Consider the following 57,132-nt stretch of genomic DNA (forward strand, 5'->3'; position numbering starts at 1 on the left):
TACATAGTTTATTTAAGCCTTGTGAACCTAGTGATAACTGGCCCCCCAAGGGGGGGCGCACACCCGGGGGGGGGCTGCCGCACCATAATTCGCCGCCGCCCCCCCGCCCGTTGAGCGGAACCCGACCGGGCGATGACCCGGCCGGCTACCCGATGGCTACGAAACCACCGCCGGATCCACCGACTTGGCCACCCGCTCGGAGTTGCCTTCGTCACCCACGGCGATGCCTCGCCGCTTGGACACGTACACCGCGCCCACGATGACGGCGAGCGAGAGCACCGCGATGAGAACCCGCATGCCCACGCTCTTGTCCTCGCCGTAGCTGAATTTGACCACCGCGGGCGCGATGAGCAGCGCCACCAGGTTCATCACCTTCAGGAGAGGGTTGATCGCCGGCCCCGCGGTGTCCTTGAAGGGGTCGCCGATCGTGTCGCCGATCACCGTCGCGGCATGGGCCTCGCTGCCCTTGCCGCCGTGGTGGCCGTCCTCGACGAGTTTCTTCGCGTTGTCCCACGCGCCACCGGAGTTGGCGAGGAACACCGCCATCAGCGTGCCGGTGCCGATGGCTCCCGCGAGGAACGAGCCGAGCGCGCCGACCCCGAGCGTGAAGCCGATCGCGATCGGCGTCAGTACGGCGAGCAGACCCGGTGTGGCCAGCTCGCGCAGCGCGTCCTTGGTGCAGATGTCGACGACGCGCCCGTACTCGGGCTTCTCGGTGTAGTCCATGATCCCGGGATGCTCGCGGAACTGCCGCCGCACCTCGTAGACCACGGCCCCGGCGGATCGCGAGACCGCGTTGATCGCCAGCCCCGAGAAGAGGAAGACGACCGCGGCGCCCGCGATGAGCCCGACCAGGTTGTTGGGCTGTGAGATGTCCATCATCAGGTTCATGGGCGCGCCGGGCCCCGAGACCTTCTCGCCCACTTCGTTCGCGGCCGTGAGGATCGCGTCGCGGTACGAGCCGAAGAGCGCCGCCGCCGCCAGTACCGCGGTGGCGATGGCGATGCCCTTGGTGATGGCCTTGGTGGTGTTGCCGACGGCGTCCAGGTCGGTGAGGACCTGCGCGCCCGCGCCCTCGACGTCGCCGGACATCTCGGCGATGCCCTGCGCGTTGTCGGAGACCGGACCGAAGGTGTCCATGGCGACGATGACGCCGACCGTGGTGAGCAGGCCGGTACCGGCCAGGGCCACCGCGAAGAGCGCCAGCATGATGGACGTACCGCCGAGCAGGAAGGCCCCGTACACGCCGAGGCCGATCAACAGGGCGGTGTAGACGGCCGATTCGAGACCGAGCGAGATACCGGCGAGGACCACGGTGGCCGGGCCGGTCAGCGAGGTCTTGCCGATGTCCCGCACGGGACGCCGGGTGGTCTCCGTGAAGTAGCCGGTCAGCTGCTGGATCAGCGCGGCCAGGACGATGCCGATGGCGACCGCGACGAGCGCGAGGAACCGCGGGTCGCCGGAGTGGCCGAGGATGGCCTCGTCCGTGACGCCGTCCAGATCGGCGTACGAGGACGGCAGATAGGCGAAGACCGCCGCCGCGACGAGCGCCAGCGAGACAACCGCGGAGATGAAGAACCCGCGGTTGATGGCGCTCATCCCGCTGCGGTCCGCACGGCGCGGAGCCACGGCGAAGATGCCGATCATGGCGGTGAGTACGCCGATCGCGGGCACGATCAGCGGGAAGGCGAGCCCGAAGTCGCCGAACGCGGCCTTGCCGAGGATCAGCGCGGCGACGAGCGTGACGGCGTACGACTCGAAGAGGTCGGCGGCCATGCCGGCGCAGTCGCCGACGTTGTCGCCCACGTTGTCCGCGATGGTCGCGGCATTGCGCGGGTCGTCCTCCGGAATGCCCTGCTCGACCTTGCCGACCAGGTCGGCGCCGACGTCGGCGGCCTTGGTGAAGATGCCACCGCCGACACGCATGAACATGGCGATCAGCGCGGCACCGAGCCCGAAGCCCTCCAGGACCTTGGGCGCGTCGGCCGCGTAGACGAGAACCACACAGGACGCACCAAGGAGTCCGAGCCCCACGGTGAACATGCCGACGACGCCGCCCGTGCGGAAAGCGATCTTCATGGCTTTGTGCGAGACGGCGGTGAGATCCTTTTCGGGCTCACCCTCTGCCGGAGTCGCTTCCCGGGCCGCGGCGGCCACGCGGACATTACTGCGCACGGCGAGCCACATGCCGATATAGCCGGTGGTCGCCGAGAACGCCGCGCCGATCAAGAAGAAGACCGATCGTCCGGCGCGCTGATTCCAGTCGTCCGCGGGCAGCAGCATGAGCAGGAAGAACACCACGACGGCGAAAACGCCGAGCGTTCGCATCTGCCGGCCCAGGTAGGCATTCGCGCCCTCCTGGATCGCCACCGCGATCTCCTTCATGCTCTCGGTGCCCTCGCCCGCCGCGAGTACCTGGCGTACCAGGACCCCGGCGACGACAAGCGCCGCAAGGGCGACGGCCGCGATGACCATCACGATGAGACGATTGTCGTCGGTCAGTACTGCGGCTGCGAAGGTTGTGGGTTGGTCAAACTGATGAGGGGTAGAAAGCCCCGCCATTCGTCCTCCTTGACGCTTGGACCGAGCTCAAGATGTGGACGGATTGTAGGTACCGGAACCTGATCAAAACAGTGTGCGGTAAGTGGAATCAGCCTTCACGTGCTCTTCAGCAAATGATCCACGGACCATCACGGAACCCGAAAGTGGTAATGCCTCAAAACCATTGACGCGTGATCCATTGGCGCCCGGCGTGGCGTAAAGCCGATCGTATTGTTGATCGTAATCCGGATAGTGAATTAATTCACGAAAACACGGAGCTTGATCAGAAAAGGGCGCGGGCATGCGAAAGGGCCCTGCTCAGCAGGGCCCTTTCGCACATGTGGGGCAGTACCAGGGGGTGGATCAGGGAACGAGCGCAGCCGGCGGCGTGGTGGGCCAGCTCATCCTGATCAGGCCGCCGTTCTCACCGGCGGTCACTTCGACGTCGTCGACGAGGCCGCTGATGACCGCGAGGCCCATCTCGTCCTCTTCGGTCTCGACGTCCACGCCGTTGGCTCCGCCATGGGCGCCCGACGTCTTGTCGCCGGGAACCGTGTGCGGGGCCTCGTCGCCGACCTCGATGGAGAACTGCTTCTCCTCCTCGATCAGCGACACCCGCACCGGCGCCGAGATTCCGCCACTCTGGTGCAGGCCGACGGCCCGGGTGCAGGCCTCGCCGACGGCGAGCCTGACCTCATCGAGAACGGCCTCGTCCACTCCGGCCCTGCGCGCCACCGCTGCCGCCACCAGTCGGGCGGTCCTGACGTGCTCGGGCAGCGCGCTGAAGCGGAGTTCAACGGTGGCCATGCATCCCCCTCGGAACTACGGGCGTGCGGTCGGGGGGCCGGGTCGCCGAGACCCGGCCCCCCTCCATTGACTTCTGCCTCCCGGGCGTGGCCCGGGATCCGGCTGTCGGCCGCTGACCGGCCAGTCAGGGACGGGCCGGTCCACGGCCGGTCAGTCGGTGGCCGCCACCGCTTCCTCGACCGAGGTGTGGATCGGGAACACCTTGGTGAGGCCGGTGATGCGGAAGATCTTCAGAATGCGCTCCTGATTGCAGACGAGCCGGAGCGAACCCTCATGGGCACGCACCCGCTTCAGGCCGCCGACCAGAACGCCGAGCCCGGTGGAGTCGAGGAAGTCCACGCCCTCCATGTCTACGACGAGGTGAAAACTGCCGTCGTTCACCAGCTCGACCAACTGCTCGCGCAGCTTGGGCGCGGTATATACATCGATTTCGCCACCGACCTCGACGACCGTACGATCGCCGACGGTACGGGTCGACAGGGACAGGTCCACGGATCCTCCAGCACCTTGCTAATCGAGCGGTCATCCCAAGGGACACCTCGGCAGAGCCCCCGGGACGGTTCGCCAGCCGCGATGGCATTCAATCACTTACCGGCAGGCGTGCACGACGCCTTGGGTCCATTGTCCGTCACGCCAGTGACACACTCGATGCCGATGGCCAAGAATCACCGATCCGATCGAACCTCGACGGACACCGCATCCCGCCCCTCGCCGGGCGAGATCCTGGACCGGCTCGCCTCGGGGCCGAGCCGGGCTTCGCGCATCACTCATACGGAGCACTTGCCCCCACGTGAGGGTCGTCATGCCGTGTGGCCCGACCGGATCCGCGCGGAGGTCATCGCCGCGGTGCAGTCCGCGGGAATCGAACACCCCTGGGCCCACCAGGCACTCGCCGCCGAGCACGCCCTCGACGGCGACTCGGTGGTCGTCTCCACGGGCACGGCCTCCGGGAAGTCCCTGGCGTATCTCGTCCCGGTCCTGTCGACGCTCCTCGACGGCTCCGAGGCCCCGAACGGCCGTGGCGCGACCGCGCTGTACCTCGCCCCGACAAAAGCGCTGGCAGCGGACCAGCGCAGATCCGTGAAGGAACTTTCACAACCTCTGGGCAATGCCGTACGTTCCGCGGTCTACGACGGGGACACGCCCGTCGAGGAGCGCGAATGGGTACGCCAGTACGCCAACTACGTCCTCACCAACCCCGACATGCTGCACCGCGGGATACTTCCGTCACACCCCCGCTGGTCCTCCTTCCTGCGCGCCCTGCGCTATGTCGTCATCGACGAATGTCACACCTACCGGGGCGTCTTCGGGTCCCACGTCGCCCAAGTGCTGCGCCGGCTGCGCCGCCTGTGCGCCCGCTACGGCTCCTCTCCCGTCTTCCTGATGGCCTCGGCCACCGCCGCCGAGCCCTCGGTCGCCGCCTCCCGTCTCACCGGCCTGCCCGTGCTGGAGGTCGCTGACGACGCCTCACCACGCGGTGAAATGGTGTTCGCCCTCTGGGAGCCGCCCCTCACCGAACTCCACGGCGAGAAGGGCGCTCCCGTCCGCCGAACCGCCACCGCCGAAACCGCCGACCTCCTCACCGACCTGACCGTGCAGGGTGTCCGCTCGGTCGCCTTCGTACGGTCCCGCCGCGGCGCCGAGCTGATCTCGGTGATCGCCCAGGAACGGCTCTCAGAGGTCGACCGCTCGCTGGCCCGCCGCGTGGCCGCCTACCGCGGCGGCTACCTCCCCGAGGAACGCCGCGCCCTGGAACAAGCCCTCCACTCCGGCGAACTCCTCGGCCTCGCCGCCACCACCGCCCTCGAACTCGGCATCGACGTCTCCGGACTGGACGCCGTCCTCATCGCCGGCTACCCGGGCACCCGCGCCTCCCTGTGGCAGCAGGCCGGCCGCGCGGGCCGCTCCGGACAGGGGGCGCTGGCGATCCTGGTCGCCCGCGACGACCCGCTGGACACGTTCCTCGTCCACCACCCCGAGGCCCTCTTCGACCAGCCGGTGGAGTCCACCGTCCTCGACCCCGACAACCCGTACGTCCTCGCGCCCCACCTGTGCGCCGCGGCCGCCGAACTGCCATTGACCGACGACGACTTGCCCCTCTTCGGTCCCGCCACCGCCGAGCTGCTGCCGCAGTTGGAGGCCGCCAAGCTGCTGCGCCGCCGCACGAAGGCATGGCACTGGACACGCCGGGAGCGGGCCGCCGATCTGGCCGACATCCGCGGCGGGGGCGGCAGTCCGGTACAGATCGTGGAGGCCGGTTCCGGGCGCCTGCTGGGCACGGTCGACGCCGCGGCCGCGCACGCCACCGTCCACGAGGGCGCCGTCCACCTCCACCAGGGCCGTACGTACCTGGTGAAGGAGCTGCACCTGGACGACTCCGTCGCCCTGGTCGAGGAGGCCAACCCCCCGTATTCGACGGTCGCCCGCGACACCACCGCCATCTCCGTCCTGGAGACGGACGTCGAAGTCCCCTGGGGCGACGGCCGGTTGTGCTACGGCTCCGTCGAAGTCACCAACCAGGTCGTCTCCTTCCTTCGTCGTCGTGTCATCACCGGTGAAGTGCTGGGCGAGTCGAAGCTCGACCTCCCTCCGCGTACGTTGCGCACCCGGGCCGTGTGGTGGACGGTCACCGAGGACCAGCTCGACGCCGCCCGCGTCAACCCCGAGATCCTCGGCGGCGCCCTGCACGCCGCCGAACACGCGTCGATCGGCATGCTGCCGCTCTTCGCGACCTGCGACCGCTGGGACATCGGCGGCGTCTCCGTCCCGCTGCACCCGGACACCCTGCTGCCCACCGTCTTCGTCTACGACGGCCACCCCGGCGGCGCGGGCTTCGCGGAACGCGCCTTCCACACGGCCCGCGAGTGGCTCACCGCCACCCACCAGGCCATCGCCTCCTGCGAGTGCGACGCCGGCTGCCCGTCCTGCATCCAGTCCCCCAAGTGCGGCAACGGCAACGAGCCGTTGCACAAACGGGGGGCCGTGCGGTTGCTGACGGTGCTGCTGAAGGGGGCACCTGAGAAGCGGGCCGAGGAGGATGGGGAGGACGGGGATCGCGGGGAGCCCGGGGAGGGCGGAGGCGTCGCCCGCCGGGCTATGGCGGACGACTGAGGGGTCAGGGCTGAGGGCTGGGCTGGGGACTGGGCTGAGGACTGAGGGCTGGGCTCAGGGCTCAGGGCTCAGGATTACGGCCTCACCTCCTCGACGGCTCGGCCGAACGACACGGTCGGCGCCGCCGGTATGCCGGGGCCGGCCGTCCCCACCGCCGACCTCGCCGATCCGGGAGGACTGGGCGGACCGGGAGGACCGGGCGGAACCACAGGCCCTACCGGCCCCGCCGGGCCCGCCCTGGCCCGCACCTCCGCCGTCAACGGTCCCCGTCCCGCCGCGACCGTGACGTCCGAGATCTCACCCTGGACGGCGCACCGCACGACCCTGGCGCCCTGGGCGCGTGCCACCCGCCCTGCCTGTGCGCAAGCTGCCGTCCCGCCCTCCATCCAGCGGTCGGCCGCCGCCAGCGCCGCCAAGTCGGCCGCTCCGCCGGCGCGGTGACGGATCACCACCGCCTGGCCCATGGCGAGGACGGCACCGAACGCGACGCACAGGACGGCGATCGCACCCACGGTCCAGACGGTCGCCGACCCACGGTCCGACGCGAAGACCTTCGCGAAGGCGCTCGCAAAGGCCCCTCCCCGCGACCGCGACCGCCCACGCGGGCTCGTACTCACCCTCGTACTCGCTCTCGTAGCGGCCCTCGTAACGGCCCTCGTGTGCGACCAGAGTCCTGTCCTCCTCATCCGGCCGCCCCCACCGTCTCCTCGGCCAGGGCCGCGGCCTCGTGGGTCAGGTCGAGGGTCAGCGCGTCGGGCCCCGGCGCCTTCGCCTCGACCCGTACGTGCACCAGGTCGCCCTCTCTGCGGACGGTGACCCGAGCGCCGCTCGGCGCCGTGTCCCGGGCCGCCGCCAGCACCGTGCCCGGCGGGTCCTGCCGAGCCGCCGCGCGGGCCCCCGCCCGGGCCGCGTCCACGCACTGGATCAACGCGGCCGCCGCCATCAACGCCCAGACCAGCGCCATCGTGAACGCGACCAGCACCGGCAGCACCACAGCCGCCTCCGCCGTCACGAAACCCCGGTCCCGGGACATCTCCAGAGGCGCCTCAGAACTGCCCATTGAGCGCCCGCCCCACGATGTCCTGCAGAGCACCCCGCACCTGCCCACTGGTCAGCACCTCATAGAGCACCACGGCGAACCCCACCGCCGTGATCAACCCCATCGCGTACTCGGAGGTGACCATCCCGTCATCCCTCCGCGCCCTCCAGTCCCGGCCCGCCAGGACCCACGCCCGCACCGGCCCCAGCACTCGTACTCGCCGCATTGCCTTGCTCATCCGAACCCCCGTACAGCTCTGTTCCGTTGACCTTTGAAGTTGGACCTTGACCGGCCCCGACCACTCGTCGTTCACCCAGTTCCGTCCGTCACCCACCACCCCCAGCCAGCACCCCGCCCGCGAGCCCGATCACCACAGGCAGCACGCCGATGGCGATGAAGGCGGGCAGGAAGCACAGCCCCACCGGCGCGGTGACCAGGACGCCCGCCCGCCGGGCACGGGCCGTGGCAGTACGCCCCCACTCCGCGCGGGCCTCCGCGGCGATGCGTGCGACGGGCCCCGCCGCCGGTACGCCGGACTCACCCGCCCGCTCCAGCAACCGGGCCAGCGCCCGAGCCCCTGGCAAGGCGGCCAACCCCCGCCACGCCTCGGCCGGCTCACCCCCGAGCCGTACCTCGGCCGCACCCCGCGCCAGTCGCTGCCCCACAGGCCCGTCCAGCGCCTCCCCCACCGCCTGGGCGGCCACCGCCGGACTGGCACCCGCCGCGATACAGGCGGCCAGCAGATCGGCGGCGAGGGGCAGTTGCCGCGTGGCCAGCCCCACGTCGAACTCCTCCACCGGCGCCGGTCTCCGCTGCCACCGCCACATCCCGAAGCCGGCAACGAGCCCGACCACGACTCCGGTCACACCTCCGACGACGGCCCAACAGACGCTCAGGGCGCCGAAAACCGGCAGCCACCGCCTCAGCTCACCGCGCATCACCAGGCGCCGCCCGCCGGAAGCCGACTCCACGGCCGACCCCGTGCCCAGGGCACCCACGGGAGGCCCCGTACCCACGGCCACCACAGCCTTCAACCGCCTTCGCGACCTGCCTTCCCGCCGCGCCGCACCCACGGCCCGGGCCAGCGCCCACACCGCCACCACGACGCACAGCGCCACCCCCAGCCTGTGGACAACTTCCGCGCTCATCCCGCCTCCGCTCCCCGTACGATCCGCAGCACCCACCACAGCCCGACGCCCTCCAGGACCCCGCCGACGAGCAGACAGCCAAGACCCGCGCCGGTGTGCAGCACGACATGCAGCGGATCGGCGCCGAGTGCGGTGCCGAGGAGCAGTCCGAGCACCGGCAGTCCCGCCAACAGCACAGCCGTCGACCGGGCCCCGGCCAACTGGGCACGCAGATCGGCCCGTTGGTCCCGCTCCGCACGCAACGCGCCCTCCAGCCGGTCGAGCCCGGCCGCGAGTCCGGCGCCCCGGTCAACGGCGACCCGCCAGCAGGCGGCGAGGCCCAGCAGTCCTTCGGCTCCCGGTCGTCGTGCCGCGTCGGTGAGCGCGCCGGGCACGTCCCCGCCGAACCGGGCCGCCGCCAGCACCACCGCCTGCGCGCGCCCGAGCCCGCCCGAGTCACGGGATGCGCCGAGCAGGGCCTCACCCGGCTGGCGCCCGGCGCGCACCTCCCCCGCGAGCGCCCCGCACAGCGCGATCACCGCGTCGGCCCGCCGCTCCCGCGCCCGCCGTGCCGCCCCGGCCCGCCTGGCCCGTCGGACCAGCGGCACCCCGAGCGCCCCCAGGACGAGCGGCAGCACGGACGCCCCGAGCAGACCGACCACCGCCCCGGCGACCAGGACCCACCACTCGCCCCGCATCCGGTGCCACCGCCGCAGCCGCTCTCCAACCCGCACGGCCTGCTCCCACGCCGGCGGCCCGGCTCCCACCGCCCCACCGCCCGCACACACCAGCCGCGCCCGCCGCGCCCCCGGCCCCTGCCCGCCCATCAGCCAGGCCGCCGCCCCGGCACACGCCATCGCCGCACTCACCGACACCGACACCTCACCGACCCCCGTCACAGCCCCTCACCCCTCTCGCCCACTTCACCGAATTCACCGACTTCACCGATGCCGGTCATCCGTCCCCAAGTCCCGGAGCACCCGGAGCCCCCGGACCCTCCAGCGTCCCCAGCGCCTCCGGAGTCCCAGCCGTCCCCCATCCCACCGAGCAGCCCCCGCAGCCGCTCCCACCCCCGCTCGTACGTGAAGGCCTTCGCGCCCCACCGCAGCGCCGGCACCGTGATCACCAGCCCCGCCGGATCCCGCTCCAGCACATGCACCTCGGCGATCCGCCGCCGCCCGGCCCGGTCGCGTACGAGATGGAGGACCACCGAGAGCGCGGCCGCGACCTGGCTGTGCAGAGCGGCCCGGTCGAGACCCGCGGCCGTGCCCAGCGCCTCCAGCCGGGCCGGCACTCCCGAGGCCGCGTTGGCGTGGACGGTCCCGCAGCCGCCTTCGTGACCCGTGTTCAGGGCCGCCAGCAGGGCGACCACTTCGGGCCCGCGAACCTCGCCGACGACCAACCGGTCGGGCCGCATCCGCAGGGCCTGGCGCACCAGGTCCTGAAGGGTGACGAGTCCGGCGCCCTCCTGGTTGGCGGGTCTGGATTCCAGTCGTACGACGTGGGGATGGTCGGGGCGCAGCTCCGCCGAGTCCTCGGCGAGCACGATCCGCTCGCCCGGCCCGACGAGGCCCAGCAGGGCGCTCAGCAGCGTCGTCTTGCCACTGCCCGTGCCCCCGCTGATCAGGAAGGACAGCCTCGCGTCGAGCAGCGCCCGCAGCAGCAGGTCCCCGCCCGGCGGTACCGTCCCCGCCGCCACCAACTCGGCGAGCGTGAAGGCCCGTGGCCGTACGACCCGCAGCGACAGGCACGTCGATCCGACGGCGACCGGTGGCAGTACCGCGTGCAGACGGGTGCCGTCCGGGAGCCGGGCGTCCACCCAGGGGTGCGCGTCGTCGAGCCGCCGCCCGGCCACGGCCGCCAGGCGCTGCGCGAGGCGTCGTACGGCCGCCGGGTCCGGAAAGGAGACGGCCGTCAGTTCCAGGCCGCCGCCCCGGTCCACCCACACCCGGTCGGGCGCCGAGACCAGTACGTCGGTGACCGAGGGATCACCGAGGAGCGGCTCCAGCGGCCCGCTGCCGACCAGCTCCGACCTCAACCGCTCGGCCGCCCCAAGGACTTCGGCGTCCCCGAGCACCCGCCCCTGTTCCCGCAGTGCCTGCGCCACGCGCGCGGGAGTCGGCTCGGCCCCGCTCTCGGCAAGCCACTGCCGGACCCCGTCCAACAGCCCCGTGTCGGAAGCAGTAGCCGCATTCCCACCCGCACGCCGCCCCACAGGCCCATTCACGCCCGTACGACGACCCACGGAACCACTCACGCCCGTACGCCGACCCGCCGACCCCACACCCTCAGCCAGACCCCCACTCCCACTGCGACCCACAGGCCCCACATCCGAAGGCGAAGGCGGACCCGCACCCGTACGCCGCCCCACCGCCCCCACGTCCGAAGGCAACCCCGCCGCCCCCATACGCCCGCCCGAGAACCTCGCCTGCCCTGGCGTGGCGCCATGCGCGTGCGTGGCGCCACGCACGCGCGTGCCCCCGCTCATGCGGTGCCTCCCGCGGCAGCGGTCCGCTCCCAGAACGCCGAGCAGAAGCGGGCCAGCGGCCCCCGGCCGTCCGCGCCGGGCGGAGCGCCTCGCTCCTGGGCCGCCAACAGCCCCGTCTCCACCGGGACTTCGCCTGCCAGGGGCAGCCCGAGGAGTCGGGCGACCTCCCTGTCGTCCAGACCGGGCGCGTACGGTCCGCGCACCACGACGCGCAGGTCCTTCAGGACCATGCCGACCGCGGACGCCACCCGCCCGGCCGCCGCGACGGCGCGCAGTTCCGCTGGGACCACGAGCAGGCCGAGGTCCACCTGGGCGAGGGCTTCCGCGACGCCTTCGTCGATCCGGCGGGGCAGGTCCACGACCACCGCCCCGCCCCGCCGCCGGGCGGCGGCCAGCACGGCCCGGACGGCCTCGGGTGCGATGGTGACGCAGTCGCCGCGGTCCCAGCTGAGGATTCGCAGGGCGTGCAGCGAGGGCAGCGACTCCTCCAGGGCGCCACCGCCGACCCGGCCGTGCGACGCGGCGAAGTCCGGCCAGCGGAGCCCCTCGGCGGCCTCTCCGCCGAGGAGTACATCGAGTCCGCCGCCCAGCGGATCCGCGTCGACGAGGAGCGTGCGCCTTCCCTGGCGCGCCGAGATGACCGCGAGCGCGCAGGCGAGCGTGGAGGATCCGGCGCCGCCGCGACCGCCGATCACGCCGACGGTGAGTGCGGGCGGACCGACTCCCTCGGCCACGTCGGCGATCCGGTCGACCAACCATTGTTCGCCATCCGGCAGCAGCAGAACATGGTCGGCGCCGATCTCCACAGCCCTCCGCCAGACCCCGGAATCGTCCTGATCCCGCCCCACCAGGACCACTCCGCGTCTGCGCGCGGCTCCCCGCACCCGCCGCGCGGCATCGTCGCCGACGAGCACCAGGGGTGCCGTCTCCCAGCCGCCGCCGCGCTCCGGCACCCCGTGGTGGACCTCGGGCCGGGCGCCGGCCGCGGCACACAGCCGCAGCAGGTCGTCCAGCAGATCCGCGTCCTCCGTGACGATCAACGGTCCGCCCTGCCGCCCCTCGGCGGCAGACAGCCGGTCGTGTGTGATGGCTCCCGCCACGATCTCCAGCCCCCTTCGCTGCTTCCTCGCGGTGCCCCTGCGGCCCCGCGATTCCCGCCCGCGTGAAGAACCGGCAACCGGCCCTCCATATGAACCGCCGATACGAACCGGCCATAGCCGCCGGACAATCGGAACCGGCCATGAACTTCCGCGAGCGGTGCGCGTTGGAATCACGGTGCAGCGATCCGGGAAATCGTGTGGATCTTGGTCGATAACTGTGGACAACTCGACGGTTGTGAATTTCGCCTTCACCCAAACCGGTGACCGATGAGTGACTGTTGTACGACTCTCTTAGAGCAGCGCGACGACTACCGACAGTTACGAATCCTGTGCAGACGCAGAGGAACGCCGCAGCCCGCACAACAGGGCCCGGCGTTCGAAAAAGTATGGTTGAAAACCCACCCGGACATGCGACGACCCCCGCCGGGGGGGAGAGCGGGGGTCGTCCCCACGGTCTGACTCGGGGGGGGAGGAGCCGGACCGGGTTAGCACGGTCGCGAACGATCCGTGACTTCCATGGTGTACCCGAGAGCCCTCTCAGGCAAACCCACGCGCCCCACACTAGCCCGAATGGCGGGCGCATATGCTCGACCCCGTGGAAAACCACTCCTTGCCCCGCACAGCGGCCTTCTTTGACCTGGACAAGACGGTCATTGCGAAGTCGAGCACGCTCACCTTCAGCAAGTCGTTCTACCAAGGCGGCCTGATCAACCGCCGGGCCGTGCTGCGCACCGCATACGCCCAGTTCGTCTTCCTCGCGGGCGGCGCCGACCACGACCAGATGGAGCGGATGCGCGAGTACCTGTCAGCGCTGTGCCGCGGCTGGAACGTCCAACAAGTGAAGGAAATAGTCGCCGAGACCCTTCACGACCTGATCGATCCGATCATCTACGACGAGGCCGCCTCCCTCATCGAGGAGCACCACATCGCCGGGCGGGATGTCGTGATCGTCTCCACGTCGGGGGCCGAGGTCGTCGAACCCATCGGCGAACTGCTCGGCGCGGACCGGGTGGTGGCGACCCGGATGATCGTGGGCGACGACGGCTGCTTCACGGGCGAGGTGGAGTACTACGCGTACGGCCCGACGAAGGCCGAGGCCGTCAAGGAGCTGGCCGCGTCCGAGGGTTACGACCTCTCCCGCTGCTACGCCTACAGCGACTCTGCGACCGACATCCCGATGCTCGAATCGGTCGGCCATCCGCACGCCGTGAACCCCGATCGCGCGCTGCGCCGCGAGGCCACCGCGCGCGCGTGGCCCATCCTCGACTTCCACCACCCGGTCCGGCTGAAGCAGCGGCTGTCGGTGCCGCCCCGGCCGGCCCTCGTCGCCGCCGCGGCGATAGGAGCGGCGGCGGCCACGGCGGGTCTGGTCTGGTACGCGAGCCGTCGGCGCGCGGCAGCCGTGTGATCCACGCGCCACGGGAGCGCCCGATTAGCCCCCTTTGCTCCCAAAAGTAAAGAAGTACAGCGAGGGGTTCCGCTTCCTCCGGACCTGGAGTACAAAGGGGTTAACGGCCCGCGAGACCAAGGACATCCGAGAGGATCACCTTCAAACGCAACCGAGGCCCCACGGACCGCGCATGAACACCGGGCACCCACGCGACGTCGACCCGTCGATTACGGGCCAGCCGCACCAGGCGACGGGCAACAGTTCCCGACCTGATGGGCAATATCTCGAGGACGCTTGGTAACCGGGTGAACATGCCAGCGGCGGTACGGACCCCGTACCGCCGCAACCCTGTTCAGGGACCATTCAAGGGCCAGGACGTTCAGAGACCGGACCCACGGGCGAGGCCCTACGCAGCCCCTCGCTGAAGCGCCTCGCACACCGCCGTCGACTCCCTGGCGCCGAGTTCGATCGCCTTGCCGCAGTGGGCGATCCAGGTGGCCACGCCCTCCGGAGTACCGGACGCATAGCCTTCGAGGGCCGAGGCGTAGGCCGCGCGGCCCAGTTCCCCGTGACCGACCTCCGCCGGGCAGACGGACTTGGGGTCGAGGCCGCTGCCGACCAGGACGATGCGTTCGGCCGCGCGCGCGACCAGGCCGTTGTGGGATCCGAAGGGGCGCAGCGCGAGGAGTTCGCCGTGCACGATCGCGGCGGTCACCAGGGCGGGTGCGGAACCCCCCGCGACGACCAGCCGCGCAAGGCCGTCGAGACGGCCCTCGACCTCGGCCGCGTCCGGCAGCGGAAGCCCGATCAACGGCGGTCCCGCGGCGGCGGCCGCGGCCGTCTCCGTGACGGGTTCACCGTCCCGCCGTGGACGCCCGACCGCCTCCTCCTTGTCGGCGGCGGCCACCAGGTGCAGCCGCGCCAGTACCCGAAGGGGCGACTGCCGCCAGATGGACAGGAGTTGGCCCGCCTCGGCGGTCAGCCTGAGCGCGGAGCCCACCACCCGGGCCTCGTCGTCGCCACTGAAGTCGGCCCGCCGGCGCACCTCTTCGAGCGCCCAGTCGGCACCGGACAGCGCCGCGGAACCGCGCGCGCCGCGCAGCGCGGCCTCCGAGGTGATCGCGTTGCTGCGGCGCCGCATGATGCGGTGCCCGTAGACCCGGTCCACGGCCTTGCGCACGGACTCCACGGATTCGGCCACGCCGGGCAGCGACCCCAGCGCCGCGAGCGGGTCGGCGTTCCCACCTGTCGTACTCATGAGTACGACCCTACGCACACCGGGCCCGCGCCCCACTAATGAGTGGTCTTCTTCACGTGTGGCGGCCCCCGGACGCCGTCGCGCCGGTACCTTAATGAACATGAAAATTGCTTTCGTTGGGAAGGGCGGCAGCGGCAAGACCACCCTGTCCTCGCTCTTCGTGCGCCACCTCGCGTCCACCGGATCACCCGTCGTCGCGGTGGACGCCGACATCAACCAGCACCTCGGACCCGCACTCGGCCTGGACGACACGGAGGCCGGGCGGCTGCCCGCCATGGGCGACCGGCTCGCGCTCATCAAGGACTACCTGCGTGGCTCCAACCCCCGCATCACGTCCACCGAGACGATGATCAAGACGACCCCGCCCGGCGAGGGCTCCCGCCTGCTGCGCGTGTGCGAGGACAACCCGGTGTACGAGGCCTGTGCGCGACCGGTGGAACTCGACGGCGGCGCCGTCCGTTTGATGGTCACCGGCCCGTTCACCGAGGCCGACCTGGGAGTGTCCTGCTACCACTCCAAGACCGGTGCAGTGGAGCTCTGCCTGAACCATCTCGTCGACGGCCGGAGCGAGTACATCGTCGTCGACATGACGGCGGGCTCGGACTCCTTCGCGTCCGGCATGTTCACCCGCTTCGACATCACGTTCCTCGTCGCCGAGCCGACCCGGAAGGGAGTCTCCGTCTACCGCCAGTACAAGGAGTACGCGCGCGACTTCGGCGTCACCCTGAAGGTCGTCGGCAACAAGGTGCAGGGACAGGACGACATCGACTTCCTGAGGGGCGAGGTCGGCGACGACCTGCTGCTGACGGTCGGTCACTCGGACTGGGTGCGCGCCATGGAGAAGGGCCGCCCGCCCAGGTTCGAGCAGCTGGAGGACGGCAACCGCCGTGCGCTGCGCGCCCTCCAGGCCGCCGCCGACGCCACGTACGAGCAGCGCGACTGGGAGCGTTACACGCGCCAGATGGTCCACTTCCACCTGAAGAACGCCCAGTCCTGGGGCAACGAACGAACGGGCGCCGACCTGGCCGCCCAGGTCGACCCCGAGTTCGTGCTGCGCGAACAGGCGCCGACGCCCCAGCACGCCTGAGGCCGGACCGGGGGACTACCGGCTGACCGCCGGTGCCCCCGGGACGCCCTTCGGAGCCGGGGCGGGCGGCTCGGAGAGAGGGGCGGGCGGCTCGGAGAAAGGGGCGGGCTGCTCGGAGAGGAACGACGTCCAGCCGGCCTTCGGGTCCTGGCCCACCTTGAGGGTGCGGAGCTTGGCCAGGGTCTTCGGGTCCTGGACGTCGAGCCAGTCGGCGAGTTGACGGAAGGAGACGCAGCGCACCTCGGGCTGGGTGCAGACGCGCTCGATGGTCTCCTGGACGGCGCGCATGTACGTGCCGCCGTTCCAGGACTCGAAGTGGTTGCCGATGATCAGGGGCGCGCGGTTGCCGTTGTAGGCGCGGGAGAAGCCCTTGAGCAGGCCGTCCCGCATCTGGTCGCCCCAGTACCTGTGCTTGGCCGGGTTGCCCCGGGTGGTGGCGCCCGACTGGTTGACCAGGAAGTTGTAGTCCATGGTCAACGTCTCGAAGGCGCGCCCCGGGACGGGGACGAGCTGCATCGACAGGTCCCACAGGCCCTTCTCCTTCTTGGGCCAGACCTGGTTGTTGACGCCACTGGTGTCGTAGCGGAAGCCCAGTTCCCGGGCGGCGCGCATGAAGTTCTTCCGCCCCTCCAGACAGGGCGTGCGGGCGCCGATGAGTTCCTTGTCGTAGTCGAAGGGCAGCGGGGAGGCCTTCGTCGTACCCGTGGTGCTCTTCCAGGACTTGACGAAGAACTTGGCCTGGGCGATCTCGTCCTTCCACTCCTCGACCGACCACTGGCCCACGCCGCCTCCGCCGCCGCAGAAGTGGCCGTTGAAGTGCGTGCCGATCTCGTTGCCCTCAAGCCAGGCGCCGCGCAGTTGCCGCACGGTGTCCTTGATGCCCTGCTCGTCATTGAAGCCGATGTCGGAGCGGCCCGGTGAGTGCTGCGGCGGCCGGTACAGCTGGCGTTTCGCCTCCGGAAGCATGTACACACCGCTCAGGAAGTACGTCATCGTCGCGTTGTTGGCCTTGGCCACCTTGCGGAAGTGCGAGAACAGCCGCTGGCTGTCCTCGCCGGCCCCGTCCCAGGAGAAGACCACGAACTGGGGCGGTTTCTGACCGGGTTTCAGCCGCTCGGGCCGCGGCAGATGCGGCTGCGCGCCGGTGAAGGCGGTGGAGCCGTCGCCGATCAGACGGACCGCGTTCCTGGGTGCCGGGGCGCCCGCGGCCTTCGTCGCGCCGCGGGCGCCGTCACCGTGCGCGCCCTTCTCGACGCCGGTGTCACCGATACCGCAGCCGGCGAGCGCGGCGGTGCAGGCCGCGGCGACCGTGACACCCGCGGCGATCCTCTGAGTGGCGGCCATGTCTCGCCCACCTTCTTCCTTCAGTCGGGCCAAAGCGGAAGGGATTCCGTGCGGCGGAATCCCGGATAACCCCGAGAAAACGGACAGAAACCGACAGCTCCCCCAAGATCCCAGGAGCCCGGGAAGGAATTAGTACGACAAGCCGATCAAAATGATTAATCACCCCCTGGAGTGAATTACTGACCTATTTGCGCTACTTTTTCGCACACATCCTTTACTCTCCATTACGATTCATTTACCGAGCGTTGAGAAATCCCGCCGCTGTACGCCGTGACCCACGGCCGCGCCCCAAGCGACCGCGTAGCCCCGGAGGAAGACGGGAACCATGCCTGCCTGCGTCCCCACCCGCACCGACGACTCATCGCACATGCCGGAAGAGGGGCGGCCGCACAGCCCGCCCGAGCGCCGCCGCCGAGCGCCCTGGCTCCCCCGTGTCCCTCGGGTCGCCGGCGCAGATCTGTCCGCCTCGATCGCCGTTTTCCTGATCGCCCTTCCGCTGTCCCTGGGCATCGCCCTCGCCACCGGGGCTCCACTGCAGGCGGGGCTCGTCGCCGCCGCCGCGGGCGGGCTGGTGGTCGGCCGCCTGGGCGGCGCCCCGCTCCAGGTGAGCGGCCCCGCCGCCGGGCTCACGGTGGTCACCGCCGATCTCATCCTGAAGTTCGGCTGGCGCACGACGTGCGCCATCACCGTTCTCGCCGGTCTCGCCCAACTCGGCCTGGGCTTCCTGCGAGTGGCCCGCTCCGCTCTCGCCGTGAGCCCCGCGATCGTGCACGGCATGCTGGCCGGTATCGGCATCACCATCGCCGTCGCCCAGCTGCACATCGTGCTCGGCGGCTCCCCGCGCAGCTCGGTCGTCGCCAACATCCGGGAACTGCCAGGACAGTTGGCCCACCCCCAGGTGGCGGCGCTGTCCATGAGCGCCCTGACGCTGGCCCTCCTGCTGGCCTGGCCGCGGATCCCCGGACGCGTAGGACGGGCCCTCCGCAAGGTGCCCGCCGCGCTCGTCGCCGTCACCGCGGCCACCACGACCGCCGTGGCCGCCGGGCTCACCCTGCCCAAGGTCGACCTGCCGTCCTGGCGGAGCCACGCGCTGGCCGGACTGCCCGAGGGCCCGGCGCTCGGGATCACCGCCGCCGTGCTCACCGTCACGCTGGTGTGCAGCGTCCAGTCGCTTCTCGGGGCCGTCGCCGTGGACAAGCTCACGGCGGGGCGGCCGACCCAGCAGAAGCGCTCCGACCTCGACCGCGAGCTGCTCGGACAGGGCGCCGCCAACATCGTCTCCGGATCGCTCGGCGGGCTTCCCGTCGCGGGCGTGGCCGTGCGCAGCTCGGCGAACGTGCAGGCGGGAGCGGTCAGCCGGAACTCCACGATGCTGCACGGCGTCTGGGTGGTGGTGGCCGCGCTGCTGATGGTCCCGGTCCTGGAGCTGATCCCCCTCGCGGCACTCGCCGCCCTGGTGATGGCCGTCGGCATCCAGATGGTGTCCCTCCACCACATCCGCACGGTCACCCGCCACCGAGAGGTGCTGGTGTACGCGGTCACGACCCTCGCCGTCGTCGTCCTCGGCGTACTGGAGGGCGTCCTGCTGGGGGTCGCGGTGGCCGTCGGAGTCGCCCTGCACCGGCTCACCCGCACCCGGATCACCCACGACGTGGACTCGGCGGGCGTCCACCACGTCCGCGTACGCGGGCAGTTGACGTTCCTCGCCGTGCCGCGTCTCAGCCGGACCCTGCATCTCGTGCCCCAGGGCGCCGACGCCGTGGTCGAGCTGGACGGCTCCTTCATGGACCACGCGGCGTACGAATCGCTGCACGACTGGCAGAGCACGCACCTCGCGCAGGGCGGCTCCGTCGAGCTCACCGGCCGCACCGGGGCCCGGCTGGCCGCGCCCCACGTCCAGGGGGGCACCGGAGAGACCTCGCACTGCCACTGCCGGCCCTGGACGCCCTGGCGCAATCACCACTGCGAGCGCCCCGAGAGCGCCCCGCAGGGCGGGCGCCGGAGCGGGCATCAACTGGCCAGCGGCATCAGCTCGTTCCAGCGCAACACCGCGCCCCTGGTGCGCGGCGAGCTGGCCCGGCTCGCGCGGGAGGGGCAGCAGCCCTCCCAGCTCTTCCTGACCTGCGCCGACTCCCGGCTCGTCACATCGATGATCACTTCAAGCGGCCCGGGCGACCTCTTCGTCGTACGGAACGTCGGCAATCTCGTACCGCCCCCCGGCGAGGAGAGCGCCGACGACTCGGTCGCGGCCGCCATCGAGTACGCGGTGGAGGTGCTGCAGGTGCGGTCCATCACCGTGTGCGGGCACTCCGGCTGCGGGGCGATGCAGGCGCTGATGAACACCGAACCGGGTGGCGCGCAGACGCCGTTGAAGCGGTGGCTGCGGCACGGGCTGCCGAGTGTGGAGCGGATGGCCGCCAAGGACCGGCCCTGGACACGCATCGCCGGACGGGCTCCGGCCGACGCGGTCGAGCAGCTCTGTCTGACCAACGTGGTGCAGCAGTTGGAGCATCTGAGGGCGCACGACTCCGTGGCCCGCGCGCTGAAGGAGGGCGCGCTCGAACTGCACGGCATGTACTTCCACGTGGGCGAGGCCCAGGCGTACCTCCTCACGGAGCGCGCCCACCACGAGGAGCCGGACGGCGAGGTCTTCGACCGGGTCGCGGCGACGGCACTGCACGACACACCTGCCTGACCCGCCCGTTCCGGGCCCGCGAGCCCACTCCCAGGAGCCCGCGGGCCCACTTCCGGCGGTCCGCCGGCCACTCCCGGCGGTCCGCGGCCTCACTCCCGGAGGCCCGTCCAGCCCCTGCCACGGGTCCGCCCAACGCCCCGCCCCGGGTTCGTTCGGGCCCCGCCACGGGGCCGTCCGGCGCCCTGCCACGGGGCCGCCCAACGCCCCGCCCCGGGTTCGTTCGGGCCCGGCCACGGGGCCGTTCGGCGCCCGGCCACGGGGCCGTTCGGACCCCCGCCACCGGCCCGTCCCGCCCGCGAGCCTGAACCGCGCTCCTTCCCCGTCCGTGAGAACGTGTGGCCCCCCGTGTCCGCGGGAAGCCGCACGCACACATGATCCTGCCCACAGGTCTAAACCAATTCCCGGACGGCCCTTGTCACCAGGGGTCCGCGTCTGATGAGCTGTGGCCTGGGACACAACGGACACCCTGGGAAAGGGAGATGTCGTGAGCAACGAAAGCCTGGCCAACCTGTTGCGCGAAGAGCGCAGGTTCGCGCCGCCCGCCGACCTGGCCGCGAACGCCAACGTCACCGCGGAGGCGTATGAGCAGGCCAAGGCTGACAGGCTCGGCTTCTGGGCCGAGCAGGCCCGCCGGCTGACCTGGGCCACCGAGCCGACCGAGACCCTGGACTGGTCGAACCCGCCGTTCGCCAAGTGGTTCAAGGACGGCAGGCTCAACGTCGCGTACAACTGCGTGGACCGCCACGTCGAGGCGGGGAACGGCGACCGGGTCGCCATCCACTTCGAGGGCGAGCCGGGTGACGGCCGCGCCATCACCTACGCCGAGCTGAAGGACGAGGTCTCCCGCGCGGCGAACGCCCTGACGGAGCTCGGGGTCGAGAAGGGCGACCGGGTCGCCATCTATCTGCCGATGATTCCCGAGGCCGTCGTCTCGATGCTGGCCTGCGCCCGCATCGGCGCCGCGCACTCGGTGGTCTTCGGCGGCTTCTCGGCCGACGCCATCGCCACCCGCATCCAGGACGCAGACGCCAAGCTGGTCATCACCTCGGACGGTGGCTACCGCCGAGGCAAGCCCTCCGCGCTCAAGCCGGCCGTCGACGAGGCGGTCTCCCGGGTCGACGGCGTGGACAAGGTGCTCGTCGTGCGCCGTACGGGCCAGGACGTCGAGTGGACCGAGGGCCGTGACGTCTGGTGGCACGAGATCACGGCCAGGCAGTCCGCCGAGCACACCCCCGAGGCGTTCGACGCCGAGCACCCGCTGTTCATCCTCTACACCTCGGGGACGACGGGTAAGCCGAAGGGCATCCTGCACACCTCCGGCGGCTACCTCACCCAGGCCGCGTACACGCACCACGCCGTCTTCGACCTCAAGCCGGAGACCGACGTCTACTGGTGCACGGCCGACATCGGCTGGGTCACCGGCCACTCGTACATCACGTACGGACCGCTGGCGAACGGCGCGACGCAGGTTATGTACGAGGGCACGCCGGACACCCCGCACCAGGGGCGCTTCTGGGAGATCGTGCAGAAGTACGGCGTGACGATCCTCTACACGGCGCCGACGGCCGTTCGTACGTTCATGAAGTGGGGCGACGACATCCCCGCGAAGTTCGATCTCAGCAGCCTGCGGGTGCTGGGCTCGGTGGGTGAGCCGATCAACCCCGAGGCGTGGATCTGGTACCGCAAGCACATCGGCGGCGACCGCACGCCGATCGTGGACACCTGGTGGCAGACCGAGACCGGCGCGATGATGATCTCTCCGCTGCCGGGCGTGACCGAGACCAAGCCGGGGTCCGCGCAGCGCGCGCTGCCGGGCATCTCGGCGACCGTCGTCGACGACGAGGCGCGCGAAGTGCCCGACGGCGGCGGCGGATACCTCGTGCTCACCGAGCCGTGGCCGTCGATGCTCCGCACCATCTGGGGCGACGACCAGCGGTTCCTCGACACGTACTGGTCGCGCTTCGAGGGCAGGTACTTCGCGGGCGACGGCGCCAAGAAGGACGACGACGGCGACATCTGGCTGCTCGGCCGGGTGGACGACGTGATGCTCGTGTCCGGGCACAACATCTCGACCACCGAGGTCGAGTCGGCGCTCGTCTCGCACCCGTCGGTCGCCGAGGCGGCGGTCGTCGGCGCGGCCGACGAGACGACCGGCCAGGCGATCGTGGCCTTCGTGATCCTGCGCGGTACGGCGTCGGAGACCGACAGCCTCGTGGGCGACCTGCGCGACCACGTCTCGAAGGCGCTGGGCCCGATCGCCAAGCCGAAGCGGATCCTGCCGGTGGCCGAGCTGCCCAAGACCCGTTCGGGCAAGATCATGCGCCGGCTGCTGCGTGACGTCGCGGAGAACCGTCAGCTCGGTGACGTCACCACGCTCACCGACTCCACGGTGATGGACCTCATCCAGTCGAAGCTCCCGGCGGCGGCCAGCGAGGACTGACGTACGACCCGTAAGACGTACGACCCGTGAAGGGGCACCCGGCTGCTGACGCGCCGGGTGCCCCTCTCGCGTCTACCGTGAGGATCACCGGATCGGCCCGGCCCCGGCTTCGGTAGGCTGAGGCACGCGTCAACAACGCGACAAGAGAGCGTCTGGGATCTCGGAGAGCCCCGAGAGCTCGGACATCTCCATAGGTGCGCCGGGAAGTCTGGTCGGCATGTGCTCAGCCCTGCCCACCGACCGGAGGTCGACCCCGTGTCCGCGCCCACCCCCTCCCCCACCCCCTCCCCCGCTCCCGGCCCAGACCCCCGAAGCCGCAAGGACACCAAGATCCTCGGACGGCTCTCCCTGCCCGAGCGGACCTTCGTCGCGGACGCGCTGCGCACCGAGACGGTCGGTGGCGTCCTCCTGCTCGCCGCCGCGATCACCGCGCTGATCTGGGCGAACACCCCGATCCGGGAGAGCTACGAGACGGTCAGGGAGTTCCACGTCGGACCCGCTGCACTCGGCCTGGACCTCTCCATCGAGCACTGGGCCGCCGACGGCCTCCTCGCGGTCTTCTTCTTCGTCGCCGGAATCGAACTCAAGCGCGAGCTGGTCGCCGGTGACCTCAGGGACCCGCGGGCCGCCGCGCTCCCGGTCGTCGCCGCGCTGTGCGGCATGGCCGTGCCCGCGCTCGTCTACACCCTGGTCAACGTCACCGGCGGCGGCTCGTTCGACGGCTGGGCCGTACCGACCGCGACCGACATCGCCTTCGCACTCGCCGTCCTCGCCGTCATCGGTACGTCGCTGCCGAGCGCCCTGCGCGCCTTCCTGCTCACGCTCGCCGTCGTCGACGACCTCTTCGCGATCCTGATCATCGCGGTGTTCTTCACCGACGACCTGGACTTCGCGGCGCTCGGCGGCGCCGCCCTCGGCCTCGCCGTCTTCTGGCTGCTGCTGCGCAGGGGCGTACGCGGCTGGTACGTGTACGTGCCGCTCGCCCTGGTGATCTGGGGGCTGATGTACAACAGCGGCGTCCACGCCACGGTCGCCGGGGTCGCGATGGGTCTGATGCTGCGCTGTACCACCCGCAAGGACGAAGGCGAGCAGCGTTCTCCCGGCGAGCGCATCGAGCATCTCGTACGCCCCCTTTCGGCGGGCCTCGCCGTACCGCTGTTCGCGCTGTTCAGCGCCGGGGTCGCAGTGTCCGGAGGTGCGCTCGGCGAGGTGTTCACCCGGCCGGAGACCCTCGGTGTCGTGCTCGGTCTGGTCGTCGGCAAGGCGGTCGGCATCTTCGGCGGCACCTGGCTGACGGCCCGCTTCACCAGGGCCACGCTCTCCGACGACCTGGCCTGGCCCGACGTCTTCGCGGTGTCCTCGCTCGCCGGCATCGGCTTCACCGTCTCGCTGCTGATCGGCGAACTCGCCTTCGCGGGCGACAGGGCACTCACCGACGAGGTCAAGGCCGCCGTCCTGATGGGTTCCCTGATCGCGGCCGTCCTGTCGGGCGTCCTGCTGAAGATACGCAACGCCAAGTACCGCAAGCTGTGGGAGGACGAGGAGCGCGACGAGGACCTCGACGGCATCCCCGACATCTACGAACAGGACAACCCCGCCTACCACCTGCGGATGGCCGAGATCCACGAGCGCAAGGCCGCCGAGCACCGAAGGCTTGCCGAAGTGACGGGCGGGGCAAGCGAGGGGAACGACGGTCCGGCATGATCTGACACACGGTCCGTTACGCACGTTCCGATACGCCCGGTCCGGCACGTACGGTCCACACGTACCCAAAACGCGCACAGCTCCACGACGACGGACGACGACAGACAACGGCGACAAGACAACAGGGAGAACGCGATGAGCGCACCCGACGGCAGCCCGGTCGGCGCCGAACGCAGCATCGGCCAGCTGTTCGCCTCGGCGACGACCGAGATGTCCGCGCTGGTGCACGACGAGATCGCACTGGCGAAGGCGCAGCTCAAGCGGGACGTCAAGCGCGGAGCGGTCGGCGGCGGCGCGTTCGCGGCCGCCGGTGCGGTACTGATCTTCTCCCTGCCCATGCTGAGTTTCGCCCTGGCGTACGGCATCCGCACCTGGAGCGACTGGAACCTGGCGGTCTGCTTCCTGCTGTCGTTCGCCGCGAACGTGGTGGTCGCGGCCGTCCTCGCGCTGATCGGCGTGATCTTCGCGAAGAAGGCCAAGCAGGGCCAGGGCCCGCAGAAGACGGCCGCCTCGGTCAAGGAATCGGCGGCCGTACTGCAGAACGTGAAGCCGCACCCCCGTGAGGTGACCGCGGCCGACCCGGTCGGTGACACCGTCAAGGCTGTGGCACGCTCGTCCTCATGACGGATCCCGCCTCATCCTCGGCGCAACCCACCTCGGTCGTACGGCTCGACGTGCCCGGCGGGAAACAGGTGACCCACCGGGACGTCGCCGCCAACGGCGCGCGCTTCCACATCGCCGAGATGGGCGACGGGCCGCTCGTCCTGCTGCTGCACGGTTTCCCGCAGTTCTGGTGGACCTGGCGGCATCAGCTGGTGGCGCTCTCCGACGCGGGCTTCCGCGCGGTCGCGATGGACCTGCGGGGCATCGGCGGCAGCGACCGCACCCCGCGCGGCTACGACCCCGCGAACCTCGCCCTCGACATCACCGGCGTCGTACGGTCCCTCGGCGAGCCCGACGCCGCGCTGGTCGGCCACGACCTCGGCGGCTATCTGGCGTGGACCGCGGCCGTGATGCGCCCCAAGCTGGTGCGCCGGCTCGCGGTCTCCTCGATGCCGCACCCGCGGCGCTGGCGCAACGCGATGCTCTCGGACATGAAGCAGACCGCGGCCGGCTCGTACATCTGGGGCTTCCAGCGGCCCTGGATCCCCGAGCGCCAACTGCTCGCCGACGAGGGGGCCCTGGTCGGCGAGCTCATCCGGGACTGGTCCGGGCCGCGGCTGCCGGACGACGAGGCCGTGGAGGCGTACCGGCGGGCGATGCTCATCCCGTCGACGGCGCACTGCTCGCTGGAGCCGTACCGGTGGATGGTCCGCTCGATGGCCCGTCCGGACGGTATTCAGTTCAACCGCCGGATGAAGCGGCCGGTGCGGGTGCCGACGCTGCATCTGCACGGCTCGCTCGATCCGGTGATGCGCACGCGGAGTGCCGCGGGGTCCGGGGAGTATGTCGAAGCGCCGTACCGCTGGCGGCTGTTCGACGGGCTCGGGCACTTTCCCCACGAGGAGGATCCCGTGGCTTTCTCCACCGAATTGGTGAACTGGCTGAAGGACCCCGAGCCGGACCGCTGAGGCATCGCGCCGCAGGTCGGAGGCCGTTCGGCGAGGCACTCGCACCACCCGCCCCACACGTCTCGGGAACGCCTGTTCTACGAACGGCCAATTGCCCGACGCATAGGCCGATTGGGGGGCGTGGGGGCGGTTATCGACCTTGGGGCAGGGGCAGACGTCGGGGTATGGGCTGGACGCACGACTACAGTGACGCAGCACGAAACCGCCGCTCGGCCAGTGGCCTGAGCTCCCACCAGAGGGGAGCCCCGCAGCTGCAGGGCACGGATCCTCGGCTGGGAATCCCGCACATTCTGAAGCGCCGTGCCCGCTGGGTCTCGGCGCGTCTGCGTCACCCGCGCGACTGAGGACCCGCGCGGCCGGAACCCTCGGACCCTCGCCCGTGTGACGCCCGTCGGCCGAGCCCCTCCGCGCCCCCGGACTAGGGCCTGTCTGGCAATTCCCGTCGTCGCCCGGAGGGCGGCCTGGCGGCGTCAGGTGCGTGCTCTCGGCGTGCCGGGCGTAGAGCCTCGTACTGGACGTACTTGGGTCTACGCCCGGTGCGGCGAGAGTGCGTGCATGGCGTCGCCAGGCAGACGGGAATTGCCAGACAGGCCCTAGAGCGCGCAGCTGTCGCTGCCCACCTGCTGGTTGGCGGTACGACCCTTGGTGATGTCCTCCTGGACCTCTTCCACGGTCAGCGCGTACCCCGTGTCCGGGTCGTCGAGGGACTTCGCGAACACCACGCCGTACACCTCGCCGTTCGCGGTGAGCAGCGGGCCGCCGGAGTTGCCCTGGCGCACGGTCGCGAACACGGAGTAGACCTTCCGCTGCACGGTGCCCCGGTGGTAGATGTCCGGGCCGTTGGCCGTGATGGGTCCGCGCACCCGCGCCGGGTTGACCGTGTACGAGCCGTTCTCCGGGAAGCCCGCGACGATCGCGTCGTCCCCCCTGGTCGCTTCCTTGGTGGTGAACTTCAGGGCGGGCGCGTTCAGATCGGGCACGTCGAGTACGGCGATGTCGCGTTCCCAGTCGTAGAGCACGACCTTCGCGGCGTACCGCTTGCCCTCGCCGCCTATCTGGACGTACGGCTCGTTCACGCCGCCCACCACATGGGCGTTGGTCATCACGCGGCGCGGGCCGAAGACGAAGCCGGTGCCTTCGAGGACCTTGCCGCAGCTCTGGGCGGTGCCGGTGACCTTGACGATGGAGCGCTGGGCACGTGCGGCGACCGGGCTGCTCGCGAGGGCCGGGTCAGGGGGATCCACCTCGTTGATCGGCTCGTTCGAGAACGGGCTGAAGACCTGCGGGAAGCCGTTCTGCGCGAGGACCGAGGAGAAGTCGGCGAACCAGGTGTCGGCCTGGTTGGGCAGCGCCCTGTCCACGCCAAGCATCACCTTGGAGTTGCGGACCTCCTTGCCGAGCGTCGGCAGTGTCGTACCGGCCAGGGCCGAGCCGATCAGCCAGGCGACGAGGAGCATCGCCACGACATTGACGAGGGCGCCGCCCGTGGCGTCCAGGGCGCGGGCCGGGGACCAGGTGATGTACCGCCGCAGTTTGTTGCCGAGATGCGTGGTGAGGGCCTGGCCGACCGAGGCGCAGACGATCACGACGACCACGGCGACGACGGCCGCGGTCGTGCCGACCTCCGCGTCGTCCGTCACCGCGCCCCAGATGACGGGCAGGAGATAGACGGCGACGAGACCGCCGCCCAGGAATCCGATCACCGACAGGATGCCTACGACGAACCCCTGGCGATAGCCCACGATCGCGAACCACACGGCGGCGACCAGCAACAGGATGTCCAGCACGTTCACTGCTTCAAGCCTCGCCTCATCACTTTGCGGTGGCCGTGCCTCGGCCGGGGGTCCGGGGACACCCGGCGCAGCCGCTCATGTCGCGGCCCCCGGAAAGACACAGCACGGGTGCCACCCTGTCATGCGCGCCAGTCGAGCGGGACCTGCTTGTCGCGGTCCCAGGGGCGCTCCCAGCCCGCGTAGTGCAGGAGGCGGTCGATGATTCCGGCCGTGAAGCCCCATACCAGGGCGGATTCGACCAGGAATGCCGGACCTGCGTGGCCGCGCGGGTGCACGGCCGTCGCGCGGTTGGCGGGGTCCGTGAGATCCGCCACGGGGACCGTGAAGACCCGGGCCGTCTCCGCCGGATCGACCACGCCGACCGGTGTCGGCTCGCGCCACCAGCCCAGCACCGGGGTGACCACGAAGCCGCTCACCGGGATGTAGAGCTTCGGGAGCACGCCGAAGAGCTGCACACCGCTGGGGTCGAGCCCGGTCTCCTCCTCGGCCTCGCGGAGAGCGGCCCGCAACGGCCCGTCGGCCTTCGGGTCGCCGTCCTCGGGGTCGAGGGCGCCACCGGGGAACGACGGCTGCCCGGCATGCGACCTGAGCGAGCTCGCCCGCTCCATGAGCAGCAGCTCGGGGCCGGACTCCCCCTCACCGAACAGGATCAGCACGGCCGACTGGCGCCCGCCGCCGTCCTCCGGCGGCAGGAAGCGGCTCAGCTGGAGCGGCTCCACCGTCTCCACGGCCCGCACCACCGGGTCCAGCCAGCCCGGCAGGCCGTCCTTGGTCGGGACCAGATCGCCGTCCTGCATGTCGTGCGTGCGACTCGCGCGCGTCATCGCCACCCCCGTTCTGCTGCTCTCAACGCCCGCGGGTCCACAGATCGTTCCGTCATCCGGCCCCCCGCGCGGGTGAACCGGGCGCGGGTGCGGAGGAGACGGGTGCGCCGGGGGCGGTGGCGCCGGACGCGGGTGCGCCGGGGGCGGGTGCGGTGGCGCCGGACGCGGAGGCGTCGGCGACGGACGCACCGGGGGCGGGCGCGCCCAGCGGGGGTGCGGGGATGCCGCCCGCGTCGAGGTAGGACTGCGGAGGGTTGAGGCGCTGGCCCGGGAAGCCGCCCTTCTCGTACTTCAGGAGCTTCTGGGCCTTCTCCGGGTCCGTCTCGCCCTCGCCGTACGCCGGGCAGAGCGGGGCGATCGGGCAGGCACCGCAGGCGGGCTTGCGGGCGTGGCAGATACGGCGGCCGTGGAAGATCACGTGGTGCGAGAGCATCGTCCACTCGCTCTTCGGGAAGAGCCCGCCGATGGCCGCCTCGATCTTGTCGGGCTCCGTCCGGTCGGTCCACTGCCAGCGTCGTACGAGCCGCTGGAAGTGGGTGTCCACGGTGATGCCGGGGCGGCCGAAGGCGTTGCCGAGGACGACGAAGGCGGTCTTGCGGCCCACGCCGGGCAGTTTGACGAGGTCTTCGAGCCGGCCGGGGACCTCGCCCCCGAAATCGTCCCGCAGGGCCTTGGAGAGCCCTATCACCGACTTGGTCTTGGCCCGGAAGAACCCGGTCGGCCGGAGGATCTCCTCGACCTCCTCCGGATTCGCCGCGGCCAGGTCCTCGGGCGTGGGGTACTTCCCGAAGAGCGCCGGCGTCGTCTGGTTCACCCTCAGGTCCGTCGTCTGCGCCGACAGGACCGTGGCGACCACCAACTGGAAGGGGTTCTCGAAGTCCAGCTCCGGGTGTGCGTACGGGTACACCTCGCCGAGCTCACGGTTGATCCGGCGAGCCCGCCGGACGAGAGCCGTATGCGACTCGTTCCGGGGAGGCTTGGCGGGGGTGATTTTGGCGGGGGCTGCTTTGGCGGGCGTCGCGTTGGCGGGGGCTGCTTTGGCCGGCGTCGCGTTGGCGGGGGCTGCCTTGGCGGGGGCCTCCTTGGCGGGAGTGGTCCTGGCGGGAGTGGCCTTGGCAGGGGCTGCCTTGGCAGGAGTGGCTTTGGCGGGGGTCACTGCGGTGGGTGCGGCCTTCTTCGCGGGTGCGGGTTTCTTGGAGGGTGTGGATTTCTCGGCGGGCGGGAGTTTCTTGGCGGGCGTGGATTTTCTGGCGGTCGCCTTCACGGGTGCGCTCTTCACCGCGGGCGTGCCCTTCGCTGCCGAGGCCAGCTTGGCGGGCGTGGATTTCCTGGCCGTCGCCTTCACGGGCGCACTCTTCACCGCGGGTGCGCCTTTCGCCGCGGGTGCGCCCTCCGCGGGCGCGCCCTTCGCCGCGGGTGCCCTCGACGCCGAAGTCTTCTTGGCGGGCGTGGATTTCCTGACCGTCGCCTTCACGGGTGCGCTCTTCACCGCGGGCGTGCCCGCCGCGGGCGCGCCCTTCACCGCCGGTGCCCTCGACGCCGAGGCTTTCTTGGCGGGCGTGGATTTCCTGACGGTCGCCTTCACGGGTGCGCTCTTCACCGCGGGCGTGCCCTCCGCCGCAGGCGCCCTCGACACCGAGGCCTTCCTGGCGGACGCCGCGGGCAACGCGCTCTCCCTGACTGGTGCCGTGGACGCTGCGCTCTTCCTGGCGAGCGCCTCGGACGGCGCGCTCTTCTCGGCGGTCGTCTTCGGCGCGGCCACCTCCTTGCCCGCAGCCACCTCCTTGCTCACGGCAGCCTTCTTGCCTGCGGCCACCTTCTTGCCCGCAGCAGCAGCCCTCTTGGTCGGGGCGGCCACCTCCTTGCTCGGGGCCACCTTCTCGCCCGCGGCGGCCTTCTTGCCAGTGGCCACCTTCTTGCCAGCGGCAGCCGCCTTCCTGCTAGGGGCGGCAGCCTTCTTGGCTGACGCGGCTCTCTTGTCGGCGGCGGCCTTCTTCGCGGTTGCGGCCATCTCCGAGGCCGCGGCCCCCGCGGCCTTCCCGGCGGCTCCGGCCGACCTCTTGGCCGGCCCGCCCCCTGCCGCTTTTGTCGTTTTCTTCGCTCCGTCGGGGTCCTGTTCGCCCACAGCGGAATCGCGACGTGCAACCACCCGTCCAGCCCCCTTGGCCTGTGCTCTCACCGGCGATTTGGACACCCGGCCAGCCTAAAGCCCACCAGTGACATCCGCCCCGGCCCTCGGAGATCGGCCCCCAATTGGCCCCCTGCCGCACTGCGGGACACACCTGTACGGCAGACTTGTGACTGATCACACTGTTTGGACCGTCCGGCAAGATGGGGAACACGGTCCCCGGCACACGGGGGAGCAAGATCCCCTGAGCAGGTCGACAAGGAGAGAACTCGTGGACGACGTTCTGCGGCGCGCCCCGCTCTTCGCGGCGCTCGATGACGAGCAGGCCGCGGAGCTCCGCGCCTCCATGAGTGAGGTGACCCTCGCGCGCGGAGACGCGCTCTTTCACGAGGGCGACCCCGGAGACCGCCTGTATGTGGTCACCGAGGGCAAGGTGAAGCTCCACCGCACATCCCCCGACGGCCGCGAGAACATGCTGGCGGTCCTCGGCCCCGGCGAGCTCATCGGCGAGCTGTCGCTGTTCGACCCGGGCCCGCGCACGGCGACCGCCAGCGCGCTGACCGAGGTCAAGCTGCTCGGCCTCGGCCACGGCGACCTCCAGCCCTGGCTGAACGCGCGGCCCGAGGTGGCCGCCGCCCTGCTGCGCGCCGTCGCCCGGCGTCTGCGCAAGACCAACGACCAGATGTCCGACCTGGTCTTCTCCGACGTGCCGGGCCGCGTGGCCCGCGCGCTCCTGGACCTCTCGCGCCGCTTCGGCGTGCAGTCCGAGGAGGGCATCCACGTCGTGCACGACCTGACCCAGGAGGAGCTGGCCCAGCTCGTCGGCGCCTCCCGCGAGACGGTCAACAAGGCGCTCGCCGACTTCGCGGGCCGCGGCTGGCTCCGCCTGGAGGCCCGCGCGGTCATCCTGCTGGACGTGGAGCGCCTCGCGAAGCGCTCGCGCTAGCCGTTGCCGTTACGCGTTACGCGTTACGCGTTACGCGTTACGTCACGTCTTCTTCAAGAAGGGTCCCGCCGCACAGTGGGGCCCTTCTTGTCGTCGCCGGACGGGACCCCCGGGTGGTGGCCGCGGCCGGGACTGCCTCGCCGCGGTCCGCGCGGAGGCACGTTCCGTCCGCCCGCTGCGCGTGTTCCGCTGGAAATGACATGAACCCGCGGCCCGGCCCATGCAGAGTGTTCCCATGCCGAACAAGGGGCTCGACGCCCGGGGATACATCGACCGCGAGGGATCTCTGGGGCTGATCCCGCGCGCGTTCCGGCCAGTGGTGGCCACGGCCCGCGACCGGGTGCTGGACGTCTTCGGGGCGCGGCTGCACAGCGCGTACCTGTACGGGTCGATTCCGCGCGGCACCGCGCGTGTGGGCCGCTCCGACCTCGACCTGCTGCTCGCCCTGCGCGAGGAGCCCACGGACGCGGACCGTACGGACGCCCGCTCGCTCGACGAGGCGCTCGACAAGGAGTTCCCGCAGATCGACGGGGCGGGGACGCTGCTGGTCGGCCGGGCGCAGGTGCTGAGCGACCTGGAGAGGCACGATCTCGGCTGGTTCGTCGCCTGCCTCTGTACGCCGCTGCTGGGCGAGGACCTCGCCGAGGACCTGCCGCGCTACCGGCCCGACTCGCTCCTCGCCCGTGAGACGAACGGCGACCTCGCGCTGTTCCTTGCCCGGTGGCGCGACCGGATCTCCGAGGCGGACGGCTCGGAGGAGGCCCTGCGGCCCCTCGTGCGCTTCATGTCACGTCATCTCGTCCGCACCGGCTTCACCCTCGTCATGCCCCGCTGGAACGGCTGGACGAGCGATCTGACGGAGATGGCCGAGGCGTTCGGCGCGTACTACCCGGAGCGGGCCGCACAACTGCGGGAGGCGGCCGTCCTCGGGTACGAGCCGAGGGGCGATGCCGCCGTCCTGCGGTCGTACGTCGAGGATCTCGGGCCGTGGCTCGCCGAGGAGTACGCGCGCGTGCACGGCATCAAGAAACCGCGCCCCTAGGGAGGGTGTTTTCGAAACGTGCCTCCTAGGAGGCACGATTCCGGCTTCTCAGGCCTCCCCGATGAGCCCGTGCTCCCGGAGATACTCCAGCTGCGCCAGCACCGACAGCTCCGCCGCCGGCCACAGGGAGCGGTCGACGTCAGCGTAGACGTGGGCGACGACCTGGGAAGAGGTCGTGTAGCCGTCTTCGACCGCCGTCTCGACCTGGGCGAGGCGGTGGGCCCGGTGGGCGAGGTAGAACTCGACGGCACCCTGGGCGTCCTCCAGGACGGGCCCGTGGCCCGGCAGGACCATGTGCACGCCGTCGTCGACCGTCAGGGACCGCAGGCGCCGCAGGGAGTCCAGGTAGTCGCCCAGGCGCCCGTCGGGGTGCGCGACGACCGTGGTGCCCCGGCCCAGGATCGTGTCGCCGGTCAGGACGGCCCGGTCGGCGGGCAGATGGAAGCAGAGCGAGTCGGCGGTGTGGCCGGGGGTGGACACGACACGCAGCTCCAGGCCGCCCGTGGTGACGACGTTCCCGGCCGCCAGGCCCTCGTCACCGAGCCGCAGCGCCGGATCGAGCGCCCGCACCTTCGTCCCGGTAAGTTCCGCGAACCGTCCGGCGCCCTCCGCATGGTCCGGATGCCCGTGCGTCAGCAGGGTCAGCGCGACCCGCTTGCCGGCCTTCTCCGCGGTGTCGACGACGTTCCGAAGGTGTACGTCGTCCAGGGGCCCCGGGTCGATCACCACCGCCAGCTCGGAGTCCGGCTCGGCCACGATCCAGGTGTTCGTGCCGTCCAGGGTCATCGCGGAGGCGTTGGGCGCCAGGACGTTGACGGCACGCGCGGTGGCGGGACCGGAGAGCACCCCGCCCCGTGGCTGGCCGGGAAGGGCGGCGGCGTCGGTCATGCGGAGGCTCCACCGGTCGGGATGTGCTTGGTGAACTCGTCGTGGCCCGGCCAGCTGAGGACCAGCTCGCCGCCCTCCAGGCGGGCCTGGGCCAGGACGGGCGTCATGTCTCGCTCCGGCGCCGCGGCGAGGGCCTCGGCGGCGGTGGCGTACGCGCCGAGCTGGCGCAGGGTCGCGATGGTGGGCGGCATCATCAGGAGGTCGCCCTTGTCGTAGCCGTCCCTCGCGTCCGCGGGGCGGATCCAGACGGTGCGGTCGGCCTCGGTGGAGACGTTGCGGGTGCGCTGGCCCTCCGGGAGCGCGGCCACGAAGAACCAGGTGTCGTAGCGGCGGGGCTCGAACTCCGGGGTGATCCAGCGGGTCCAGGCCCCGAGGAGGTCGGAGCGCAGGACGAGCCCCCGGCGCTCCAGGAACTCCGCGAAGGAGAGGTCGCGGGCGACCAGGGCAGCGCGGTCCGCCTCCCACTCCTCGCCGGTGGTGTCGCCGACCACGGTGTCCTCGGTGAGGCCCGCGAGCAGGACGCCCGCCTCCTCGTACGTCTCGCGCACCGCCGCGCAGACGATCGCCTGGGCGGCGGTCTCGTCGACGCCGAGCCGGGACGCCCACCACGCGCGCGTGGGGCCCGCCCAGCGGATCTGCCGGTCGTCGTCCCTGGGGTCCACACCGCCGCCGGGGTACGCGTACGCGCCTCCGGCGAAGGCCATGGAGGCGCGTCTGCGCAGCATGTGCACGACGGGGGTGGAGTCGGTGTCCTTGAGCAGCATGACGGTGGCCGCCCGCCTGGGGGCGACCGGTGTCAGCGTGCCCTCCGCGAGCGCGCGGATTCTCTCGGGCCACTCGGGGGGATACCACTGCCCATTCGCCATGGGCGGAGGCTATCCCGGAGTGGGCTGATGTTCGAGAGGCAACGATCGCCTCCCCAAGAGGCCTGCCCACGCCGTACCGGCAGGCCTGGGCACGGCCCAGAAGCACCGCCCGTGCCACGGCGGGACGGCGTGCGGCCCCTGCGGAAAGCCGGGCCTCCGGCGGAGCGCCCGACCCGGCGACGGAACACGCGCGGCAGACGGACGCCCGGCGCCACGACGGATCAGCGCCCCAACGGACCAGCGCCACAACGGACCAGCGCCCCAACAGACCGACTCACACCGTGGCCGACAACATTCGCGAAGGGCACGCACCCCGGCGAATCCGCCTACGTCTACGCGTGCGTCAGCTCCACCAGGACCTCGACCTCGACGGGCGCGTCCAGCGGCAGCACCGCCACGCCGACCGCGCTGCGCGCGTGCACGCCCTTCTCGCCGAGGACCTCGCCGAGCAGCTCGCTCGCGCCGTTCAGCACCGCGGGCTGGCCCGTGAAGTCGGAGGCAGAGGCGACGAAGCCGACGACCTTCACCACGCGCGCGATGCGGTCGAGGTCACCCACGACCGACTTGACCGCCGCGAGGGCGTTCAGCGCACAGGTGCGGGCCAGCTCCTTGGCCTCCTCGGGCGTGACCTCAGCGCCCACCTTGCCGGTGACCGGAAGCTTGCCGTCCACCATCGGGAGCTGGCCGGCCGTGTACACGTACACACCCGACTGCACCGCGGGCTGGTACGCGGCGAGCGGCGGAACGACGTCCGGCAGGGTCAGTCCGAGCTCGGCCAGCTTCGCCTCGACGGCGCTCATGCGGCCTTCTCGCGCTTCAGATAGGCGACGAGCTGCTCGGGGTTGTTCGGCCCGGGCACGACCTGGACGAGCTCCCAGCCGTCCTCGCCCCAGGTGTCCAGAATCTGCTTCGTGGCGTGGACGAGCAGCGGCACGGTTGAGTATTCCCACTTGGTCATGAGGGCGACTGTATCCGCTGCCGCACACGCCCTTCAGCGGGCCTCGTCGGGGGCCTGGTCGGGAGCTTCGTCGGTGGCCTCGCCCGGCACCTCGCCCACAGCTTGTCCACAGCCTCCTGCGTACTTCGGCGGCCGACTGGTTAGGCTCGAAGACGTGAGCAGGCTCCAGGTCGTCAGCGGCAAGGGCGGTACCGGCAAGACCACGGTCGCCGCAGCACTCGCGCTCGCCCTAGCGACCGAGGGCAAGCGTGCCCTTCTGGTCGAGGTCGAGGGCAGGCAGGGCATCGCGCAGCTATTCGAAGCGCAGGCCCTGCCCTACGAGGAGCGGAAGATCGCCGTCGCTCCAGGTGGCGGGGAGGTGTTCGCCCTAGCCATCGACCCCGAACTGGCCCTTCTGGACTACCTCCAGATGTTCTACAAGCTCGGCAGCGCCGGACGCGCGCTGAAGAAGCTCGGCGCCATCGACTTCGCGACCACCGTCGCCCCGGGCCTCAGGGACGTACTCCTGACGGGCAAGGCCTGCGAGGCCGTGCGCCGCAAGGACAAGCGCGGCCGCTTCGCGTACGACTACGTGGTGATGGACGCGCCGCCGACCGGCCGGATCACCCGCTTCCTGAACGTGAACGACGAGGTGGCCGGGCTCGCCAAGATCGGCCCGATACACAATCAGGCGCAGGCCGTCATGCGGGTGCTCAAGTCGCCCGAGACGGCCGTGCACATGGTGACGCTCCTGGAGGAGATGCCCGTCCAGGAGACCGCGGACGGCATCGCCGAGCTGCGCGCCGCGCGGCTGCCGGTGGGGCGGATCATCGTGAACATGGTGCGGCCCTCGATCCTCGACGAGACCGATCTGGCGCTCACCCGCGAGGCTCCGCGCACGGCGATCGCCAAGTCGCTGTCCGCCGCCGGACTAGGTGGCGCGCGCCGCGGCGGGGTCGCCGAGCGGCTGGTGGAGCCGCTGCTGACCCAGGCCGACGAGTACTCCGAGCGGCACGCTCTGGAGCGCGACCAGCGGGCCGTGCTCCAGGGCCTGGACCTCCCGCTGCACGAACTCCCGCTGCTCGCCGAGGGAATGGACCTCGGGGGCCTGTACGAACTCGCCAAGGAACTGCGTCAGCAAGGGATCTCATGAGCCAGGACCCGGCCCGCGCACACGACGACCCGGCCAGCGCACAGGACACGGCCCACTCGCACGAGACCGCCCGTCCGGGGGTGCACGGGCACGACCCCGCCCGCGCCATAGACGCAGCGGCCGTCCTTGACGTCGATCCGCTGATCGACGACCCGAAGACCCGCATCGTGGTCTGCTGCGGCTCGGGCGGCGTCGGCAAGACCACCACGGCGGCGGCCCTCGGGCTGCGCGCGGCCGAGCGCGGCCGCAAGGTGGTCGTCCTCACCATCGACCCGGCGCGCAGGCTCGCCCAGTCGATGGGCATCGACGCGCTGGACAACACCCCGCGCCGGGTGAAGGGCGTCGACGACTCCGCGGACGGCGAACTGCACGCGATGATGCTCGACATGAAGCGCACCTTCGACGAGATCGTCGAGGCGCACGCGGACCCCGAGCGGGCGGCCGCGATCCTCAACAACCCCTTCTACCAGTCGCTTTCGGCGGGCTTCGCGGGCACGCAGGAATACATGGCGATGGAGAAGCTGGGCCAGTTGCGGGCCCGCGAGGAGTGGGACCTCATCGTCGTCGACACCCCGCCCTCGCGCTCGGCGCTCGACTTCCTGGACGCCCCGAAGCGGCTCGGGTCGTTCCTGGACGGCAAGTTGATCCGGCTGCTGACGGCTCCGGCGAAGCTGGGCGGCCGGGCCGGGATGAAGTTCCTGAACGTCGGGATGTCGATGATGACCGGCACCCTCGGCAAGCTGCTGGGCGGCCAGCTCCTCAAGGACGTCCAGACGTTCGTGGCCGCGATGGACACCACCTTCGGCGGTTTCCGCACCCGCGCGGACGCCACGTACAAGCTGCTCCAGGCGCCCGGGACGGCGTTCCTGGTCGTCGCGGCCCCGGAGCGGGACGCGCTGCGCGAGGCGGCGTACTTCGTGGAGCGGCTGGCCGCCGAGGAGATGCCGCTCGCGGGGCTCGTGCTGAACCGCGTCCACGGCAGCGGCGCGGCCCAGCTGTCCGCGGAGCGGGCACTGGCCGCCGCGGAGACCCTCGACCTCGCCTCCGATCCCGCCGCAGCGGAAAATCTTGACGAGGCCCGCATTGTGGATCAGTCCGGCGGGAAAGCTGGACTTCGTAACTCTCCCGACACGTACGGCAGTTCAGAATCACCCGCTACCCAGACCACCGTTCCCGAGGCTCCCGCGCCCGACGCAGGCTCCCCCGCCGCGGACCGGACCACCGCCGAAGGAGCCGGAACGGACGACCCCACGGACGACCGCGACGACCGCACCGTCGAACAACTCACGGCAGGCCTGTTGAGGCTGCACGCCGAGCGCATGCAGCTGCTCTCCCGCGAGCAGCGCACACGCGACCGCTTCGCCGCACGCCACCCCGAGGTGGCGGTGGCCGAAGTGGCCGCGCTGCCCGGCGATGTGCACGACCTCGCAGGGCTGCGGAACATCGGGGAGCGGCTCGCGGCCGGTACCTCGCCGGCCGGAGCTGCGTAGCCTCTCGGGGCCGCAGTGGCCCCAGTTGCGTGCGGACGCCGTCTACGACGCCGTGCGGGGTCGCGTGTACGTCACGTGGCCCCCTGACGCATACGGGGCCGATGGGACCCCGGTTGCGTGCGGAGAGGCGGTCAGCCCACCGCCGCGAAGTTCTCGTACACCTCTTCCTCGTCGAGAGGCAGAATGCCCGCCCCTCGCTCGTACTCGGTACGCGCGGTTTCGAGCAGCCTGCGCCAAGAGGTGACGGTGGGCCGCCTGCGCAGCAGTGCGCGGCGCTCCCGCTCCGTCATTCCTCCCCACACGCCGAACTCGACGCGGTTGTCCAGCGCGTCGGCCAGGCACTCCGTGCGTACCGGACACCCGGTGCACACTGCCTTGGCCCTGTTCTGCGCTGCTCCTTGAACGAACAGTTCATCCGGATCGGTAGTGCGGCAGGCCGCCTGCGCACTCCAGTCGGTTACCCAGCCCATACCGGCGCCGTCCTCTCCCGAATCGAGGCTCCCCCACGGCGGCAGCGGCATATTCACCGCCGCCAGTTGAGGACGTTACGGAAGGTGGGCACAGTCAACCAGCCCCTTCGGGCCCAATCTTGAATGGCCCGAATGGACTATGGGTACGCGACAGATCACCCAACGGAGTGACCCGGCGACATGCGTGACCTTCCCGGCAAACCGGGGCAGTTGAGTTGCGTCACATCGGACACCAACTGACACATGAGGCGGATTCGGGCACGTGCTCAACAAAAAAGTTGAGTTCCGACCGAAACGATTCGGGGTCGCCGGACGTATTGATACGTAGCCCTACTGCTGTGACAGTTGAGAGCAGCTTAGGCCAAGGCCTATACGCGTGTCCGGCGAATGAGAACGTAGGCTGCCCTCATGCCAAAGAAGCGCTCGGGCGGGGGCCTGTCGTCAACGCAGCAGGCCGCCAAGTTCCTCGGTGTCAGTGTGCTCGCGGGAGCCGTCATGGCCGGAATCGCCGTGCCGGCGTTCGGCGCGCTCGGTCTCGCGGCCAAGGGTTCGGTCGAGGGGTTCGACGAGATCCCGACCAATCTGAAGCGGCCACCACTGAGCCAGCGCACGACGATCCTGGACAACAAGGGCGGCCAGATCGCCACGGTCTACTCACGTGACCGCACGGTGGTCGACCTCAAGGACATCTCGCCGTACATGCAGAAGGCGATCGTCGCGATCGAGGACTCCCGGTTCTACGAGCACGGCGCGGTCGACCTCAAGGGTGTCCTGCGAGCGCTCAACAAGAACGCGCAGAGCGGCGGCGTCTCCGAGGGCGCCTCCACGCTCACGCAGCAGTACGTGAAGAACGTCTTCGTGGAGGAGGCCGGCGACGACCAGACCAAGGTCGCCCAGGCCACCCAGCAGACCCTCGGCCGCAAGGTCCGCGAGCTGAAGTTCGCGATCCAGGTCGAGGAGGAGCTCGGCAAGAAGAAGATCCTCGAGAACTACCTGAACATCACGTTCTTCGGCCAGCAGGCGTACGGCGTCGAGGCCGCGGCCCAGCGCTACTTCTCCAAGTCCGCCAAGGACCTGAAGGTGGAGGAGGCCGCGCTGCTCGCCGGCATCGTCCAGTCGCCGAGCCGGTACGACCCGGTCAACGACGAGGAGGAGGCCGTCAAGCGGCGCAACACCGTGCTGCAGCGGATGGCCGACGTCCACGACATCTCCCGGGCGGAGGCCGACAAGGCCAAGAAAAAGCCGCTCGGCCTGAAGGTCAGCAAGCCCAAGAACGGCTGCATCACGGCGGTCAAGGGCGCCGGCTTCTTCTGTGACTACGTCCGCGAGGTCTTCCTGAACGACCCGGTCTTCGGCAAGACCCAGAAGGCCCGGGCCAAGATCTGGAACCAGGGCGGCCTGACGATCAGGACGACGCTCGACCCGCAGTCGCAGGAGTCGGCGCAGGCCTCGATCAAGGACCACGTCTACAAGAACGACGACGTGGCGACCGCCGCCACCATCGTCGAGCCCGGCACCGGCAAGATCCTCGCGATGGGCCAGTCGCGTCCGTACGGCTTCGGCAAGAACGAGACGCAGATGAACCTGTCCGTGGACGCCGGCATGGGCGGCGGCGCGGGCTACCAGCCCGGTTCGACGTTCAAGCCGATCGTGGCCGCGGCCGCCATCGAGGGCGGCAAGCCGGCGAACCAGGTGTACTCGTCGCCGTACGAGATGGAGTACCCGAGCCCGGTCTCCGCGTGCGACGGCAAGGTCTGGAAGAACGATCCGACCAAGCCCGCCAAGCTCACCAACGAGAACGAGACCGAGGTCGGCCCGTACGACATGAGGGACGCGACCGCGAAGTCGGTCAACACCTACTACGTACAGCTGATCAGTGACATCGGCATCTGCCCGGTGACCGAGATGGCGGCCAAGATGGGCGCCGAGCGCGCCGACGGCGACAAGATCGGTCAGAACCCGTCCATCGCGCTCGGCACGCAGGAGATGTCCCCGCTGACGATGGCGAGCGCGTACGCGACCTTCGCCACCCGGGGCACGTACTGCTCGCCGATCGCCATCGAGTCGATCCGCCAGACCGTCGGCGGCCAGAAGAAGTCCCTGCCGGTGCCGAAGTCGACGTGCTCACGCGCGATGTCGGAGAACACCGCCGACACGATCAACACGCTCCTCAAGGGCGTGGTCGAGGACGGTACGGGCTCGGAGGCGGGCCTCGACAGCCGGGCGAGCGCGGGCAAGACCGGTACGACGGACGAGCGCTACGCGGCCTGGTTCGTGGGCTACACGCCGAACATGGCCGGCGCGGTCTGGGTCGGCGACCCGGCCCACAAGCGGCGGATGACCAACATCACCATCGGCGGCATCCCGTACGACAAGGTCTTCGGTGGCAAGGTTCCCGGACCGATCTGGCGCGACATGATGGCCGGCGCCCTGGAGGGCAGGGAAGCGCCCCAGTTCAACCTCGTCAACATCCCGCCCAGCAACATCGGCCAGGAAGAGGACGGCCGCGGCGACGAGGACGACAACGGTGACGAGGACGGCAACAACGGGGACAACGGCGGGAACGGCGGTGGCAACGGTGACGGCAACAACGGCGGCAACGGCAACCCGCAGTTCCCCAATCCGACCATCTCGATCCCCGAGGAGTGGACGATCAGCGGGAACGACAACGGTGGGGGGAACGGGAACGGTGGGAACTTCCCGTAGGCCCGGGGTGGGCCCGGGGTTCGGCAGGCCCGGGGCCCCGTAGTCGGTAGTCCGTAGTCGGTAGTTGTACGCCGATGGGGGCGCCCCCTGTGACAAGGGGCGCCCCCATCGGCGTATGGCTGTTTCGGCGGCCCCGCCCCTCAGCCCGCGAGCAGCTTCTTGACCACCGCGGCGACGCGGCCGCCCTCGGCCAGGCCCGCCACCTTCGGGTTCACGATCTTCATGACCTGGCCCATGGCGCGCGGGCCCTCGGCACCGGCGGCCTTCGCCTCCTCGACCGCCTGCGCGACGATCTGCTGGAGCTCGTCGTCGGAGAGCTGCTTGGGCAGGTACTCGGCGAGGACCACGCCCTCCGCCTTCTCGCGCTCGGCCGACTCCGCGCGACCGCCCTGCGCGAAGGCCTCGGCCGCCTCGCGGCGCTTCTTCGCCTCCTTGGCGATCACCTTCTGCACCTCGTCATCGGAGAGCTCGCGCTTCGACGTACCCGCGACCTCCTCCTTCTGGATCGCGGCGAGGGTCAGCCGGAGCGTGGAGGAGCGGAGCTCGTCGCGCTCCTTGATCGCGGCGTTGAGGTCTGCCTGCAGCTTCGACTTGAGCGTGGTCATGGGGTGATTGTCGCAGGTGTGGTGCGACGGCTGCCCATGGATTTCGGGGCACCTCCTTCGGCGCCCCTCCGACGCCCCTCCGACGCCCGTTCGACGACCGTTCGACGACCCGTCGATGGTCCTCCGATGGTCTTACGAGTGTGTGGGGTCTGACACGATGGGTTCATGCGCGCGCGATACGGAGTACCTCTGGGAATCGCGGCGGCTGGCGCCGCCGGTCTGCTCTACTCGGCGGGTTTCGAAGCCCGCTCCTTCCGTCTGCGGCGGGTGACGGTCCCGGTGCTGCCACCCGGAATGCGACCGCTGCGCGTGCTCCAGGTCTCCGACATCCACATGGTGAGCGGCCAGCGCAAGAAGCAGCGCTGGCTGCGGTCGCTGGCGGGGCTGCGTCCCGACTTCGTCATCAACACCGGGGACAACCTGTCCGACCCGGAGGGCGTGCCCGAGGTGATGGACGCCCTCGGTCCACTGATGGAGTTCCCGGGGGCGTACGTCTTCGGCTCGAACGACTACTACGGGCCCAAACTCCGCAACCCCGCCCGCTACTTGTTCGAGAAGGCGCAGGGCAAGCACGGGCTGAACGGCAACGCGCCCGCGGTCGGCGTGGTCCACAACCCGTGGGAGCCGCTGCGCGACGGCTTCGACGCGGCGGGCTGGCTGAACCTGACGAACGCCCGGGGTTCGCTGAAGATCGACGGCTTCGAGGTCGAGCTGACCGGGCTCGACGACCCGCACATCAAGCGCGACCGGTACGCGCGCGTGGCGGGTGGCCCGTCCGACTCGGCCGACCTCTCGATGGGCATCGTGCACGCCCCGTACCTTCGCACGCTGGACGCCTTCACCGCGGACGGCTATCCCCTGATCCTGGCCGGCCACACCCACGGCGGCCAGCTGCGGATCCCCTTCTACGGCGCCCTCGTCACCAACTGCGACCTGGACACGGAACGGGCGAAGGGCCTGTCCACGCACACGGAGGCGGAGTCCGGGCGGACGGCGTACATGCACGTGTCGGCGGGCTGCGGAACGAACAGGTACACACCGGTACGGTTCGCGTGCCCGCCGGAGGCTACGTTGCTTACGTTGGTGGGGCGGGGTTGAGGGGGCCGAGGGGGGGGCTGGGGCTGAGGCTCTGAGGGCTCTGAGGGGTTGGCGGGGCCGAGGGGATTGCCGGGGCCGAGGGGGCCGAGGCGGTTGATGGGGATCGGGTGGCGGGACGGGCACAGGCGCTGTCACTGTCGCTGCGCTGACGCGTAGGAGGCGGCGCGGCGGGACGAGGGCTGGCGTGTGGGGTGCGTCGTCATGGGGTGCGCGGGGCACGTGAGGGCGCGTCGGGCACGCGGGGGCACGTGAGGGTGGACATTGGGCACGCGGGGTGCGTGGGGCACGTGAGGGCGCGTCCGGCACCTGAGGGTGGGCGTTGGACACGCAAGGGAGGGCTTGGGCACGGGAGGAGCGTGAGGGTGGCCCGCGGGTCACGCCGCACCGGACAGCACCGCCCGACCGGTTCAACCCGCCTCGCCCCTTTTGTCCGACCCGCTTAACGTGAGGGGATGACCACCCCTCTGCCCGCAGACATCCCGGACATACCCGTCCTGCCAGGCGTGGCCGCCAACGCCGCCGCCATCGTCCCCGTCGTCCCGGCGGACGCGGTGGTCCCCCGCGTCCGCCGCCCCCTGGTCGCCGCCTTCCGTCTCCTCGTCGCGCTGACGGCGACGGCGGGTGTGGCGCTGGCGCTGGTCCTGGGCACCCCGTCCCGGGTGATGAGCCACTTCACGATCCTGAGCAGCGTCGTGGTGGCCGCGGTGTTCACCGCCTCGGCCTGGCGGGCATGGACGGCCCGCCGCCCGCTACCGCCGTCCGTCACCGCCGGCACGATGCTGTACGCGGTGGGCGCGGGCCTGGTCCAACACGTGATCCTGGCGAACGGTTCGAGCACTCTCTCCATCACGGGCGACACCGGGACGCTCACGGGCTGGCCCGCCCTCACGAACCACCTCCTGCACACGGCGGTCCCGGTCATGGCCGTACTGGACTGGTTCCTGCTGACCCGCCCGGGCCCGCTGCGTCTCCACACCGCGGCGACCTGGCTGGTGCTGCCCGCTGCGTACTTGGCCTTCACACTGGCCCGGGGCGCGCTGCTGCCTGCCAACACGCCGGCCCGCTACCCGTACCCCTTCCTGGACGTGCCCCGACACGGCTACGCAGAGGTCCTCGGCAACGCCACCATCCTCGGCCTCGCCTGCTACGCACTGGCCCTCCTCCTCGTCGCCCTCGACCACGTCCGCCCCGTTCCACGCCGCCACCGACCCCCCGAAAACCGGATTTCGTCTCCGGCCACCGGTGGGCTAAAGTAAACGACGTCGCCACGAACAGGGCCCACGAGAGTGGCCTGCTCCAAGCGGCATCGGGGTGTAGCGCAGCTTGGCAGCGCGCTTCGTTCGGGACGAAGAGGTCGTGGGTTCAAATCCCGCCACCCCGACAGCTAAGTAGCAGATCAGAGGGCCCTTACCGGGTAGGTAAGGGCCCTCTGGTGTTGCTGCGTGTCTAACTGCGTGACTAGCGTTTCGGATCCCGCTTGAAGATGCCGTCCATGACCACGGCACCGGTCTGGATGATGGGGCGGATCTACTTCCGGTGGACCTCCTCGGTTACGCCCGTGCCGGAGTGGCCGACGAGCCGGGAGATCTCTTCCAGCGGGACGCCGCGATCGGAGAGCAGAGACACGAAGCTGTGCCGGAGCTCCCGAGGTATCCACTCGTCGGCGTTGATCCCGTCGGCATCCTTGAGCGCCTGGCGGAAGGCGCGCCGGACGTTGGTCGCGTCGAGCGGCTTGCCGACGCCGAGGAGAAGACGAGCCCGTGTTCCTCCCAGCTGTCACCAGCGGCGAGCCGCTCCCAGCCCTGGCCCTCGAACTGCTGCCAGAGGACCCGACACAACGTACCGGCAGAGCGAGCGTTCGCCGGGACTTCCTGGTCTTGCCCCTGCCACCTTGGGAGTTGCCGGGCGGTGTACTCGAACTCGACAAGACCTCCGAGACGGGCGTCGCCCGCGAGGTCCTAGAGGAGACGGGCATCCACATAGAGATGGCCGAACTCGCTGGGGGCTACAAGAACACGACCCAGGAATCGTCGCCTTGACTTTCCGCTGCAAGCCGTCCGGCGGCATGGAACGCACATCGAGCGAGTCGACCGCTGTTGCCTCGCCCACGCCCAACGAGCTGGCGGAATGCACGCCCGAGGCCTTCACGATTCGCCCCCTGGACGCCTTGGACGGCAACAGACCTCACGTACGAAGCCACGACGGCAACCGACGCATCCCAGCGGGATAGAACTTTCTCTACTTCATCAAGTCCCGGCTGTGCTGCGCTCCGTCGGGTGCACTTCCCGGCTCCGCCGCCCTCCGCACTCCTGCCTTCGGCCCGCGCTGCGGGCGCTGCGGGCGCTGCGCCGACGCGCGCCCACGAGTAGATAAGCCGGGCTCATGAGTGGCGATCACCGCACGAACACGGCCGCGGTCACAGAGGTGCCTCCGGCGGGGGCGCTCCGACTCCGGGATGGAGGGGGCGCCGCTCGCGAGTGCTGGCCGAGTGTGGCGGGCGCGGTGAGCTCCCATCGCGTCCACCGCCGGCCCAGGCAGAGCCGAGCCGACGCGGCCGATGGCGTCCAGGTCGTTCGTACAGCGGCGCGCTCCACCTGGACGCCATGAACCACGCCCGCTCCACGGTGTGTGGGTCGACGGCGGACGGGATGGGAGCCAGGGAAGGTGGTGGGTTGAGGAATGATGAAAGCGTGGCGGTGAGATGTACTCCGTTGATCCGCAGTTCAGTGATTGGGCAGCACGGTTCTGAGGAAACCCAACAGGACGACGAGTCCGGCCGAGGATGCAGCAGAAAGCCCCCTGCTTGGCTGACAGGGGGCTTCGAGTTGAACTCTTAGCGCTTGCTGGCGCCTCCCGTCCGGCCCTCGAAAATGATGAGGAATGGGGAGATGTAGCCAGACGCTTCAACCGGTGTCGTGTGTCCCGCCAGTACCAGCGTCACGCCGGCTGCAAGGGCGGACGTGTACATCCCGGCGCGAACGAGCAGGGCTGTGCGACTTTCTTTCGGGTCAGCCATAATGGCAGGGCTCCTTGTTCCATGCGGACATCGGGGCTTGGGCCGCTCGTTCGTTTCTCAGGCGCAGCGAGCGGCCCCCACCGGCTCCCCGTATTGCGGGAGTTGAAGGCAGATTACGGCTTCGCGGCAGAAGTCAAACCCCATCGTCCAGCATGTGGAATAAGCGACATTCCTCCTACTCACCAGCCTCTACCGGTGTCCACGATGTGGACAGACTCTCATCGAGCTGACCTGCGCAAACCGATTTGGCCTTTGCCGATCTCCGGAATTTAGCGCGATCGGGAACCGAAGAAACGGTTTGGACGTACACCCCAGAAGCTTCCCGACCCGGCCGTTCCGCATGATCGGCCTCAATCAGGCACCGAGGACTGAGCATCATGGGCCCCGGCTCGAGTCAGAGCGCAACCCCTCCGCTGGTCGCGTGAGCGACGATCAGGTCACACTGGGGGGAGGCCCAACTACGCCGCGGCAAGCCCGCAGAGGGGCCCGCTTGCCCTTCACGTGCCCGACCGGAAGGGAGGGGAACAGCGGGGGCCAGCAGTGGTCGACCCGAGAGGTGGCAGATCAATAACTTGCCATCTCTGACCGCATCCGCATACGCGATCTTCCAAGCCGGCTAAGACTTTTAGGTGCGACGGTCGACTTCTGGTGAAACGCTACAGAGGGCGAACCTTCCGCTTCGGAATGAGAGGGAGCCATGAGCGAACAGCGGCCGACTGTCGACGTCAACCAGTTCGACAAACTCTGCGCAGAGATCCGCCGTGTTGTCGACGAAGGGGCAGACGGGCTGAGCAGAGAGCAGTGCTTTCTGAGCGCCCTCAACGTCTGCGAGGCCCTAGGAGTGGGTGTCTTCGTAGATGACGCCGGAGCGTGGCATCAGTTCCGGGCAGCTGGAGCGCCGGACCCGAACCTCAATACGTCCAGGGTGTGGTGATTGCTGTACAGCAGCGAAGTACAGCAACCACGCCGAACCGTATGAACCATTGTCGATCCCCGAAACCTGGCTGACCAGCGCAGCAGACCTCAGCAACCGCTCCGCCCATAGTTTGCATCGAGGGGACCACAACACCCCCGCTCGGGCCGTCTCTGGGTCGTGCGGGGGCGTTTAACAACAACCAACACTGACAGCCGTCAACAGCTAAAGCGCAGGTCGCAGCGTTGATCGAGGGGCGAGCGTGGGATGCTCCGAGGAGAGCGGTGGTAGGAGTGGTGGGCAGGTGCGGCAAGGAGCTGACATTCGTTGCTGACATCAACGTCAGCGGGCGACGGCAGACGGCGACGCGCGAGCATGGCTATCGTCACCGGCAGTGGCCTCGCTCACCAGCACCTTCGCACCGTTATGAGCATGGGCCGATGTCACACCCTGTGGATCTGGGACGTGGCCGAAGCGAAGGGTGCGGGCTGGTTTGTTGGCTCCAACCCTGGTACATCACTTCGTCATGGCCATGAGTGCGATTGAACTGCACAGCATAAATCGTTGGGAGGCGTCCTTCCTGCGCGAGGAGGTGGACGGCTACTTCACCCACGGCATCGAGTGCACGCCGGGCGCGACGGTACTCGACGTGGGCGCCAACATCGGTGTGTTCTCGGCCGCCGTCTATGAGCGGCTGGACGGGGACGTGCGGATCTACGCCTTCGAGCCGATGCCGCCACTCCACGCGACACTCGAACGCAATGCTCGCGAGTTCTTCAACGGGCGGCTGACCGCGCTCCCTTACGGCCTGGCGTCCCGTGACGAGGAGCTCGATTTCAGTTACGTTCCGGCCGCCACGATCTTCTCGTCCTCCTCGCGGGACTCGGGGAACATCGAGGACGAGCGGCGCCGGGTCACCGCCAGCGTGGTGGAAATGATCCGCCAGGGCGGTGTGGGACCGGTCCTGCGCCGCGTACCCGCCCCCATCCTCACTTTTCTCATCGGCCGCAAGCTGCGGGTGATGCGGCGGCTTGAGACGCACCGGGTCAAGGTCAGGCCCCTGTCATCGGTGCTCGACGAGCAGGGCATCGAGCACATCGACCTGCTCAAGGTCGATGTGGAAGGCGCCGAACTCGAGGTACTCAGAGGCATCGAGGAACGGCATTGGCCGCTGGTCCGCCAGGCCGTCGTCGAGGTGGAGGGCTGGCAGCAGAACCGCGACACAGTCTGCGAGGTCCTCCTCGCACACGGCTTCAAAGTCAGCACCGAGCAGGACTCTGTGCAGCGGGCCGGCGACATCGGCATGGTGTTCGCGGTCAGGCCCTGACCACGCGCAGCACCCGGCACTCAAGGCGGTAGGGGATCGGGGAATCGATCCATTGCCGGGCGATCCAGTAATGCCGGCTCACGGGATGATGTGCGTCCCCGACTGACGCATGTCCTGCTCCGCATCACGGATGACGCGATCAAAGGTGACATCTACGAGTTCCCCGACATCGCCGTCAGCCCTGGCTATCCGGACTCCGACGGCACCGATTTGGCAGTCGAGCTATCCACGTCCGGCGTTCGCTCACACTGTGTGGAATGCCTCCGGGACTGTGCTCGCGGGACATGGCGAGGCCTGCTATCGCGCCAAGTGGGCGATGTATCCGTACCCCTTCGGATTGGTCCAGGGCCTCAACGTCGGGATCGTCGACGCGGCGAATCTCGGCTGGAAGCTCGCGGCCGTGGTAGGCGGCTGGGTCGGCGAGGACATCCTCGACACGTACACCACCGGACGGCATCCGGTCGCGGCGCGCCTGCTGCAGAACGCCCGGGCCCAGATCGTCCTGATGTGACCCGACCCGCGGACGAGGGCGCTGTGGGAGATGTTCTCCGAGCTGATGGACCTTGACGACGCCCACCGGTACGTCGTGGACGTCCGGTACGGCCTGGGCGACGACCACCGGCTCGTCGGCAGCCTGTGCCCGGACATGAAGTTGACGTCGGCGCGGCCCGACCCGGACGTCGTCACCGCGGTGACCCGGTCGGGGGACCTGCTGCGTGAGGGGCGCCGCCCGCACGGACCGGTGGACGTCGACGCGTTGCTCATCCGGCCCGATGGTTGTGTCGCCCGGGCCTTGCCCGCGCTGGTGCGTGCGTCGGGCGCATGGTTCGGCCAACCGGTCTGAGCAGCGTATTAACAGTCGCCTCAGGTTCGCTCGGTACGAAGTAGGCATCCAGATCAGCGATGCAACTCGTATGTAGGAGGCTAGTGATGGCAGTCAACGCAGCGCCGTCCGGGGAAGCGCCGGCCGGTCGGTTGGCAGGCCGGTGGGTGCCATGGTTAGTGATCGGCTTGTGGCTGGTGCTGGCGGCGGGCATGGTGCCGCTGAGCGGAAAGTTGAGCTCGGTCACCACCGACAGCGCCGTGGACACCCTGCCGGCCAGTGCCGAGTCCACCAAGGTGGCGGTGCTGGAGGACCGTCTTCCCGGCGGTGAGAACAGCACGTTCGTCTTCGTGTACCACCGCGCCGGCGGCATGACCGACGCCGACCGCGCGACGGTCGAGCGCCACTACAACACCTTTGCCAAGCAGTACCCGCCGAAGGCGACGGAGGCGGCCGGCGAGGACGACGAGGGCTCACCGACGAGCCCCTCCACCGACCGCAAGGCGATGATGTTCACCCTTGAGGTGAGCACGGCCTACGGCGCACCGGAGGACCTCGTCGGCCCGATGCGTGACGCCGCGAAGGACCGCCCCGCCGGCCTGGAACTCGACGTGACCGGCCCGGGTGCGATCGACGGCGACATGGATGCCGTCTTCGACGGCATCGACGTGCAGGTCCTCCTCACCACCATCGTCGTCGTCACGCTCCTGCTCATCCTCACCTACCGCAGCCCGGTGTTGTGGATCATCCCGCTGGTGGCCGTCGGCGCGGCCGCACTGACCTCGATGGGGACCGTCTACCTGCTCGTCAAGGGCTTCGGCATCGTGGTCAACGACCAGAACTCGGCGCTGCTGACGATCCTGGTGTTCGGCGTCGGCACGGACTACGCGCTGTTGCTCATCGCTCGATATCGGGAGGCACTGCACCACCATGAGAACGTCCGGGTCGCGATGGTCCACGCGCTGCGCGGCGCGGCGCCGGCCATCGTCGCGTCCGCGGCCACCGTGGTCGCCGGCCTGCTCTGCCTGCTCGTCGCGGACCTGAACAGCACCAGCGGGCTGGGCCCGATCGGCGCGGCCGGCATCCTGTGCGCGCTGGTGGCCATGCTGACGCTGTTCCCGGCGGTGCTCGTGGTGCTCGGCAGGCGGATCTTCTGGCCGGCCGTCCCGCGGTTCAGCACGGCCGTGGAGGAGAAGCCGGGGCTGTGGGGACGGCTCGGCACCGCCATCAGCCGCCGCCGGTGGGTGGCGACGCTCGGCTCGCTCGGAGTCCTCGGCGTACTCGCCCTCGGGCTGGCGGGCAACACCGGCGCCCTGCGGGAGCAGGACCAGTTCCTGTCCGCGCCGGAGTCGGTCACCGGCTTCACCGTTCTCCGCCAGCACTTCCCGGAGCTCGGCGGCCAGCCGATGACGGTCTTCACGCGGCCGGCGCACCAGGAGCGGGTGATCGACATCGTCAAGGACACTCGCGGTGTGGCCCTGGCCGTCCCGGAGCAGACCAGCGGTGGCTGGGCCAACATCTCCGTGTTCCCGAAGGACGCGCCGGACACCGTCGCGGAGTACGACACGATCAAGCGGGTACGCACCGCCGTGCACGCGGTGAGCGGGGCGGAGGCGATCGTCGGCGGGCCGAGTGCGGAGAACCTCGACACCGAGGTGACCACCAAGCGCGACGAGAAGCTGGTGATCCCGCTGGTGCTCGTCGTCGTCCTGCTCGTCCTCGGGCTGCTGCTGCGCGCGATCCTGGCCCCGCTGGTCCTGATGGCCACCGTGATCGTCTCGTTCGCCGCGGCCTTCGGCGGCAGCGTGTTCGTCTTCGACACGATCCTCGGGTTCAAGGGTGTCGACAATTCGGTGCCGCTGCTGGCATTCCTGTTCCTGGTGGCGCTCGGCGTCGACTACAACATCTTCCTGGCCAGCCGGGCCCGGGAGGAGACCGTGCGTCTCGGCACCAGAGAGGGCATGCTCAAAGCCCTCTCGGCCACCGGTGGCGTCATCACCTCGGCAGGCCTGGTCCTGGCGGCCACGTTCGCGGTCCTCGCCACACTTCCGCTGGTGATGCTGGTCGAGGTCGGGTTCCTGGTCGCCTTCGGCGTGCTGCTCGACGCCCTGCTGGTGCGGTCGGTCCTGGTGCCCGCCCTCACCTTGCTGATCGGCCGGCGAATCTGGTGGCCGAGCCGGCTGTCCCGGCCGGCGGCGGAGCTGCCGGACCGTCAACAGCCGCTCGCCGCCGACGAGGAGGAGCCCGCGCTACAACGGTGAGCACGGCGGCACGAACGAGATCCGGGACGGGGCCTCAGACCCGTCCCGGATTTTTTCATGGGCCCGACGGCCGCCTTTTTCATGGGCCCGACGGTCGCCGCCCTTGGGGTCCTGCGCCACGCGCCGGGGCTGGGGCCGGCGCACCGTGTCCTGCCCGGTGGTGGGCCGCGCGGGCCATTGCCCAATGCCACGGAGTCAAGGCCCTGTTGGTGGTTTCAAGGCGTCAGGGAGAGTGATCTTGTAGGTGCTTGGCGCGGTGCGGATGAGTCGGCCGTTGCGGGCCCAGTAGCAGAGTTGCGCGGTGAGGCTGCTGAGGGGGCGCCGAGGTGGGGACAGCCCGAGATGCCGTGCGATGTCCCGGGTGTGCATGGCCTGGTTGGAGTACTCGGCCAAGAGCCGGCAGACCTGGCCCCAACGGCCGGAGAGGGCCCGGCTCGGGCCCTGCGCGCTGGGCAGAGCTGGTGGGTGCACGGTGATCTCGATGGCGGTGATCGGGGTGCTGCCGCGTGGACGCCCGTCACGGTTCCAGATGTTGTAGCGGGAGGTTCCGCACTTGACGATGCGGGCGGACAGCCGCATCCGCCGCCCGGGAAGCAGCGCGTGCAGAACGCGGGCGCCTATGTGTCCCACCAGGTCGGCGCCGGCCCGCGCACCACCGTCGACCTGAGCCTGGCGGCCGGCTCCTGTCGGGTCCACATCGTCGTGCACGGCAGCGGCCCGCCCGACGACGAACCCGTGTCGGCGGCCAACCGGCCTGAGCGCCGTCTAACGGTCGTCTCAGGTTCGCTCGGTATGAAGTAGGCATCGCCGGGCGACACGGGTCTCGGCCTCGCCGGTATGGCCGAACGCGCCGCGCTCCACGGCGGCACGGTCAGCGCCGGCCCCGCGTCGGCCCCGCGCCGGACGGCGGCCGGACCGTCTACGCGACCCTGAAAGGCAGCCATTCATGATCTCTGTGCTCGTGGTGGACGCCCAGCCGCTCCAGCGCTTCGGGTTTCGCATGCTGCTGGAGAGCACCCCCGACACCGAGATCGTCGGTGAGGCCGAGAACGGCGCCGAGGCCGTTCGGCGGACCGCCAAGCTGCATCCCGACGTGGTGCTGATCGACATCCGCATGCCGGGCGTCGACGGGATCGAGGCCACCCGGCGCATCGTCGCCGCCGGTGGGCGTTCGCGGATCCTGGTGCTGACGACGTTCGACGTGGACCAGTACGCGTTCGCCGCGCTGCGGGCCGGGGCGAGCGGTTTCCTGCTGAAGGACACCCGCCCGGAGGAGCTGCTCGCCGGCATCCGGGCCGTCGCCGCCGGGGACGCGGTGATCGCGCCGGCGCTGACTCGGCGGCTGCTCGACGCGTTCGCCGACCGGCTCGGCGATGACCTCTGCGAGCCCGTGCGGGAGGATCCCCGGCTGGACTCCCTGACCGGCCGCGAGCGCGAGATCCTCGTTGCCATCGGCCACGGCCTCACCAACGGCGAGATCGCGCAACGGTTCACGCTGTCGGAGTCGACGGTGAAGACCCACGTCGGGCGGGTCCTCGCCAAGATCGGCGCACGGGACCGGATCCAGGCCGTCATCCTCGCCTACGACCTGAGACTCACCCGGCCGATTTAGCACTTCATCTCGCGCGTCCGTCGGGGGCGCGACCGTAGTTCCCAGCCGCACCACACCGCACCACACCGCACCGCACCGCTCCGGGCCGCTCCGGGCCGCACCGCTCCGCGTGATCGACCGCTCCGCTGCCGGGTCCGCCTGCAGCCGCCCACGTCACCGTCCGTCCGACCGCCACGACGCCGCACGGGTGTGAGTTCAGTGCGGACGTGTGTGAGCTCAGAGCTGTTTTTCGGCTTGTTGACCTCAGGTTGACCTCAGTGAGCTCACACACGTTCGACGCTTCGTCAGGACTCGCGGGGGGAGACCGTCATGATGCCCGTGCACATCTCGTCGCTGGTGCCGTCGCCCCACACCACGTAGCGCGGCGGCAGCTTGCTCAGCTGCGGCAGCTGTTTGCGCAGCCCCGCGTCGTGCGTACACGTCACCCGCAGCGTGTCCCCCGGACCGATCTCCACCGGCGACGGCAGCTTCACCAGCCGCTGGTTGTCGAAGTCGAACTGCGGCACGTCCAGCACGACCTGGGCGTTCGGCGTGCCCGGGTTGAGTTCGACCTTGATGGCCCGCCCGAGCAGGTGCATGTGGCCGAAACCGGCGAACAGCGTCATCGGCGCCTCCACCTTGTGGTCACAGGTCTGGGTGTCACCGGGCTTCGGCGCGCTCTGGCCGCACTCCTCCAGCTGCTCGTCCGCGGTGCCGCCGACCTCCTCTCCGAACCGCTTCGTCACGTCCGCGATCGAGGCCTCCCGGTCACAGAGCGGACCCGACTCGTCGGCGGCGCAGGGGAGCTCGGTCGGCGCGTCGAGCGGCAACGTGTCGAATTCCCGGGTCTGCGGCGTGCCGTCCTTCAGCCGCAGCCGCACCGCCGAGCGGTCCGACCCGGCCGGCTTGCCGTCGGTCGCGAGCAGGTTGTAGTGGAGCTGGAGGACGATCAGGCTGCCCGGCTCCAGCTTGTAGCCGGCGTCCTGGGTGAAGAGCGTCTCCGTGGCGCCCGGTGCCCAGGTGTCCACCCACGTTGCTTCCCCCTCTTCTACTTCGGCGCTGGGCACGCCGGTCCCGCCGAAACACTGCCAGCCGAGGCCGGGGGTCTTCGCGTCCTGCTCGTGCACCGCGGCAGCGCCGTCCGGCGGCACCGCGTACACGATGGCGTGGTGCGCGATGGCGACGTTCTCCGGCATGACCTGGGTCCCGGTCAGGAAAGCCGTCTTGGTCAGGCCCGGATCGATCACCTGGCACCGGTACTCGTCCGTGCCGCCGCCCTCCGGCGGCGCGGGCGTGTAGGCCTTGGCCATCTTCAGGTCGGCGAACCGCTCGCCGGCGCGCAGCGGCTGCGGTGGAGCCGATGACCCGCCCGCGTGCGCACTGTGCGAGCCGGTCGCGGTGGGCGCCGCGCTGTTGTCGGCGTCCGACCCGCAGGCGGTGACAGCGAACGCCGTCGCCAGCGCCATGGCGGCCACCCCTAACCTCCGCAGTAGGCTCTCAGGTTTCGTCATGGCCTGAACGCTAGGCCCGATTCCGTCCTGTTTCGTCGTACTGCGGTCGTCATCTTCGGGAGGGAGGTGGTACCGCGGTACTTCTCTCCGGAGCGCTGTTCGACACCCGCACGAGAATCAAGGCCCGTCGCAACTGGGCCCGAAGTCACGCCCACGAAAGTCCGTTCCGCGTTTGGCGACGCGGGCGGAGGACCGCAGGCGGCGCTTGGGCAGCATGGCGTGCAGGAGACGGGTGCCGATGTGTCCGACCAGGTCGGCTCTGGTGCGGTGTCCGGTGGTCGCGGGCGGGCCGGCGACGAGCGCGACGGTGTCGCGGGCGGCCTCCAGAGCGATGGTGAAGGCAGCGCGGTCGGGGGCGGTACCGGTACCGGGGTGGGTTTCCACCGCTGTGACCATGGCCGATCGTAGAGCTTGGTAGAGAGTGAGAAGTCCCCATAGTTCCTGGGTGAGTCCGGCTGGATCCCTTGAGCGCAGGGCGCGGCCTTTGTGGAGTGTGTGACGCAGTGCCAGGTAGGCGCACTCGATCTCCCAGCGCTCGTGGTGGAGGCGGACGAGCTGCTGGGCGGGGTCGGTTCAGTGGTCGGTGAGGGTGGTCAGCAGCCGGTAGGTGTCGCCGAAAGTGCTGCCGTCGGCAGTACGGGTGCGGATCTCGGCCTCGATCACGCGCAGGGTGAGCCCGGCGATGCGCGTGAGGTAGGAGCCGTCGGACAACATGGCCATTGCCCGACGGCCGCCGCCCTTGGTCCTGCGCCGTGCGGCCGGGGCTGCGGTCGGCGCACCGCGGTGCCCTGCCCCGACGGTGAGCCACGCGGGGCCATACCCGAGGGCCGCCGCCCCTTGCCCTGCGCCGCGCCGCCGGGGCTGCGGTCGGCGCACCGCGGTGCCCTGCCCCGACGGTGAGCCACGCGGGGCCATACCCGAGGGCCGCCGCCCCTTGTCCTGCGCCGTGCGGCCGGGGCTGGGGTCGGCGCACCGCGGTGCCCTGCCCCGAGGGTGAGCCGCGCGGGGCCATACCCGAGGGCCGCCGCCGCCCCTTGTCCTGCGGCGCGCCGCCGGGGCGGGTCAGCGCACCGCGGTGTCATTCCCGGCGGTGAGCCGTGCGAGCGGGGCGGGCGGGGCCGCGGTCGGAAGGTCGACGCGAAGGAGCGCGCCGCCGCGTGTGGAGCGGGCGACGGTGGCCCGGCCGCCGTGGGCGTCGACGACCCGCTGCACGATCGACAGCCCCAGACCGGATCCCGGCAACGCCCGGGCGCTGTCGGCACGGTAGAACCGGTCGAACACCCGCGGTACGTCGGCGGCGTCGATGCCCGGCCCGGCGTCGTCGACCTCGAGCACCGCCGACGCGCCCTCGGCACGGAGCCGGACCTGGATCGGCTGGTCCGCGGGGGACCACTTGCCGGCGTTGTCGATGAGGTTGAGCACCGCCCGCTGGAGCGCAGCGGGACGCCCGCTCACCCACACGGAGGTCACGTCGAGCGCGACCTCGATGTCGGGCGCGCGGGAACGCGCCCGGGTCGCGGCGGCCCCCACCACGTCGGCGAGGTCGAGCAGCTCGGTGCTCTCGTCGCTGATGTCACCGCGCGCCAGGTCGGTCAGCTCGGCGGCGAGGGTGCTCAACTCGGCCACCTGGGCGCCGAGATCGTTGAGCAGCCGGGTCCGGCTCTCCGCCGGCAGTGCGCTGTCCAGTGTGCCGCGCCGATCGAGCCGGATCAGCAGCTCGGCGTTGAGGCGCAGGCTGGTGAGCGGGGTCTTGAGCTCGTGGGCGGCGTCCTCGGCGAGCAGCCGCTGGGCCCGCCGGGAGTCCCGGAGCGCGGCGAGCATGTCGTTGATCGACTGGATCAGCCGCCGGATCTCCCCACCGCCCTCATCCGGGATGTCGGCGTCGAGATCCCGGGTGTGCGCGACACGTACCGCGGCGGCGGTCAGCCGGTCGATCGGTGCCAGCCCGGTCCGCGCCACGGTCCGCCCGACAAGGGCGCCGCCGACCACGCAGAGCAGCCCGATGAGCAGCATGCCGAACCCGAACTGGTTGACCGGGCTGTCGTCGGCGACGTGGGCCACCTGGACCGCGCCGTCGCCCGCCCGCAGCGTGTAGATGAGGTAGCCGTCCTCGTCGCTGTCGTTCGACTCCAGCAGGTCGGCCGACGCGCCCTGCGCCACGCGCCCGGCGTCCTCGCTGACCGGGGGCAGCGCGGGTTGGCCGGCCGGCGTCCGGATCGAGCCGTCGGGCAGGATGACCCGCACCAGCCGACCGGATCCGGGATACGGCGATAGCTGGACCTGCGCCAGACCGGCGCGCTCCGCGTTCGTCGCCAGAACTCGGGAGTCGGCGCGCAGCTGATTCTCGGTGGTGTCCCGCAGCTCCCAGGCCAGTAGCTCGCTGGCCACCTGGAAGGCCGCGAACACGCTGACCGCGATGGCCGTCGCCGCGATCAGCGTCAGCCTGGACCGCAGGGACCGCCGGCGCCACCATCGGGTCAGCCGGCGCGGTTCCCGGCCGGCGTGCCTGCTCACGGAGGAGTCTCCCGCAACGTGTATCCCAGGCCGCGCAGCGTGTAGATCAATCGCGGCTCACCCTCGGCCTCCATCTTGCGGCGCAGGTAACTCACGTACACCTGGAGGTTGTTGGCGGTGGAGCTCATGCCGAAGCCCCAGATCGCCCCGAACAGCGCGTCGCGGGTCACGACCCGGGTCGCGTTGCTCAGGAGGACCTCCAGGAGGGAGAACTCGGTCCGGGTCAGGCGCAGCGGCCGCCTGCCCCGCCACGCCTCGAACCTGTCGGGATCGAGCCGGACGTCGGCGAACGACAGGATCTGCGACTCCTCGTCGGTCGGCGTGCGCCGGCGCAGCAGGGCCCGCACCCGGGCCAGTAACTCCTCGGTGGCGAACGGCTTGGGCAGGTAGTCGTCGGCGCCCGCGTCCAGCCCCGCGACCCGGTCGGAGACCTGGTCACGGGCGGTCAGCATCAGCACCGGCAGATCCCGGCCCGCGGCCCGCAACCGCCGGCAGGTCTCCAACCCGCCGAGGCGGGGCATCATCACG

Annotated in this window: 48 protein-coding genes, 1 tRNA gene and 3 pseudogenes (1 of these 52 running past the window's edge); 24 read left to right on the top strand and 28 right to left on the bottom strand. The window is 70.4% G+C overall.

Translation table 11 applies throughout. The features are described 5' to 3' along the window. Positions 1-156: 156 nt before the first annotated feature. The 3 genes from ACFWXQ_RS31510 to bldG form a co-directional block, all read right to left on the bottom strand. The gene (locus ACFWXQ_RS31510) at positions 157-2,562 is read right to left on the bottom strand and encodes a sodium-translocating pyrophosphatase (RefSeq protein ID WP_383936658.1); all 2,406 of its coding nucleotides are present in this window, start codon (positions 2,560-2,562) and stop codon (positions 157-159) included. A gap of 342 nt (positions 2,563-2,904) precedes the next feature. After that, a complete protein-coding gene (locus ACFWXQ_RS31515) occupies positions 2,905-3,348 on the bottom strand; it encodes an ATP-binding protein (RefSeq protein ID WP_383936656.1) in 444 nt (147 codons plus the stop codon). Positions 3,349-3,498: 150 nt separating this feature from the next. After that, entirely contained in the window at positions 3,499-3,840 is a 342-nt protein-coding gene (bldG, locus tag ACFWXQ_RS31520; protein ID WP_003975386.1) for an anti-sigma factor antagonist BldG, read from the bottom strand. A gap of 81 nt (positions 3,841-3,921) precedes the next feature. Here bldG and ACFWXQ_RS31525 point away from each other — a divergent pair, with 81 nt between their 5' ends. Continuing rightward, entirely contained in the window at positions 3,922-6,459 is a 2,538-nt protein-coding gene (locus ACFWXQ_RS31525; RefSeq protein ID WP_383936654.1) for a DEAD/DEAH box helicase, read from the top strand. A gap of 74 nt (positions 6,460-6,533) precedes the next feature. Here the strand turns inward: ACFWXQ_RS31525 and ACFWXQ_RS31530 are convergent, their stop codons facing one another. The 7 genes from ACFWXQ_RS31530 to ssd form a co-directional block, all read right to left on the bottom strand. Beyond that, the gene (locus ACFWXQ_RS31530) at positions 6,534-6,971 is read right to left on the bottom strand and encodes an Rv3654c family TadE-like protein (RefSeq protein WP_383936652.1); all 438 of its coding nucleotides are present in this window, start codon (positions 6,969-6,971) and stop codon (positions 6,534-6,536) included. Positions 6,972-7,141: 170 nt separating this feature from the next. Next, positions 7,142-7,519, bottom strand: a complete 378-nt coding sequence (locus ACFWXQ_RS31535; protein WP_383936650.1) for a TadE family type IV pilus minor pilin — start codon at positions 7,517-7,519, stop codon at positions 7,142-7,144. Further along, positions 7,506-7,643 (bottom strand): DUF4244 domain-containing protein, encoded by a 138-nt coding sequence (locus ACFWXQ_RS31540; protein ID WP_383936648.1) that lies wholly within the window; start codon positions 7,641-7,643, stop codon positions 7,506-7,508. Before ACFWXQ_RS31540 ends, ACFWXQ_RS31535 begins: the two co-directional genes overlap by 14 nt. Before the next feature lie 181 nt (positions 7,644-7,824). Beyond that, on the bottom strand, positions 7,825-8,646 hold the full coding sequence (locus ACFWXQ_RS31545; RefSeq protein WP_383936646.1) for a type II secretion system F family protein: 822 nt from the start codon (positions 8,644-8,646) through the stop codon (positions 7,825-7,827). Further along, positions 8,643-9,482, bottom strand: a complete 840-nt coding sequence (locus tag ACFWXQ_RS31550) for a type II secretion system F family protein (protein ID WP_383936666.1) — start codon at positions 9,480-9,482, stop codon at positions 8,643-8,645. The genes ACFWXQ_RS31545 and ACFWXQ_RS31550 overlap by 4 nt, the downstream gene beginning before the upstream one ends. 38 nt (positions 9,483-9,520) lie before the next feature. Continuing rightward, positions 9,521-10,840, bottom strand: a complete 1,320-nt coding sequence (locus ACFWXQ_RS31555) for a TadA family conjugal transfer-associated ATPase (protein ID WP_383936664.1) — start codon at positions 10,838-10,840, stop codon at positions 9,521-9,523. 269 nt (positions 10,841-11,109) lie between these two features. Then, positions 11,110-12,213 (bottom strand): septum site-determining protein Ssd, encoded by a 1,104-nt coding sequence (ssd, locus tag ACFWXQ_RS31560; RefSeq protein WP_383936644.1) that lies wholly within the window; start codon positions 12,211-12,213, stop codon positions 11,110-11,112. A 583-nt stretch (positions 12,214-12,796) separates the two neighbouring features. Here ssd and ACFWXQ_RS31565 point away from each other — a divergent pair. Then, positions 12,797-13,621, top strand: a complete 825-nt coding sequence (locus tag ACFWXQ_RS31565) for an HAD family hydrolase (RefSeq protein ID WP_383936642.1) — start codon at positions 12,797-12,799, stop codon at positions 13,619-13,621. Positions 13,622-14,009: 388 nt separating this feature from the next. Here ACFWXQ_RS31565 and ACFWXQ_RS31570 read toward each other — a convergent pair whose 3' ends face one another. Then, entirely contained in the window at positions 14,010-14,861 is an 852-nt protein-coding gene (locus ACFWXQ_RS31570; protein WP_383936640.1) for an oxidoreductase, read from the bottom strand. 94 nt (positions 14,862-14,955) lie between these two features. Between ACFWXQ_RS31570 and ACFWXQ_RS31575 the strand changes: the two genes are divergently transcribed. Then, positions 14,956-15,948: an ATP-binding protein gene (locus tag ACFWXQ_RS31575; protein WP_383936638.1), complete on the top strand. Its 993-nt coding sequence runs from the start codon at positions 14,956-14,958 to the stop codon at positions 15,946-15,948. Positions 15,949-15,963: 15 nt separating this feature from the next. Here the strand turns inward: ACFWXQ_RS31575 and ACFWXQ_RS31580 are convergent, their stop codons facing one another. Further along, on the bottom strand, positions 15,964-17,292 hold the full coding sequence (locus ACFWXQ_RS31580) for a hypothetical protein (RefSeq protein ID WP_383936636.1): 1,329 nt from the start codon (positions 17,290-17,292) through the stop codon (positions 15,964-15,966). 325 nt (positions 17,293-17,617) lie between these two features. Here ACFWXQ_RS31580 and ACFWXQ_RS31585 point away from each other — a divergent pair, with 325 nt between their 5' ends. The 6 genes from ACFWXQ_RS31585 (at position 17,618) to ACFWXQ_RS31610 (ending at position 26,046) form a co-directional block, all read left to right on the top strand. After that, positions 17,618-19,987 (top strand): bifunctional SulP family inorganic anion transporter/carbonic anhydrase, encoded by a 2,370-nt coding sequence (locus ACFWXQ_RS31585; protein ID WP_383936634.1) that lies wholly within the window; start codon positions 17,618-17,620, stop codon positions 19,985-19,987. 442 nt (positions 19,988-20,429) lie between these two features. Beyond that, on the top strand, positions 20,430-22,427 hold the full coding sequence (acs, locus tag ACFWXQ_RS31590) for an acetate--CoA ligase (protein ID WP_383936632.1): 1,998 nt from the start codon (positions 20,430-20,432) through the stop codon (positions 22,425-22,427). Between the two features lie 330 nt (positions 22,428-22,757). Beyond that, on the top strand, positions 22,758-24,131 hold the full coding sequence (nhaA, locus tag ACFWXQ_RS31595; RefSeq protein ID WP_383936662.1) for a Na+/H+ antiporter NhaA: 1,374 nt from the start codon (positions 22,758-22,760) through the stop codon (positions 24,129-24,131). 135 nt (positions 24,132-24,266) lie between these two features. Further along, positions 24,267-24,755: a phage holin family protein gene (locus ACFWXQ_RS31600; protein WP_383936630.1), complete on the top strand. Its 489-nt coding sequence runs from the start codon at positions 24,267-24,269 to the stop codon at positions 24,753-24,755. Next, a complete protein-coding gene (locus ACFWXQ_RS31605) occupies positions 24,752-25,702 on the top strand; it encodes an alpha/beta fold hydrolase (RefSeq protein ID WP_383936628.1) in 951 nt (316 codons plus the stop codon). Before ACFWXQ_RS31600 ends, ACFWXQ_RS31605 begins: the two co-directional genes overlap by 4 nt. A gap of 164 nt (positions 25,703-25,866) precedes the next feature. Beyond that, positions 25,867-26,046 carry a hypothetical protein gene (locus tag ACFWXQ_RS31610; RefSeq protein ID WP_079053496.1) on the top strand — a complete coding sequence of 60 codons (180 nt, stop codon included), beginning with the start codon at positions 25,867-25,869 and terminating at the stop codon, positions 26,044-26,046. Between the two features lie 249 nt (positions 26,047-26,295). Here the strand turns inward: ACFWXQ_RS31610 and ACFWXQ_RS31615 are convergent, their stop codons facing one another. The 3 genes and pseudogenes from ACFWXQ_RS31615 to nth all read right to left on the bottom strand — a co-directional run. Next, entirely contained in the window at positions 26,296-27,495 is a 1,200-nt protein-coding gene (locus ACFWXQ_RS31615) for a MarP family serine protease (RefSeq protein WP_383936626.1), read from the bottom strand. A 119-nt stretch (positions 27,496-27,614) separates the two neighbouring features. Further along, positions 27,615-28,319 (bottom strand): NUDIX hydrolase, encoded by a 705-nt coding sequence (locus ACFWXQ_RS31620; protein WP_383936624.1) that lies wholly within the window; start codon positions 28,317-28,319, stop codon positions 27,615-27,617. Positions 28,320-28,518: 199 nt separating this feature from the next. Next, a pseudogene (nth, locus tag ACFWXQ_RS31625) lies at positions 28,519-29,598 on the bottom strand (endonuclease III); the annotation flags it as partial. 1,120 nt (positions 29,599-30,718) lie between these two features. Here nth and ACFWXQ_RS31630 point away from each other — a divergent pair. After that, positions 30,719-31,393, top strand: a complete 675-nt coding sequence (locus tag ACFWXQ_RS31630) for a Crp/Fnr family transcriptional regulator (RefSeq protein ID WP_016642758.1) — start codon at positions 30,719-30,721, stop codon at positions 31,391-31,393. A 235-nt stretch (positions 31,394-31,628) separates the two neighbouring features. Next, positions 31,629-32,435 carry a nucleotidyltransferase gene (locus ACFWXQ_RS31635; RefSeq protein ID WP_383936622.1) on the top strand — a complete coding sequence of 269 codons (807 nt, stop codon included), beginning with the start codon at positions 31,629-31,631 and terminating at the stop codon, positions 32,433-32,435. A gap of 48 nt (positions 32,436-32,483) precedes the next feature. On the opposite strand, the gene ACFWXQ_RS31640 is transcribed toward ACFWXQ_RS31635, so the two are convergent. The 4 genes from ACFWXQ_RS31640 to ACFWXQ_RS31655 form a co-directional block, all read right to left on the bottom strand. Then, positions 32,484-33,323 (bottom strand): MBL fold metallo-hydrolase, encoded by an 840-nt coding sequence (locus ACFWXQ_RS31640; protein ID WP_383936620.1) that lies wholly within the window; start codon positions 33,321-33,323, stop codon positions 32,484-32,486. Continuing rightward, the gene (locus ACFWXQ_RS31645; RefSeq protein WP_383936618.1) at positions 33,320-34,189 is read right to left on the bottom strand and encodes an NUDIX hydrolase; all 870 of its coding nucleotides are present in this window, start codon (positions 34,187-34,189) and stop codon (positions 33,320-33,322) included. Before ACFWXQ_RS31645 ends, ACFWXQ_RS31640 begins: the two co-directional genes overlap by 4 nt. A gap of 332 nt (positions 34,190-34,521) precedes the next feature. Further along, positions 34,522-34,989, bottom strand: a complete 468-nt coding sequence (locus ACFWXQ_RS31650) for a RidA family protein (protein WP_143640281.1) — start codon at positions 34,987-34,989, stop codon at positions 34,522-34,524. Further along, positions 34,986-35,147 (bottom strand): DUF4177 domain-containing protein, encoded by a 162-nt coding sequence (locus ACFWXQ_RS31655; protein ID WP_107099910.1) that lies wholly within the window; start codon positions 35,145-35,147, stop codon positions 34,986-34,988. Before ACFWXQ_RS31655 ends, ACFWXQ_RS31650 begins: the two co-directional genes overlap by 4 nt. Positions 35,148-35,301: 154 nt before the next feature. Here ACFWXQ_RS31655 and ACFWXQ_RS31660 point away from each other — a divergent pair, with 154 nt between their 5' ends. Continuing rightward, entirely contained in the window at positions 35,302-36,279 is a 978-nt protein-coding gene (locus ACFWXQ_RS31660) for an ArsA-related P-loop ATPase (protein ID WP_383936616.1), read from the top strand. After that, positions 36,276-37,769 carry an ArsA family ATPase gene (locus tag ACFWXQ_RS31665; protein ID WP_383936614.1) on the top strand — a complete coding sequence of 498 codons (1,494 nt, stop codon included), beginning with the start codon at positions 36,276-36,278 and terminating at the stop codon, positions 37,767-37,769. Before ACFWXQ_RS31660 ends, ACFWXQ_RS31665 begins: the two co-directional genes overlap by 4 nt. Positions 37,770-37,900: 131 nt before the next feature. Here the strand turns inward: ACFWXQ_RS31665 and wblA are convergent, their stop codons facing one another. Further along, positions 37,901-38,239: a transcriptional regulator WblA gene (gene wblA, locus ACFWXQ_RS31670; RefSeq protein WP_383936612.1), complete on the bottom strand. Its 339-nt coding sequence runs from the start codon at positions 38,237-38,239 to the stop codon at positions 37,901-37,903. 408 nt (positions 38,240-38,647) lie between these two features. On the opposite strand from wblA, the gene ACFWXQ_RS31675 reads away from it, so the two are divergent. After that, positions 38,648-40,945 carry a transglycosylase domain-containing protein gene (locus ACFWXQ_RS31675; protein ID WP_383936610.1) on the top strand — a complete coding sequence of 766 codons (2,298 nt, stop codon included), beginning with the start codon at positions 38,648-38,650 and terminating at the stop codon, positions 40,943-40,945. 140 nt (positions 40,946-41,085) lie between these two features. On the opposite strand, the gene ACFWXQ_RS31680 is transcribed toward ACFWXQ_RS31675, so the two are convergent. Beyond that, a complete protein-coding gene (locus ACFWXQ_RS31680; RefSeq protein WP_383936609.1) occupies positions 41,086-41,550 on the bottom strand; it encodes a GatB/YqeY domain-containing protein in 465 nt (154 codons plus the stop codon). Positions 41,551-41,715: 165 nt separating this feature from the next. Between ACFWXQ_RS31680 and ACFWXQ_RS31685 the strand changes: the two genes are divergently transcribed. From ACFWXQ_RS31685 to ACFWXQ_RS31695, 3 genes are all read left to right on the top strand, one after another. Continuing rightward, positions 41,716-42,648, top strand: coding sequence for a metallophosphoesterase (locus ACFWXQ_RS31685; RefSeq protein WP_383936607.1), 933 nt, complete (start codon positions 41,716-41,718; stop codon positions 42,646-42,648). A 452-nt stretch (positions 42,649-43,100) separates the two neighbouring features. Then, a complete protein-coding gene (locus ACFWXQ_RS31690) occupies positions 43,101-43,904 on the top strand; it encodes a Pr6Pr family membrane protein (RefSeq protein WP_383936606.1) in 804 nt (267 codons plus the stop codon). Positions 43,905-43,955: 51 nt separating this feature from the next. Further along, positions 43,956-44,029, top strand: a tRNA-Pro gene (locus ACFWXQ_RS31695). 77 nt (positions 44,030-44,106) lie between these two features. On the opposite strand, the pseudogene ACFWXQ_RS31700 reads toward ACFWXQ_RS31695, so the two are convergent. Next, a pseudogene (locus tag ACFWXQ_RS31700) lies at positions 44,107-44,542 on the bottom strand (tyrosine-type recombinase/integrase); the annotation flags it as partial. Here ACFWXQ_RS31700 and ACFWXQ_RS31705 point away from each other — a divergent pair. The 6 genes and pseudogenes from ACFWXQ_RS31705 to ACFWXQ_RS31730 all read left to right on the top strand — a co-directional run bounded on the left by ACFWXQ_RS31705 (position 44,520) and on the right by ACFWXQ_RS31730 (position 50,988). Next, positions 44,520-44,878, top strand: a pseudogene (locus tag ACFWXQ_RS31705) (NUDIX domain-containing protein). The pseudogenes ACFWXQ_RS31700 and ACFWXQ_RS31705 overlap by 23 nt on opposite strands. A 1,483-nt stretch (positions 44,879-46,361) precedes the next feature. Next, positions 46,362-46,598: a hypothetical protein gene (locus tag ACFWXQ_RS31710; protein WP_383936604.1), complete on the top strand. Its 237-nt coding sequence runs from the start codon at positions 46,362-46,364 to the stop codon at positions 46,596-46,598. A 511-nt stretch (positions 46,599-47,109) separates the two neighbouring features. Next, complete coding sequence (locus tag ACFWXQ_RS31715) at positions 47,110-47,904, top strand: FkbM family methyltransferase (protein ID WP_383936602.1); 795 nt, start codon at positions 47,110-47,112, stop codon at positions 47,902-47,904. Positions 47,905-48,154: 250 nt separating this feature from the next. Then, on the top strand, positions 48,155-48,415 hold the full coding sequence (locus ACFWXQ_RS31720; RefSeq protein WP_386269677.1) for an FAD-dependent monooxygenase: 261 nt from the start codon (positions 48,155-48,157) through the stop codon (positions 48,413-48,415). A gap of 30 nt (positions 48,416-48,445) precedes the next feature. Beyond that, the gene (locus ACFWXQ_RS31725) at positions 48,446-48,748 is read left to right on the top strand and encodes a hypothetical protein (RefSeq protein WP_383936598.1); all 303 of its coding nucleotides are present in this window, start codon (positions 48,446-48,448) and stop codon (positions 48,746-48,748) included. Positions 48,749-48,834: 86 nt separating this feature from the next. Beyond that, entirely contained in the window at positions 48,835-50,988 is a 2,154-nt protein-coding gene (locus tag ACFWXQ_RS31730) for an MMPL family transporter (protein WP_383936597.1), read from the top strand. 195 nt (positions 50,989-51,183) lie between these two features. Here ACFWXQ_RS31730 and ACFWXQ_RS31735 read toward each other — a convergent pair whose 3' ends face one another. Then, positions 51,184-51,696, bottom strand: coding sequence for a hypothetical protein (locus ACFWXQ_RS31735; protein ID WP_383936595.1), 513 nt, complete (start codon positions 51,694-51,696; stop codon positions 51,184-51,186). A gap of 238 nt (positions 51,697-51,934) precedes the next feature. Here ACFWXQ_RS31735 and ACFWXQ_RS31740 point away from each other — a divergent pair, with 238 nt between their 5' ends. Beyond that, the gene (locus ACFWXQ_RS31740) at positions 51,935-52,600 is read left to right on the top strand and encodes a response regulator (protein WP_383936593.1); all 666 of its coding nucleotides are present in this window, start codon (positions 51,935-51,937) and stop codon (positions 52,598-52,600) included. Between the two features lie 284 nt (positions 52,601-52,884). Here ACFWXQ_RS31740 and ACFWXQ_RS31745 read toward each other — a convergent pair whose 3' ends face one another. From ACFWXQ_RS31745 to ACFWXQ_RS31765, 5 genes are all read right to left on the bottom strand, one after another. After that, positions 52,885-54,045, bottom strand: coding sequence for a hypothetical protein (locus ACFWXQ_RS31745; protein ID WP_383936591.1), 1,161 nt, complete (start codon positions 54,043-54,045; stop codon positions 52,885-52,887). 162 nt (positions 54,046-54,207) lie between these two features. After that, positions 54,208-54,474, bottom strand: a complete 267-nt coding sequence (locus ACFWXQ_RS31750) for a hypothetical protein (RefSeq protein WP_386269681.1) — start codon at positions 54,472-54,474, stop codon at positions 54,208-54,210. Between the two features lie 189 nt (positions 54,475-54,663). Continuing rightward, complete coding sequence (locus ACFWXQ_RS31755; protein ID WP_383936587.1) at positions 54,664-54,810, bottom strand: hypothetical protein; 147 nt, start codon at positions 54,808-54,810, stop codon at positions 54,664-54,666. Between the two features lie 342 nt (positions 54,811-55,152). After that, positions 55,153-56,604 (bottom strand): ATP-binding protein, encoded by a 1,452-nt coding sequence (locus ACFWXQ_RS31760; RefSeq protein WP_383936585.1) that lies wholly within the window; start codon positions 56,602-56,604, stop codon positions 55,153-55,155. After that, positions 56,601-57,132 carry the 3' portion of a response regulator transcription factor gene (locus tag ACFWXQ_RS31765; RefSeq protein ID WP_383936660.1) on the bottom strand. 161 nt of this gene lie beyond the right edge of the window, so 532 of the gene's 693 nt are visible here — the last part of the coding sequence; its start codon lies beyond the right edge, outside the window; it ends in the stop codon at positions 56,601-56,603. Before ACFWXQ_RS31765 ends, ACFWXQ_RS31760 begins: the two co-directional genes overlap by 4 nt.

This window comes from Streptomyces sp. NPDC058697, assembly GCF_042715345.1.
Lineage (GTDB): Bacteria > Actinomycetota > Actinomycetes > Streptomycetales > Streptomycetaceae > Streptomyces > Streptomyces liliifuscus.

Coding starts and splice junctions, on each gene's coding strand:
- ACFWXQ_RS31535 (WP_383936650.1), bottom strand. CDS start 7,519: ATGGGCAGTTCTGAGGCGCCTCTGGAGATGTCCCGGGACCGGGGTTTC.
- ACFWXQ_RS31755 (WP_383936587.1), bottom strand. CDS start 54,810: ATGGCCATGTTGTCCGACGGCTCCTACCTCACGCGCATCGCCGGGCTC.
- ACFWXQ_RS31600 (WP_383936630.1), top strand. CDS start 24,267: ATGAGCGCACCCGACGGCAGCCCGGTCGGCGCCGAACGCAGCATCGGC.
- ACFWXQ_RS31640 (WP_383936620.1), bottom strand. CDS start 33,323: ATGACCGACGCCGCCGCCCTTCCCGGCCAGCCACGGGGCGGGGTGCTC.
- ACFWXQ_RS31680 (WP_383936609.1), bottom strand. CDS start 41,550: ATGACCACGCTCAAGTCGAAGCTGCAGGCAGACCTCAACGCCGCGATC.
- ACFWXQ_RS31585 (WP_383936634.1), top strand. CDS start 17,618: ATGCCTGCCTGCGTCCCCACCCGCACCGACGACTCATCGCACATGCCG.
- ACFWXQ_RS31515 (WP_383936656.1), bottom strand. CDS start 3,348: ATGGCCACCGTTGAACTCCGCTTCAGCGCGCTGCCCGAGCACGTCAGG.
- wblA (WP_383936612.1), bottom strand. CDS start 38,239: ATGGGCTGGGTAACCGACTGGAGTGCGCAGGCGGCCTGCCGCACTACC.
- ACFWXQ_RS31620 (WP_383936624.1), bottom strand. CDS start 28,319: ATGACGCGCGCGAGTCGCACGCACGACATGCAGGACGGCGATCTGGTC.
- ACFWXQ_RS31610 (WP_079053496.1), top strand. CDS start 25,867: ATGGGCTGGACGCACGACTACAGTGACGCAGCACGAAACCGCCGCTCG.
- ACFWXQ_RS31665 (WP_383936614.1), top strand. CDS start 36,276: ATGAGCCAGGACCCGGCCCGCGCACACGACGACCCGGCCAGCGCACAG.
- ACFWXQ_RS31645 (WP_383936618.1), bottom strand. CDS start 34,189: ATGGCGAATGGGCAGTGGTATCCCCCCGAGTGGCCCGAGAGAATCCGC.
- ACFWXQ_RS31635 (WP_383936622.1), top strand. CDS start 31,629: ATGCCGAACAAGGGGCTCGACGCCCGGGGATACATCGACCGCGAGGGA.
- ACFWXQ_RS31510 (WP_383936658.1), bottom strand. CDS start 2,562: ATGGCGGGGCTTTCTACCCCTCATCAGTTTGACCAACCCACAACCTTC.
- ACFWXQ_RS31605 (WP_383936628.1), top strand. CDS start 24,752: ATGACGGATCCCGCCTCATCCTCGGCGCAACCCACCTCGGTCGTACGG.
- ACFWXQ_RS31715 (WP_383936602.1), top strand. CDS start 47,110: ATGAGTGCGATTGAACTGCACAGCATAAATCGTTGGGAGGCGTCCTTC.
- ACFWXQ_RS31730 (WP_383936597.1), top strand. CDS start 48,835: ATGGCAGTCAACGCAGCGCCGTCCGGGGAAGCGCCGGCCGGTCGGTTG.
- ACFWXQ_RS31685 (WP_383936607.1), top strand. CDS start 41,716: ATGCGCGCGCGATACGGAGTACCTCTGGGAATCGCGGCGGCTGGCGCC.
- ACFWXQ_RS31655 (WP_107099910.1), bottom strand. CDS start 35,147: ATGACCAAGTGGGAATACTCAACCGTGCCGCTGCTCGTCCACGCCACG.
- ACFWXQ_RS31545 (WP_383936646.1), bottom strand. CDS start 8,646: ATGAGCGCGGAAGTTGTCCACAGGCTGGGGGTGGCGCTGTGCGTCGTG.
- ACFWXQ_RS31650 (WP_143640281.1), bottom strand. CDS start 34,989: ATGAGCGCCGTCGAGGCGAAGCTGGCCGAGCTCGGACTGACCCTGCCG.
- ACFWXQ_RS31690 (WP_383936606.1), top strand. CDS start 43,101: ATGACCACCCCTCTGCCCGCAGACATCCCGGACATACCCGTCCTGCCA.
- ACFWXQ_RS31580 (WP_383936636.1), bottom strand. CDS start 17,292: ATGGCCGCCACTCAGAGGATCGCCGCGGGTGTCACGGTCGCCGCGGCC.
- ACFWXQ_RS31725 (WP_383936598.1), top strand. CDS start 48,446: ATGTTCTCCGAGCTGATGGACCTTGACGACGCCCACCGGTACGTCGTG.
- ACFWXQ_RS31745 (WP_383936591.1), bottom strand. CDS start 54,045: ATGGCGCTGGCGACGGCGTTCGCTGTCACCGCCTGCGGGTCGGACGCC.
- ACFWXQ_RS31565 (WP_383936642.1), top strand. CDS start 12,797: ATGCTCGACCCCGTGGAAAACCACTCCTTGCCCCGCACAGCGGCCTTC.
- ACFWXQ_RS31550 (WP_383936666.1), bottom strand. CDS start 9,482: ATGGCGTGTGCCGGGGCGGCGGCCTGGCTGATGGGCGGGCAGGGGCCG.
- ACFWXQ_RS31575 (WP_383936638.1), top strand. CDS start 14,956: ATGAACATGAAAATTGCTTTCGTTGGGAAGGGCGGCAGCGGCAAGACC.
- ACFWXQ_RS31570 (WP_383936640.1), bottom strand. CDS start 14,861: ATGAGTACGACAGGTGGGAACGCCGACCCGCTCGCGGCGCTGGGGTCG.
- ACFWXQ_RS31740 (WP_383936593.1), top strand. CDS start 51,935: ATGATCTCTGTGCTCGTGGTGGACGCCCAGCCGCTCCAGCGCTTCGGG.
- ACFWXQ_RS31675 (WP_383936610.1), top strand. CDS start 38,648: ATGCCAAAGAAGCGCTCGGGCGGGGGCCTGTCGTCAACGCAGCAGGCC.
- ACFWXQ_RS31525 (WP_383936654.1), top strand. CDS start 3,922: ATGGCATTCAATCACTTACCGGCAGGCGTGCACGACGCCTTGGGTCCA.
- ACFWXQ_RS31540 (WP_383936648.1), bottom strand. CDS start 7,643: ATGGTCACCTCCGAGTACGCGATGGGGTTGATCACGGCGGTGGGGTTC.
- ACFWXQ_RS31710 (WP_383936604.1), top strand. CDS start 46,362: ATGAGCGAACAGCGGCCGACTGTCGACGTCAACCAGTTCGACAAACTC.